This window comes from Clostridium manihotivorum, assembly GCF_004015185.1.
Taxonomy (GTDB): Bacteria; Bacillota; Clostridia; order Clostridiales; family Clostridiaceae; genus Clostridium_AR; species Clostridium_AR manihotivorum.
The window spans coordinates 4497962-4555632 of record NZ_CP025746.1 but is presented as its reverse complement, the minus strand read 5'-3'; the positions used below and the strand labels follow the sequence as shown (position 1 = coordinate 4555632).

54 protein-coding genes (2 of these 54 running past the window's edge) are annotated in these 57671 nt (G+C 32.4%); 49 read left to right on the top strand and 5 right to left on the bottom strand.

Annotation, left to right across the window (positions count from 1 at the left end):
• Both C1I91_RS20475 and C1I91_RS20470 read left to right on the top strand, forming a co-directional pair.
• On the top strand, positions 1 to 660 hold the 3' portion of the coding sequence (locus C1I91_RS20475) for a Type 1 glutamine amidotransferase-like domain-containing protein (protein WP_128214539.1). It extends 9 nt beyond the left edge of the window; 660 of the gene's 669 nt are visible here — the last part of the coding sequence; its start codon lies off the left edge, out of view; its stop codon occupies positions 658 to 660.
• Between the two features lie 333 nt (positions 661 to 993).
• Positions 994 to 1494: a flavin reductase family protein gene (locus C1I91_RS20470; RefSeq protein ID WP_128214538.1), complete on the top strand. Its 501-nt coding sequence runs from the start codon at positions 994 to 996 to the stop codon at positions 1492 to 1494.
• Positions 1495 to 2080: 586 nt separating this feature from the next.
• Here the strand turns inward: C1I91_RS20470 and C1I91_RS29205 are convergent.
• The gene (locus C1I91_RS29205; RefSeq protein WP_238475854.1) at positions 2081 to 2326 is read right to left on the bottom strand and encodes a hypothetical protein; all 246 of its coding nucleotides are present in this window, start codon (positions 2324 to 2326) and stop codon (positions 2081 to 2083) included.
• Between the two features lie 2 nt (positions 2327 to 2328).
• Positions 2329 to 3417 carry an IS4 family transposase gene (locus C1I91_RS20465; protein ID WP_238475853.1) on the bottom strand — a complete coding sequence of 363 codons (1089 nt, stop codon included), beginning with the start codon at positions 3415 to 3417 and terminating at the stop codon, positions 2329 to 2331.
• A 284-nt stretch (positions 3418 to 3701) separates the two neighbouring features.
• On the opposite strand from C1I91_RS20465, the gene C1I91_RS20460 reads away from it, so the two are divergent.
• The 5 genes from C1I91_RS20460 (at position 3702) to C1I91_RS20440 (ending at position 10508) form a co-directional block, all read left to right on the top strand.
• Positions 3702 to 4970, top strand: a complete 1269-nt coding sequence (locus C1I91_RS20460) for a replication-associated recombination protein A (protein ID WP_128214537.1) — start codon at positions 3702 to 3704, stop codon at positions 4968 to 4970.
• Between the two features lie 196 nt (positions 4971 to 5166).
• Positions 5167 to 9150: an RHS repeat-associated core domain-containing protein gene (locus C1I91_RS20455; RefSeq protein ID WP_128214536.1), complete on the top strand. Its 3984-nt coding sequence runs from the start codon at positions 5167 to 5169 to the stop codon at positions 9148 to 9150.
• Positions 9151 to 9164: 14 nt separating this feature from the next.
• Positions 9165 to 9677, top strand: a complete 513-nt coding sequence (locus tag C1I91_RS20450) for a HEAT repeat domain-containing protein (protein WP_128214535.1) — start codon at positions 9165 to 9167, stop codon at positions 9675 to 9677.
• A 254-nt stretch (positions 9678 to 9931) separates the two neighbouring features.
• Positions 9932 to 10294: a DUF6883 domain-containing protein gene (locus C1I91_RS20445; RefSeq protein ID WP_205694240.1), complete on the top strand. Its 363-nt coding sequence runs from the start codon at positions 9932 to 9934 to the stop codon at positions 10292 to 10294.
• Between the two features lie 13 nt (positions 10295 to 10307).
• Complete coding sequence (locus tag C1I91_RS20440; RefSeq protein WP_128214534.1) at positions 10308 to 10508, top strand: DUF4926 domain-containing protein; 201 nt, start codon at positions 10308 to 10310, stop codon at positions 10506 to 10508.
• Positions 10509 to 10574: 66 nt separating this feature from the next.
• Here the strand turns inward: C1I91_RS20440 and C1I91_RS20435 are convergent, their stop codons facing one another.
• Positions 10575 to 11747 (bottom strand): IS110 family RNA-guided transposase, encoded by a 1173-nt coding sequence (locus C1I91_RS20435; RefSeq protein WP_128214533.1) that lies wholly within the window; start codon positions 11745 to 11747, stop codon positions 10575 to 10577.
• A gap of 399 nt (positions 11748 to 12146) precedes the next feature.
• Here C1I91_RS20435 and C1I91_RS20430 point away from each other — a divergent pair, with 399 nt between their 5' ends.
• The 10 genes from C1I91_RS20430 to C1I91_RS20390 all read left to right on the top strand — a co-directional run bounded on the left by C1I91_RS20430 (position 12147) and on the right by C1I91_RS20390 (position 16671).
• The gene (locus C1I91_RS20430; RefSeq protein WP_128214532.1) at positions 12147 to 12455 is read left to right on the top strand and encodes a hypothetical protein; all 309 of its coding nucleotides are present in this window, start codon (positions 12147 to 12149) and stop codon (positions 12453 to 12455) included.
• A 74-nt stretch (positions 12456 to 12529) separates the two neighbouring features.
• Entirely contained in the window at positions 12530 to 12862 is a 333-nt protein-coding gene (locus C1I91_RS20425; RefSeq protein ID WP_128214531.1) for a hypothetical protein, read from the top strand.
• A gap of 257 nt (positions 12863 to 13119) precedes the next feature.
• Positions 13120 to 13317: an IS110 family transposase gene (locus C1I91_RS29200; RefSeq protein ID WP_238475852.1), complete on the top strand. Its 198-nt coding sequence runs from the start codon at positions 13120 to 13122 to the stop codon at positions 13315 to 13317.
• A gap of 391 nt (positions 13318 to 13708) precedes the next feature.
• The gene (locus C1I91_RS20415) at positions 13709 to 13954 is read left to right on the top strand and encodes a transposase (protein WP_128214530.1); all 246 of its coding nucleotides are present in this window, start codon (positions 13709 to 13711) and stop codon (positions 13952 to 13954) included.
• 11 nt (positions 13955 to 13965) lie between these two features.
• Positions 13966 to 14319 (top strand): hypothetical protein, encoded by a 354-nt coding sequence (locus C1I91_RS20410; RefSeq protein ID WP_128214529.1) that lies wholly within the window; start codon positions 13966 to 13968, stop codon positions 14317 to 14319.
• Positions 14320 to 14583: 264 nt separating this feature from the next.
• Positions 14584 to 14958 carry a hypothetical protein gene (locus C1I91_RS20405; RefSeq protein WP_128214528.1) on the top strand — a complete coding sequence of 125 codons (375 nt, stop codon included), beginning with the start codon at positions 14584 to 14586 and terminating at the stop codon, positions 14956 to 14958.
• Positions 14959 to 15007: 49 nt separating this feature from the next.
• Positions 15008 to 15376, top strand: coding sequence for a hypothetical protein (locus C1I91_RS20400; protein ID WP_128214527.1), 369 nt, complete (start codon positions 15008 to 15010; stop codon positions 15374 to 15376).
• Positions 15377 to 15780: 404 nt separating this feature from the next.
• Complete coding sequence (locus tag C1I91_RS20395; RefSeq protein WP_128214526.1) at positions 15781 to 16008, top strand: DUF2380 domain-containing protein; 228 nt, start codon at positions 15781 to 15783, stop codon at positions 16006 to 16008.
• 268 nt (positions 16009 to 16276) lie between these two features.
• On the top strand, positions 16277 to 16414 hold the full coding sequence (locus tag C1I91_RS28340; RefSeq protein WP_164880607.1) for a hypothetical protein: 138 nt from the start codon (positions 16277 to 16279) through the stop codon (positions 16412 to 16414).
• A 14-nt stretch (positions 16415 to 16428) separates the two neighbouring features.
• The gene (locus C1I91_RS20390; RefSeq protein ID WP_128214525.1) at positions 16429 to 16671 is read left to right on the top strand and encodes a hypothetical protein; all 243 of its coding nucleotides are present in this window, start codon (positions 16429 to 16431) and stop codon (positions 16669 to 16671) included.
• Positions 16672 to 16956: 285 nt separating this feature from the next.
• Here the strand turns inward: C1I91_RS20390 and C1I91_RS20385 are convergent, their stop codons facing one another.
• Complete coding sequence (locus C1I91_RS20385; RefSeq protein WP_164880606.1) at positions 16957 to 19071, bottom strand: methyl-accepting chemotaxis protein; 2115 nt, start codon at positions 19069 to 19071, stop codon at positions 16957 to 16959.
• Between the two features lie 379 nt (positions 19072 to 19450).
• Here C1I91_RS20385 and C1I91_RS20380 point away from each other — a divergent pair, with 379 nt between their 5' ends.
• From C1I91_RS20380 to C1I91_RS20285, 20 genes are all read left to right on the top strand, one after another.
• Positions 19451 to 23272 carry a 5'-nucleotidase C-terminal domain-containing protein gene (locus C1I91_RS20380; protein WP_128214523.1) on the top strand — a complete coding sequence of 1274 codons (3822 nt, stop codon included), beginning with the start codon at positions 19451 to 19453 and terminating at the stop codon, positions 23270 to 23272.
• A 393-nt stretch (positions 23273 to 23665) separates the two neighbouring features.
• Positions 23666 to 24166, top strand: coding sequence for a GNAT family N-acetyltransferase (locus tag C1I91_RS20375; RefSeq protein ID WP_128214522.1), 501 nt, complete (start codon positions 23666 to 23668; stop codon positions 24164 to 24166).
• A 521-nt stretch (positions 24167 to 24687) separates the two neighbouring features.
• Complete coding sequence (locus C1I91_RS20370) at positions 24688 to 25134, top strand: RrF2 family transcriptional regulator (protein WP_128214521.1); 447 nt, start codon at positions 24688 to 24690, stop codon at positions 25132 to 25134.
• Between the two features lie 19 nt (positions 25135 to 25153).
• The gene (gene nifS / locus C1I91_RS20365) at positions 25154 to 26338 is read left to right on the top strand and encodes a cysteine desulfurase NifS (RefSeq protein ID WP_128214520.1); all 1185 of its coding nucleotides are present in this window, start codon (positions 25154 to 25156) and stop codon (positions 26336 to 26338) included.
• Positions 26339 to 26340: 2 nt separating this feature from the next.
• Positions 26341 to 26769, top strand: a complete 429-nt coding sequence (gene nifU / locus C1I91_RS20360) for a Fe-S cluster assembly scaffold protein NifU (RefSeq protein ID WP_164880605.1) — start codon at positions 26341 to 26343, stop codon at positions 26767 to 26769.
• Positions 26770 to 26778: 9 nt separating this feature from the next.
• Positions 26779 to 27855 carry a tRNA 2-thiouridine(34) synthase MnmA gene (gene mnmA / locus C1I91_RS20355; RefSeq protein WP_128214519.1) on the top strand — a complete coding sequence of 359 codons (1077 nt, stop codon included), beginning with the start codon at positions 26779 to 26781 and terminating at the stop codon, positions 27853 to 27855.
• A gap of 242 nt (positions 27856 to 28097) precedes the next feature.
• Positions 28098 to 28835, top strand: a complete 738-nt coding sequence (gene nfsA, locus C1I91_RS20350; RefSeq protein ID WP_128214518.1) for an oxygen-insensitive NADPH nitroreductase — start codon at positions 28098 to 28100, stop codon at positions 28833 to 28835.
• A gap of 125 nt (positions 28836 to 28960) precedes the next feature.
• Positions 28961 to 29641, top strand: a complete 681-nt coding sequence (locus tag C1I91_RS20345) for a response regulator transcription factor (protein ID WP_128214517.1) — start codon at positions 28961 to 28963, stop codon at positions 29639 to 29641.
• Positions 29638 to 31173 (top strand): sensor histidine kinase, encoded by a 1536-nt coding sequence (locus C1I91_RS20340; RefSeq protein ID WP_128214516.1) that lies wholly within the window; start codon positions 29638 to 29640, stop codon positions 31171 to 31173. The genes C1I91_RS20345 and C1I91_RS20340 overlap by 4 nt, the downstream gene beginning before the upstream one ends.
• 318 nt (positions 31174 to 31491) lie before the next feature.
• Positions 31492 to 32928 carry an efflux RND transporter periplasmic adaptor subunit gene (locus C1I91_RS20335; RefSeq protein ID WP_128214515.1) on the top strand — a complete coding sequence of 479 codons (1437 nt, stop codon included), beginning with the start codon at positions 31492 to 31494 and terminating at the stop codon, positions 32926 to 32928.
• Positions 32929 to 32953: 25 nt separating this feature from the next.
• Positions 32954 to 33667: an ABC transporter ATP-binding protein gene (locus C1I91_RS20330; protein ID WP_128214514.1), complete on the top strand. Its 714-nt coding sequence runs from the start codon at positions 32954 to 32956 to the stop codon at positions 33665 to 33667.
• The gene (locus tag C1I91_RS20325; RefSeq protein ID WP_128214513.1) at positions 33664 to 34860 is read left to right on the top strand and encodes an ABC transporter permease; all 1197 of its coding nucleotides are present in this window, start codon (positions 33664 to 33666) and stop codon (positions 34858 to 34860) included. The genes C1I91_RS20330 and C1I91_RS20325 overlap by 4 nt, the downstream gene beginning before the upstream one ends.
• 346 nt (positions 34861 to 35206) lie before the next feature.
• The gene (locus C1I91_RS20320; protein ID WP_128214512.1) at positions 35207 to 35635 is read left to right on the top strand and encodes a MarR family winged helix-turn-helix transcriptional regulator; all 429 of its coding nucleotides are present in this window, start codon (positions 35207 to 35209) and stop codon (positions 35633 to 35635) included.
• A 261-nt stretch (positions 35636 to 35896) separates the two neighbouring features.
• Entirely contained in the window at positions 35897 to 36397 is a 501-nt protein-coding gene (locus C1I91_RS20315) for a nitroreductase family protein (protein WP_128214511.1), read from the top strand.
• Positions 36398 to 36607: 210 nt separating this feature from the next.
• Positions 36608 to 36895: a putative quinol monooxygenase gene (locus C1I91_RS20310; RefSeq protein WP_128214510.1), complete on the top strand. Its 288-nt coding sequence runs from the start codon at positions 36608 to 36610 to the stop codon at positions 36893 to 36895.
• Positions 36896 to 37377: 482 nt separating this feature from the next.
• On the top strand, positions 37378 to 39084 hold the full coding sequence (locus C1I91_RS20305) for an alpha/beta hydrolase (RefSeq protein ID WP_128214509.1): 1707 nt from the start codon (positions 37378 to 37380) through the stop codon (positions 39082 to 39084).
• Positions 39085 to 39414: 330 nt separating this feature from the next.
• Positions 39415 to 40119 carry a response regulator transcription factor gene (locus C1I91_RS20300; protein ID WP_128214508.1) on the top strand — a complete coding sequence of 235 codons (705 nt, stop codon included), beginning with the start codon at positions 39415 to 39417 and terminating at the stop codon, positions 40117 to 40119.
• Complete coding sequence (locus C1I91_RS20295; RefSeq protein ID WP_128214507.1) at positions 40112 to 41125, top strand: sensor histidine kinase; 1014 nt, start codon at positions 40112 to 40114, stop codon at positions 41123 to 41125. Before C1I91_RS20300 ends, C1I91_RS20295 begins: the two co-directional genes overlap by 8 nt.
• Before the next feature lie 123 nt (positions 41126 to 41248).
• Positions 41249 to 42013: an ABC transporter ATP-binding protein gene (locus C1I91_RS20290; protein WP_128214506.1), complete on the top strand. Its 765-nt coding sequence runs from the start codon at positions 41249 to 41251 to the stop codon at positions 42011 to 42013.
• Positions 42003 to 43556: an ABC transporter permease gene (locus tag C1I91_RS20285; RefSeq protein ID WP_128214505.1), complete on the top strand. Its 1554-nt coding sequence runs from the start codon at positions 42003 to 42005 to the stop codon at positions 43554 to 43556. Before C1I91_RS20290 ends, C1I91_RS20285 begins: the two co-directional genes overlap by 11 nt.
• 141 nt (positions 43557 to 43697) lie before the next feature.
• Here C1I91_RS20285 and C1I91_RS20280 read toward each other — a convergent pair whose 3' ends face one another.
• On the bottom strand, positions 43698 to 45011 hold the full coding sequence (locus C1I91_RS20280) for an IS4 family transposase (protein ID WP_128212463.1): 1314 nt from the start codon (positions 45009 to 45011) through the stop codon (positions 43698 to 43700).
• Positions 45012 to 45271: 260 nt separating this feature from the next.
• Here C1I91_RS20280 and C1I91_RS20275 point away from each other — a divergent pair, with 260 nt between their 5' ends.
• The 12 genes from C1I91_RS20275 to C1I91_RS20220 form a co-directional block, all read left to right on the top strand.
• The gene (locus C1I91_RS20275; protein WP_128214504.1) at positions 45272 to 45589 is read left to right on the top strand and encodes a hypothetical protein; all 318 of its coding nucleotides are present in this window, start codon (positions 45272 to 45274) and stop codon (positions 45587 to 45589) included.
• Between the two features lie 22 nt (positions 45590 to 45611).
• Positions 45612 to 46139, top strand: a complete 528-nt coding sequence (locus tag C1I91_RS20270; RefSeq protein ID WP_128214503.1) for a GNAT family N-acetyltransferase — start codon at positions 45612 to 45614, stop codon at positions 46137 to 46139.
• Positions 46140 to 46451: 312 nt separating this feature from the next.
• Entirely contained in the window at positions 46452 to 46964 is a 513-nt protein-coding gene (locus C1I91_RS20265; RefSeq protein WP_128214502.1) for an RNA polymerase sigma factor, read from the top strand.
• Complete coding sequence (locus tag C1I91_RS20260; RefSeq protein WP_128214501.1) at positions 46954 to 48075, top strand: anti sigma factor C-terminal domain-containing protein; 1122 nt, start codon at positions 46954 to 46956, stop codon at positions 48073 to 48075. The genes C1I91_RS20265 and C1I91_RS20260 overlap by 11 nt, the downstream gene beginning before the upstream one ends.
• A 781-nt stretch (positions 48076 to 48856) precedes the next feature.
• Positions 48857 to 49162 carry an Imm53 family immunity protein gene (locus C1I91_RS20255; RefSeq protein ID WP_164880604.1) on the top strand — a complete coding sequence of 102 codons (306 nt, stop codon included), beginning with the start codon at positions 48857 to 48859 and terminating at the stop codon, positions 49160 to 49162.
• Between the two features lie 28 nt (positions 49163 to 49190).
• Positions 49191 to 49916: an SGNH/GDSL hydrolase family protein gene (locus C1I91_RS20250; RefSeq protein ID WP_128214499.1), complete on the top strand. Its 726-nt coding sequence runs from the start codon at positions 49191 to 49193 to the stop codon at positions 49914 to 49916.
• A gap of 720 nt (positions 49917 to 50636) precedes the next feature.
• On the top strand, positions 50637 to 50924 hold the full coding sequence (locus C1I91_RS20245) for a CD3324 family protein (protein WP_128214498.1): 288 nt from the start codon (positions 50637 to 50639) through the stop codon (positions 50922 to 50924).
• A 173-nt stretch (positions 50925 to 51097) separates the two neighbouring features.
• Entirely contained in the window at positions 51098 to 51691 is a 594-nt protein-coding gene (locus C1I91_RS20240; RefSeq protein ID WP_128214497.1) for a GNAT family N-acetyltransferase, read from the top strand.
• Positions 51692 to 51990: 299 nt separating this feature from the next.
• Positions 51991 to 53079 (top strand): ethanolamine utilization protein EutH, encoded by a 1089-nt coding sequence (eutH, locus tag C1I91_RS20235; protein ID WP_128214496.1) that lies wholly within the window; start codon positions 51991 to 51993, stop codon positions 53077 to 53079.
• Between the two features lie 694 nt (positions 53080 to 53773).
• A complete protein-coding gene (locus C1I91_RS20230) occupies positions 53774 to 54376 on the top strand; it encodes a hypothetical protein (protein WP_128214495.1) in 603 nt (200 codons plus the stop codon).
• A 75-nt stretch (positions 54377 to 54451) separates the two neighbouring features.
• Positions 54452 to 55514 (top strand): IS630 family transposase gene (locus C1I91_RS20225; RefSeq protein ID WP_420808429.1). Its coding sequence is split into 2 segments (ribosomal slippage): positions 54452 to 54982 and positions 54984 to 55514, totalling 1062 coding nucleotides; the frame shifts between segments, so codons are not numbered across the junction.
• Positions 55501 to 57671: the 5' portion of a DNRLRE domain-containing protein gene (locus C1I91_RS20220; protein ID WP_128214494.1), read on the top strand. The gene runs 3715 nt beyond the window's last position; 2171 of the gene's 5886 nt are visible here — the first part of the coding sequence; the start codon lies at positions 55501 to 55503; the stop codon falls past the right edge of the window. The genes C1I91_RS20225 and C1I91_RS20220 overlap by 14 nt, the downstream gene beginning before the upstream one ends.

Genomic DNA, 57671 nt, shown 5'->3' with positions numbered 1-57671 from the left:
TTCTTAATGGGAAAACAAAGTGCTGATAAGGATAACCCTCTAAACAAGGCTCTTATCAGTGAGATAAAGAAAGGAAAGGGTAGAATCGCATATATACCATCTTCCTCTGAGAAAAGCATTGAATATTATAAAGATATCTCAGACTTTTACAGAGAGCTTGGCTATGGAGAGATATTATTCTTTGACCTTGGAGCGCAGTACAATCCAGGTCTTATAACAAAGCTTTTAAATTCAGATGTTATATATTTATCAGGGGAAAATACTTATAAGTTTTTACTTCTTCTAAGGAAGAGAAAACTCACGGAAGCTTTAAAGGAGTTTGCAAAGAGAAATGGAATAATTGTTGGAGTAGGCGGGGGCAGCATACTTTTAACACAAGATATTTCATTATCTTCCTTAATATATGACAATTCCTATGAAGCACTACAGACCAGAGGCTTTGGATTAACAAAATTTGAAGTGTTACCACATTGGCAAGAAAATAAGGTGCTTCTTCCAAAACTCATTGATTACTCTATCAACACAGAGAAAAACATATATGCCTTCAACGATGGCTACGGAGTTTCCATGATAGGAGATAGAGTTGAGTTTTACGGTGATATAATAAACATAAAAAATGGTTCCGTTTCCGTATACAAAGGAAACTACAAAGTCTTTTAGGGACTGGGGGACGGTTCTCCTGTCCCGGAGTGGCGAAGAAAATGTTCTACTTTTTCCGGTCTAGGAAAGTATGTTTTTTTGTTAGCTAAACCTAGTTGTATCAAGTGTTTAGAGCAGCTGTTTGGCTGAAGAGTAAAAAATATACCGCCTGCCAGAATTCCTTCACATAGGTACATAAAAGGCAGACGGGCAAAAAACTAAATGAAGAAGATTTCTTCAGAGACTTTTTTTATTACGTGCTTAGCGTTTAAACAAAACCACCTGCTAATAGGGTGGTCATGATTAAATATAACATATACAAATCAATAAAATTACTAATTTGGAGGTAAAGACATGGCAGTAGATTTTATTACAAACCTAGAAAAAGGGATGGAAAAATTACATAAATCAGGAGCGTTTTTAACTGTTAAAGCAGGAGACATAACTAATACAATGACTATAAGCTGGGGAAGTATTGGTTTCATATGGGGAAAGCCTAGTTTTACTGCATTAGTAAGAGAATCAAGATATACTCATGAATTGCTTGAAAAAGCCGATAGCTTTACCGTAAGCATACCTTATACTGAAGAAATGAAAAAGGCCTTAGCCATATGCGGAAGTAAATCAGGAAGAGACATAGATAAGGAAAAAGAAACAGGTATTAAGTTTGTACCTTCTAGAGAAGTTGAAAGTGCTATAGTTGATAACTGTAATTTATATTACGAATGCAAGATCGTTTATAAGCAGGATATGGACCCAAAGATGGTAGATAAAGCAGTTGCAGAACAGGCCTACGCAAATGGTAATTATCATACCCTATATTATGGAGAAATAGTAGCTAGCTACGAGAAGTAAGATAATACTTTAAACTAAGTATATGTTAAAGCAACCTTTCGAAATTAAGCTATTAATAATGAGGATGATTCAATTTTAGTAACTATATTGTGAATACAGCATATTCCTTATAGTAGTTTAATTAGAAGCATAATATAAAATTTAGAATGAACATAACTTGTAAAGATATAATCATTAATTAAAGCTTGCTTAAGACAGGCTTTTAACTTAAGGTGTCACTACTAATTGGTATTGGCACCTTAATGTTTTTACTCTTAAGTGAAGTGCAAAAATTTTGCTAGCTAAAACTAGTAATATGAAGGCTTTAGAACATATAGTTAGGGTGAACAGTAAAAAATAATCTTATTCGCCTGCCAGATTTTCCTCATATACATTGGGAAAGGCAGAGGAGCAAAAAAGTCACTGAAGAAGGTCGCTCAATGGCATTAAGTTAAGAGAATTCAAGAAGCTATTACATAAAGTGATAGCTTCTTTTTTCAGAGTTAGCTGTAAATGTTCAACCGAAATGAAGAAAATAATTTTAAAAATTGCATGCAAATAAAGCAGGCATATATCCCGCTAAAAAAAACTATTAAATTAATCATTATTATGCTACTCTATACATGAAGCTTACGGATGTTTTTTCAGACATATTTCTAGGTCGCGAACGACCAGGTCGAATCGGTGTTATGTGCCTAGCAATCAAAGCTTCTATATTAGGTGGAGTAACTTTACCAAGGAAAAACTGTCGGCATATATGCGCTGCAACAGAAAAGTTGACTTTGTAGTCGTATTTCCTGTTCCTTTTCTTTATGATTACGTGTTGGGTAATTATTTCAGAAAAGTTGTACATAATTAGCCTTGCATATATTTCCTGAAGTATGTACTCCACCTTTTTGAATGAAAATGTAGCAATCCAATAGTATATTTCAAATCACGGAATGATGTTTCAATTCCCCAACGCTTGAAATAGAGTTCTTTTAGTGTTTGAGGTGAAAATTTCGTTCTATCTAGGTTTGTAACAACAACCTCATAAGTATCATCAGTAATTTTAAATCGTACAATCCGAAACGGTAGTTTGTACATTACTGTAGGATCACTTTTTCTATTTGTCTCTGGGAGATAGTCAAATGTCTTATTTTTCCCAATTAGTCTATAATGGTTTTTATCCTTAAGCAATTCTTTCACTTTATTAGTTTGTTTTCTAGTAAGGTTTAAATCAATATCAACATCAAATTCATCAGCAGATGGAAGTTCAAATCCATGTAAAATACCTGATGCATGACCATGAAAATCTTTTATTCTTATTAGGAATTTCCATCCTTTTTGTTGAATGTGTGCCATATTGTTATAAGATTCATACCCTCGATCCGCAAGGATAATTGCTGGAGTTTTAATAGTAGATCTGTCTACCATGTCTGTTAATGCCTTACATTCATTGGAAAGCTTTCTTCTCAGCACAATTACGTCCTCGTAGGTATGTTGATTAAGATCGTATAATGCATTTAAATGCAAAAGGTTGTACGGTTTCCTAGAGTCTTTAAATTCATATAAGGAATCCAAATCGTTTTTATTTGTTGGAATATGTATGTCAGATCCATCGACAGCCAAAAGGCGATAGCCTTTAAATAGATAATCAGTTGTTGTTTTGTTAACGAAGTTATGAAATAATTTTTCAAATGCCGTAGTCAAGATCTTTGCCCTTTGTTGAACAAAGGCCGCCGATGTAGCTGTGTCAATAGAGCATCCCCATTGATTTAAAAGCTCATTACTTAAAGTATTTCCTTCCATTCCTAGCAAAGAAAAAATTATTTTATCAAAGGGAAGTTTTCGATTTCTAAGGAAATCCTTGTCGGGATTCCTAATATTCTCTTTAGGATTATCGCGAAGCTCTTGAATAAGTTCAAATAAAGTGGATCTCAATTCTTGTGACTTAGTATTCATATGTATTCTCCTCGTAATTGAAATTTCTCTCTAATTACAAGGGCCGCTTTCACTAACTTTAAAACAATTGGTAGTGAAAGCGGCCACATATTTTTGAAATGCTGTCAAGTGATAATTAAAAAAAATAAAAAAGACCCACAGCACATATTTGTGATGCAAGCCTTTCCTTAACTTAATGACATTGAGAAGGTCGCTTTAGCGAATTTTTTACAACTAATATTTGAAAACACACAGAAAAAAGTCATATAATTAGCTAGTAAGTATTAATTAGGATGTGAGAATTAGTGTACAGACCGTTAGCAGATAGAATAAGGCCAGAAACCTTGGATGAGGTGGTAGGTCAGCAGCATATTTTAGGAAAAGGAAAGATTTTAAATAGAATAGTTGAAGGTGGAACCATATCAAATATGATTTTTTATGGTCCTCCTGGTGTTGGAAAAACTACCGTAGCAAATATTATAGCAACCAGAGCAAATAAAAAGTTCTATAAATTGAATGCTACCAATGCATCCCTAAAGGATATTCAGGATATAATTGAAGGCTTAGATACCTTTGATGGATTAAATGGAGTTGTTTTATACCTAGACGAGATTCAAAACTTTAATAAGAAGCAACAGCAGTCTCTTCTTGAGTTTATAGAAGATGGAAGGATAACTCTTATATCCAGCACTACAGAAAATCCATATCACTACATATTTAAGGCTATAATAAGCAGATCAACAGTATTTGAATTTAAGACCATGCAAGACTCAGATATAATAAAGGCTTTAAATAGAGCCGTAGACTTGGTTAAAGCGGATCATAAGAATACTACAATCCAAGTAGAAAAAGAAGCTCTAAATTACTTTGCAGCCTCCTCAAATGGGGATGTTAGAAAAGCCATAAATGGGCTGGAGGTAGCTATAAACTCCACAAATCCTAATAGCGAAGGAATAATCTTAATAGATGAAGAGATAGCAAGAGACTGTACTCAAAGCAAAGTATTTAACTACGATATGCTAGGGGATAGTCACTATGATATACTAAGCGCCTTTCAAAAATCCATAAGAGGTAGTGATCCAGATGGAGCTATTCATTACCTTGCAAGACTAGTTAAGGCAGGAGATATTCAGTCTATTTGCAGAAGACTTATGGTAATAGCCTCTGAAGATATTGGTCTTGCTTATCCTAATGCAGCAGTGATAGTAAAATCTTGCGTGGATGCAGCAAATCAGTTAGGTTTTCCAGAAGCACGGATACCACTAGCACAGGCAACTCTAGTGCTGGCTACTGCACCGAAATCAAACTCAGTGGTATGTGCTATAGATGCCGCACTTCAAGACATAGAGCAAGTAAATATTGGTGATATACCACTACACCTAAAAGATGCCCACTACAGCGGAGCAAAAGCCTTAGGAAGAGGTATAGAATATAAATACCCTCATAACTATGAAAACAACTATGTACAGCAGCAGTATCTTCCAGACAATATTAAGGATAGAAATTACTATGTGCCAGGAAAAAATAAAAATGAAAAGGCTGCCTATGATTATTGGAAGAAGATAAAGGAATAGTGGTGGAGATAGGATTAAATATAAGTTGCTTAATGGTGCTTTTATAAACATTAAGTTAGGAAAAGCTAGTTTAGAAGTGAAGATATAATTAGATATTGGAAGTTAGATTTTATTGATAGTCTCAATTATCAGAGGATGATAGTTGGGGCTTTTTTTGTTTGTATATATAGATTAGTTCAAAGTCAAATATATAAAGGTGGATGCTAAGGGAAACACCACTGCATACTACTATGATTTAGCAGGAAGAAAGATAGCAGAAGTATCACCAAACAATTATGATGCAACTAAAGATTTACAAAACTTAAGCAGAACAGAGTACAACTATGATCTTATGGACAGAGTAAAAACAAAGGTTTCAGTGTATTTTGATAAAGTAAGTAATAGCTTTACTACCATAACCTCACAAGCCTTCAAGTATGATAACAACGGAAACGTGGTTAAGGAATTAGATGCAGTAGGTTACGAGGCTGGCACAGGAAGCACAATTGATGACAAGATAAGTTCTGGTTATGGAAAGATTTATTATTATAATCTAGCAAATAAGTTATTAACAATATTAGATGCAGATTCACAGGACAGATTACTTCCGTATTCCAAGAGATATACTTATGATGGAACAGGAAGAAAGATAACTGAAACTGATGGAAAAGGTAAGGTTACCACCTGTTATTATGATGACGCAAACAATATTACAAAAACAACTATAAAGAGACTTGCCTCAGAAGCAGAAGTTACTGTAAGTTCTGCGACCTATAATAGTACTGGTGATGTGATTACTGCAACTGATGGTAATGGAAATATAACAACTTATGAGTATACAGGCTTTGGTAAGGTAAAGAAGGTAAGTTACCCAGGTGACAGTACTATAGCAGCTTATTATGTTATCTATCAATACAATACTGTTGGAAGAGTAATTAGAAAGCAGGACTCTGTAGGGGTAGCAAATATTTACACCTACGACAGTGCAGGAAGAGAACTCACCTCCACAGAAGAAAATGTAGATGGAACTGAAGCTATAGAGGTAGCAACAACCTATGATAAGAACGGAAATAAGAGATTCTTAACTGATGGTAATGGCGTAGTTACAGAAAATGTTTATGATGAACTTAACAAATTAATAACTAGTACAATCTACGTTACTGACGGTAGTGGAAATAAAGTTAAGCATACAACCAGCTATATCTACGATAAGAATAACAATTTATTAAAAGAGATTGATTGGCTGGGAAATGAAAAAACTTATGTTTATGATGCTTTAGATAGAGTTGTTGAGAAATACGACCAAAATAATAAGCTAATACAGAAGTTAGAGTACTACCACAATGGAACACAATCAAAATCTTATGATGCCCTTCAAAATGTTACTTTGTACTATTATGATAAAAATAACAGACTTATAAAAACTGTAGATCCAGAAGGTCATATTACACTTCAGCATTACGATGAAGTAGGCAATATTGACCAAAAGACAGATGGTGATAACAACACCACTTACTACAGTTATGATCAGTACAATAGATTGGTATCGGTAAAGAATGCTAAAGGTGAAATAACGAACTACACCTATGACTTAAACGGCAACATGCTTACTGAGGTAGATGCACAAGGTAATATCACAACCTTTGAATACAATGTGGCCAACAAGCTAATAAGGAAGATTTTCCATGGAGGAAGAACTGGAAGTAGCGGAAGCTACACTTACGATCCTTCAAAGACAGAAAGCTATACTTATTATGCAAATAGTGATTTAAGAACTAAGGTTGATAGAAACGGAGTAACGTCAACTTACACTTATGATATTCATGGAAGAAAAACTTCAGAAGCTATAGGAAGTATAACTAATTCCTTTGGTTATGATAATAACGGTAATCAAATTAGAATTACAGATGCAACAGGTACTACTACAAGAACCTATGATGAACTAAATAGAGTTACTTCAAAGTCAGTACCAACCGTTGGAACAATTGTTTATAAGTATAATATAGTTTCAGGTATAGTTGGTCTAGACTCAGGAAACTTTGGAGAGTCAGAAACAGATCCAAAGGGTAACGTAACCTTAAAGATATATGACAAAGCTGGAAGAATCAAAAAGGTAATAGCAGGAGACGACACAACAACCTACAACTATTACGATAATGGAAGCTTGAATAGTGTAGTATATCAAAATGATTATAGTGAAGAATACACTTATTATAAAGACAAGTTATTAAGAACTCTTGTAAATAAAACAGCAAATGGAACAGTAATTGAAAGCTACAGCTATACTTATGATAATGCGCATAATATGCTTTCAAAGACTGACAACAAAGGAACTACAAGTTATACCTATGATGAACTAAACAGATTAAAGACAGTAACAGAGCCAAGTGGTAAGGTTACAACTTATACCTATACTTCAGCTGGAAACAGAAATACTGAAACAGTTGTAGAAGGTTCAAAAACTACGGTTAAGACTTATACTTATGATGCTTTAAATAGACTTTTAAGTATAATCACTACGTTAAACACAGTTGCTGTTGAAAATACTGCATACACCTATGACAATAATGGAAATCAGTTAACCTCAAAAGTAGATGATTATCTAAATGGTGTATTACAGTCATCTATGTTAACTACCAATGTATACGACAGCTTAAATCAATTAATACAAACAATTACTCCAGATAATACAACTATAAAGAATATTTATAATGGAGAAGGTGTAAGAGTAGAAAAGCAAGTAGGAAATTCTTCTACAAAATATCTTTATTCTTCAGATAAAGTGGTGTTAGAATTAGATGGAAATGGTAATTTGATTGGCAGAAACATCTACGGAATAAACCTACTTGAAAGAATAACTGATAATAGTAAAGCTTACTATTTCTATAATGGACATGCTGATACTACAAAGCTTATAGCACAGGATGGAACAGTGCTAAATAACTACTACTATGATGCCTTTGGTAATATCACAGATTCCAACGAAAATATGGACAATCCATATAGATATGCAGGCTATCAATATGATGAGGAAACAAAAACTTACTATGTCATAGCAAGAATGTACGATCCAAGTACAGGCAGATTCCTTCAAGAGGATAGCTACTCAGGAGATATAAAAGATCCGCTTAGCTTAAATCTATATACTTATTGTCATAATGAGCCGTTGATGTATAACGACCCTACTGGACATTTCTTTGAATCTCTTAAAAATATTTGGGGGGGAATTAAAGAAGCGGCATCTAGTGCATGGGACGTAGCTAAATCTGTTGGTTCAGTGATTGCTGATGGCGTAAAAGAAGCGGTATCAACTGTAGGCTCATTTGTAGCAGGAACTGTTGCAAGTACCTTTGAAACAATGTATAAGCCAATGTATGCAGCTGGAAAGGCTTTGGGAAAACTTGAAACTAAGTTAACAGGAACAAGTCATATCACAAAAGCTGTTGAGAAGTTTAAGAAAGAGAATATGGATGTAACTGTAGATTGGATAAACAATCTTGCATCAAACATGAAAGCAAAGAAGGCTGGTAATGCAGTAGGTTCATTTGTCACTGAAGGTCTTTTAATTTTAGGTGTGGGTGGAGAAGCAAAGGCTGCTAGCACTGCTGTAGGTTTGTCAAGTAAAGTGTTCCCTTGGCTTGAAAATGCAGCTGTGAACTTTACAGCTGGAACATTAACTACTGCAATAGATGAATATGCTGATGGAAAGTCAGGAAATCAGATATTACACAACTCTCTGCAAACAGGTCTAATAGCAACTGCTGGAGGTATGGCAATAGATGGTATACCATTGTTAAAAGAACCAATTAAGAATGGTTTATCTAAGATAGGATCTGCATTAGATAGTTTCGCTAGCCAGCCAGCTTTAGAAACTGCCGGTGTACCTAATATAGGTGAAAACTTATTTTCAAGGCTTAGTGACATGCTAGAAAATTCTAATATGTCGTTTATTAAGAAGGGAACTAAGGGGGTGGCTGATGCTAGTGAACTAGCAAAGCCTGGAGAAGATTTATATGTTGGTACGTACAGTAAATCAAGGTATGCTAATATAAAATCAGGATTAAATGAAACACACACTCCTCATCATGCTGTTCAAGATGCAATAAGCGAAACAACACATGGAAAAGGAATTACAATTAATAGACAATTGCAAGAGTTAATTAGACAAAATAAAGCTACAGGCAATTTCTTGAAAAAATAAAGAGGTGATAAAGAATGGATAAAGAAAAGGCATTAAGCTTTTTAAAAGAAAATCAACCTATGCCAAATGATAAAAATTTAAATGAAAGCCTAATTAGTATGTACGATGAAGTAAGAAGATACTTTTTAGCTAATCCAGATGAAGAGTGTTTACCATTATTTTTAAATTCCTTTGGTGAATATGGTGGCATGGGAGTATATCAATTGGTTGAAGACGTAATTTTAAAATTTAAACATGATAAAGTTGTGAGTTGTTTACTAGATGCATTGAAAAGCAAATTTAATGGAGTAAAGTATTGGTGTGCTCAAATCTGTGCACTATTTCCAGATGAAAAATTAATTACTCCACTAGAAAAGTTACTAAATGATTCAAGCCAAGATATTAGAATGTCAGTAATAACTTCACTGTCTCAAATACAAGATGAAAAAGTGATTACTATATTGAAAAATCAACTAAGTGTTGAGGAAGATGATGAAGTTAAAGATTTTTTAATTGATGTAATTGAAGATGTAGAAGGGAATATTTAAGTCTCGATTCAAAATTAAAAGATAACTGACTTCAAAATTAATATTTTTATAAAAAATACCATAAATTAATAAAAGTTATAAAGGTACTCACTGCATAATATTAATTAAGCAGTGAGAAAAGGCAAAATGAACTAGCTGAAAAATAAGTAGGCTAGTTCATTACTTTTTACAGTGATAAAATAGTGTTAATGTTGAAGATACTTAACTGTGCCACTAAAAGGTAATAAGACAGACTCTGCCCCAAGACCAGCTATGTGAAGTCAAGCGAAATAATTGTAGAAAATCCATTGCCCAATGTAGAAAATGCCAAGATTGACCCTAGAAAATTAACAGACTATGCATTGAATCCTGATCATCCAGTTGGCGGCAACAAAGCAAAAGTATTTGAGAGTGCATTAGGATATAATAAATCAAATGCAGATGAACTAATGAATCAAGTATATGAGAAATTAAATGTTAGCGAATCGGTGTTAGGAAAAGTGGACCAATATGGGCAAAGATATACTGTTGATATGCTAATATCCGGACCTAATGGTAATACAACCACTGTTAGAACAGGTTGGATTTTAAAGCCAGGTTCCAATGTGCCAGAGATGACTACAATTTATGTAAAGTAAAGGATGATGTAAAATGAAATTTGCGGAGTATGATACAGTTATCTTGTTAAAAGATTATGAAAGTGAAGGTTTAAAAAAAGGTGACATAGGGGCAATGATAATGATTTACACGGAACCTAATGAAGCGTATGAAGTAGAATTTGTAGATAATGATGGTGAAGTGAAAGCACAGATAGTACTTCTTCCTCATGAAATTGGAAGATATAGCAAGTAAATATACAACAAATAAGCCATTAAAGATATATATTTTTAATAGCTTCAAAAAATATTTTAATAGGGATTATGACATTGGTTCATAGTCCTTATTGTCTCTCATAATAGCAAAGACAATATGTGTAAGCTTATGAGCTACTGCTCCCACGGCAGTGAGATGATGTTTTCCTTCACTACGTTTTTTATTATAATAGTCATTAAGGGAACTCTCGTGTAATGTACAAGTAGAAGCAGCAAGAAATAAGGCTCTTCTAAGGTAAGGAGAACCACGTTTAGACATTCTATTATTATTAGATGAAAATTTGCCTGATTGCTTTATAGTAGGATCAATTCCGGCATAAGCTACTAGGCTAGCTGAATTAGTGAAACGCTTAATATCGCCTATTTCACTTAGGATAATAGCCGCAGTTACAGCTCCAATACCAGGAATTGAGGTCAAATGACAGTCAAATTGATTATAATAAAATTCAATTTCATTGTCTAAACTTTTAATCTGGGCTTCGATGAATAATACTTGATCAATAAGTTGTTTAAGTTGAAATTTGAACGCACTTTGAGCTACCTTGATTCCAAAAGTATTTTGGGCTGCAACCTTTATTTTTTCGGCCTTAGAATAGCCAAGTTGACCACGACTACTTTCACTTAAAAAGCCAGCCAATTCACTTGTATCAATTTCCAGTATTTCTTCAGGAGTTTGATATCTTTCTAGTAGCTTTTTAGAACTTATTCCCCATGTGTCAGAAAAAAGTTTTTCATATTCAGGAAAAACTTGATCTAGGACAGTAATTATTCTACATTTAAGTTCGGATACGCTATCTACTAAAGATAACCTATATCTACAAAGCTGTCTTAAGGAAAGTAGCTTATCATCAGCTAGCTTAGTTGTTGTAAATCTTCCAAAGCGTATAACCTCAGCAATAATAAAAGAGTCTTTAGTATCATTTTTTGTTTGACGAATATATAGATTTCTAAAACTATCTAATTGTATAGGATTTATAACATTAATCGTATAGCCTTTATCTAGTAAGAATGAATATAATGAAAGCCAATAGTGACCTGTAGCTTCTAAGCCGAAGGTAACGTCAGATTGGCCAATATTCTTAGTTATATAGTCAATCAATTTATTCGCTCCGATATGAGAATTTGAAAATTTAATGGATTTGCCGATGACTGTACCAGTTTCATCGATTATAGTAGCTTCATGATTACTTTTGCCGATATCAATACCCACAATATACATATAAACAGCTCCTTATTGTTTTAGATAGAATCCTCAATTCAATGCAAGTTACATCCTGGTTAGATATACGAAGAATTATAATAATATAATCAACATCCAGCTTATACGCAATATCTCGCAGAGATGAGGTAACAGTCTTAGTCACGAGGTCAAAGCCTCAAGGGGGCGTACGTAAACCTCTATCTATACGAGAATATTGTCTCAAAATTAGAGTTATTAAACAATAGACTTAGATATCTTATTGACATTGTAAAAAGAAATACAACTAAAGATTTTGGAGAGATCTATTGATTAATCTTTACAAGCTTATCATACCAGGGGGAGACTAAACCTGATTTCTATGTAGGAGAAAAATCACCAACTGGGTATACAACTTTAACAGCTGAAGATTATGCAAGATTGAATTCTAATATACCTAAAAATCGATTAGAATCGCATAATGACCTTATAAATAAAGGATATACTACCAATGGACCATCATCAGGTGGATATGTTACGTACAAGAATGGTGACTTGAAGGTTGATATTAGACCAAACGGTGAAATTATTAGTACAAAAAGAGTTAATGTTAACCCAAATGATACTTCTTGGAATGCGAAAAAATATTGGCAAAGAACTTACTATGATGGTACTCCAATTCCTGATGGACATAACTCTTATCAGTATGTTGAGTCAATTGATAATTCTACTTTTATTCCACCTAAATAGAGGTAACTAAATTTTAAATAAACAAGAAAGTTGATAGTAATATATTTACTAAAGAATCGGAGGTATTTATGTAAATGAAGCATAATTATTCATTAGAAAGTCAGATTACAAAAGGAGTAGTACAGTATATAGAAGATATAAAGATTGATTTAAACACTATCAAAGTTTTCCTTCGTGAGATGAATACGGATAACAGAACAAGTATTGAAGTAATTGGATTTAACAATTTTTCAATCACTCTTGATTTTCCAGAGGATATAGTTAAAGATAGAGAAGAATTCACACTACAATCCTTAATTGGCTTTACTTATGATGAGAAGAGTGAAGGGTATATTTATTGCTTAAAAACAGATGACTATGAAGTAATGTTTGAAAGTAAAAATTTCCCTACTATAATTAAGTTATAAAGTGTATATTTAGTCTTATAGATTACACTGCATAAATATAGTATAAGTGACTTCATAAAAATGACACTATAAAGGGTTAACGTAATTAAATGGTTAATGCTAATTAGGACACTGAATAATTACAATAATGCAGTGAGCTGTAACTAAAAGAAAAACTAAATATATATTATAACAATGATAAAAGTCAATGTTTCTTATGAAGAAGCATTGGTTCTTTTTCCATTAAGAGTGAGGATATCAAGAAGGTTGAGGATGAAATGAAGAAGCTACTAAAAATTCTAGACTTAAAGCTTGAAACAATCCCAGGGATAAATATTGTAACTGCAATAGTACTTGTTGCTCACATAGGAGATATTAAAAGATTCCATAATGCTGATAAGCTAGCTAAATTCTCTTGGATAGAACCAGTAAATTTCAGTTCAGCAGATACAGGTATCAAAGAAGGAAACTCCTAGAAATCCCGTTTTCCTAGAGTATTACAAGCGAAAAGTTTCCGAAGGTAAAACCAAAATACAAGCATTAGTGTGTGTAATGAGAAGGCTTAACAACATCATCTATGGGATGATGAAGAATAAGACTGAATACATTTTACCATATATGGAAGTTGAAAAGATAGCATGATAGATTAAATAATTACGGATATGCACTTAGGGACACTCTCTGTCCAGCAAGTTTATCAAATCCAGAAGAATATAATGCTATATTAAATCATGTAAAAGAAATAGGAGCAAAAGTAGAATTTAGACCAGGAACCTTGGCTTATGACATTGAATTCGGTAAACCATCAGGAGTCACAATAAAAGGTTCAGAGAGGGATTTCTTTAAAAACACAATAATCTTAAGAATATGTCAAAGCAACAAGTAATTGATTCAATTCCGAGTGGTTGGGAAGTTAAAGGTAGAGCTCTATATGATAAAAATAATCTTTATAGAGCAAGAATAGACCCACCAGATAATGTTACTAATTATGACCATATACATTTATACGATTATTTTAATAAGAAGAATAATAAGCTAAATATATTGCTTGATGAGAAGTTTAATAGGGTTCCGTATAATTCGCCAGATGGTCATATAAAAATTATGCCTTAGGAGAGAATAGCATGAAAAGTGAAATTATATTAAAGGAAATTGAGAAATGTAATTATTGGGATATGGGAGTTGATGAGTTAGCTATAAGTAGTTATTTCGATGAAGTTAGTATTTCGTTCTTTAATGAAAAGAATGTGACTTATAAGTTCTCAAACTGTTATAAAATAATATCGGAACACTGCATGGACTTTGATAAAATCGGATACGATGAGAACGGAGAAAGAAACTTGCCACCTTATTTTCTTCAAAATATAAGTATTCAAGAAATAGAGATAAATAACAGAATGCTTTATAAGGTAGTAATTGATATGCACCCATTGGATATAGAAATTTGGTGCAAAGATATTAGTGTTATATCAAATTAGAGCTGGATTATAGGAGTATAGGGAGTCAAGTCATAATTATTTAATGAGTTGAAAGGGTAAACCAACTTGCTCCAAAATCAGAAGAGGCTTACTGCAGTAAAATTAATATTATAAGCATATAAGTGGAAATATATAAAAAAGGTAGTTTTTGATAACTTTGAAATGTTGCATCTACCTGCATAATGTCAATTTTGCATTGAGTAGCTGAACAAAGTAAAAATCAGTGTTAAGATGGTAGTAACAGGTAAAAACTGTTGCTGCCATTTGTTTTGTAACTACAGTTTCAGCCCAAATGGGGTAAAAGAAGCTAGTGACTTAGCAAAGGTTGGGCAAAGAAGAACGGCATTACCAACAAGCTTATTAGAATCAAGTAATCCATCTGATATTACAGCTTTTTATAATTATCAAGGAAGTATATTTCTTCGAAGTAGTAGAGGTGAGATGATATACGAAGATCTAGTTCATGAAGGAACACATGCTTTAGATTATTTGGAGGGCTTCGGAATGAACGGATCAAAAAGTATTTGGAATTGGGAGACAAGAGCATTTTCCCAGGAAAGACAATTTCAGATAATGTTAGGACGTCAAGTTGAATTCTCATCGCTGCCAGAAATGAAATTAGAAATGCAAATGAGATAAAATGGCGGATATACTCCGTTTAACCCCTATTAAAGAAGGGAGGTAGCATATGATAGAATTAATTAATGATATGATAATTTATCTTAAGACTGGCGAGAAATCGAAAAAACTAGAAGATGCATCCTTAAAGAATGATAAAATTATTTTCAATATAATTATTATCAATATTATGAAGTGGATTAAACTGGATCATAAGAGAATAACTATCATGAAAGTTCAATCTAAACCTTTGAAGCTTTATCCGGATTGCAAATGGTGTCAAGTATTAAAGAAATTAGTAGAAGAAAATGAATACTTTAAAAGCGTCTTTACAATAAATGACGAAGGATTGTATTATAATGAACAAATAGGTGATGAAACACGTAAAGCTGTAAGAGAAATAGCTTATGAAAAGTTTAATCCAAAAGAAATTAGTTAGAATGATGCAATTGAAATAGCAAATAAATTTTATAGTGATAACTTTTTTAATATAACAGGGAAGAGACAAGAATTCACGGCAATTGGAGCTGAAAAGTCTTTTTTAGAGCCTAATTGTTTAATTTAATATCAGAAGAAGGAAGCGTTATTGATGGTCCAGTTTTTGTTCTTGTTGATGAAGAAAAGCATGCAAGATTTATTTAAATAAGAGGTGGAATACAAAAATAAACAATGTGACTCCATAAAGATATATTTTCATAAAATATACTAAAATCAATAAGATAATAAAATTAACTAGTAGAATAATTGTAATAATACAGTAAAAAGATGAAATGAACCAGCTGAATTCAAGTAAGCTGGTTCATTATTCTTTAGCAGTTACCTAAATATCATCAAGATTATCACATAATACCTGCGCTTAGAGGTAAGAGTAAGCCATATGCTTACTTTATTAAGCAAAGAGGTATAGATGTTGACGAGTACACTATTACTGTTTCAGGTGGAAAAGGAGGACAGCATATGAATTTCATTCATGGAAAAGGTAATTGGAATCAAAAATGGATGGAGTTCATTGATAATAATCCTAATGCTACAGATAAAGATATATCAATTTGCAAGGAAAATGATGGATGATTATAATTTAAGTGGATATCCAATTCATCCATATGGACAATAAAGTACAAACTGATAATTCAGTAATGAATATGTTTTTTTATAGAAAATATTATAAGAATTGATAGATCCATGATGCTTATAATACTGCAGGCTGAAGTCAAATGTTTGTTGTAAGACTTGGAAAGGCGTATGAGGTATTTATCACAGAATCAAAACTGATTCCACAGTCATTAAGTGGTACTTGGGAAAGTGAATATCTAATCAAATTTGATTCGGGAGGGTTCAAATGAAAATAGAAGATATAACTAAAAGTATAGAACTAGTGAATGATGAGAAGTTATATTTAATTGATATGGAATTATGGAATATTCTCGAAAGCGACAATGAGATAGATGGAAACCTAATAGGAGGAGAAATATATTAAAAGCTCTTTACAGAATGGATGACTTTGTAATGAGACATGAGGGATTTAGTTTGGCGTTTTATCGTTATAGTATCGCATCTACAAGATATAGATGGATGTTCTGTATAGTGTATAATTTTAATCATAAATGGCAAAGAGCCCAGATAGAAAATGTAACTTGTGAATTTTGTGGTTGGAAGGGTGAGATTGCAAATCCAACTGTACCAAGTCTATACGATACTGTGAAAGATAGGCAAGGAGCTCTCAATTCTGCATGAAATCTACATGAAATAAATTGCCCAACTTGTGATAAAAAGCTAACGATAAATGCTATTTGGGCTGAGGAAACATTAAGTAATTAGAAATTTTCTGCATAATATAGAGAAAACTAATTACAAAAAATCACTTTTCATGGCTTTGACATGAAATAATATAAATATAATTCATAGATAAAACCCTGAAATATGAATTTATCTTGCATTATATTAATAATGCAGTAAGAGAAACACTAAATGAACTAGCTTAAGTTAAGTAAGCTAGTTCATTCTTATTATTTTTAGGTCTTAGTCCATTTTAAACTTAAGAATTAAGTTTCTCATGTCAGAGGCATTACGAGCTAATTCTTCTGTTGTTTTCGCTATTTCTTCACTTCCGGCAGAGACTTGATTTGACCCTTCTCCAAGTTGTTCAGAGGTAGCCAATATCTCTTCTGCTGCAGCTACTTGATCACTGGTTACTTTAGCTACTTCCTGTGCCAAGCCGTTCATCATATCGATATTATTTAATATGTCCTGAATTAAATCATTTGTATTTTGAACTGATTCAAAAATATTTTGGAAGATAACACCTGTGTTTTCCACCACAATAACTCCATTTTCTATAGTTTTAGCATTTAAATTAGAGCTATTAACGGAATTAGTTATTTCCTTTTCCACATTATTAATTAAAGATGATATAATTCCAGTAGATTTTGAGGATTCTTCTGCAAGTTTTCTAACTTCGTCTGCTACTACAGCAAAGCCTTTTCCAGCTTCTCCAGCTCTTGCTGCTTCGATTGCAGCGATCAAAGCTAAGAGGTTAGTCTGCTCAGCGATACTGTTAATAATGTCTATAATACCTCTAATCTCACCAGTAGATTCACCAACCTTGTTTATAGAAGCAGCAAGTTGGGTCATAGACTTTTGTATGCCTGACATCTCGATAATTAAAGTGGACATACTATCCTTGCCCTTATTAGAGTTATCAACTGAAGTTATTATCTGATTTTTAGCAATGCTGCTTTTTTCTGTTGAGTTGCCTATTATTTCTGCTAATTTACTTGTGTTTTCAGCAACGTTTTCAATGGACACTGCCATTACGTTTGTGGTCTTGATCAATTCCTGCATTGACTCTGTTTGACTTTGTGCTGTACCGGAAAGTTCTTCTGTAACACTGCTAGTTTCATCTGCTACACAGGATAGCTCCTCTGAAGAGGCTCCAATTTTACTTATTAGTTCAATAAAATTATTTTGCATGGTAACAAGTGATCTTGAGATTAGACCTATTTCATCCTTCATACTGCTATACTTATCTATGTTGCTAATATTTTCATTTGACAAATTAAAATTAGCCAAATTATTAATATTTACAGATAAAGCCTTGACAGGATTGGATATTTTTGATGAAATATATGAAACAACTGCAACCATTAGAAGAAGGCCTAGTGTGCTAAGAGTAATCATAAATATAACAAGCTTATCTACTTGATTTGTAATTTCACTTATTGGGACAACAGCCTCTATGTACCAAGGTTTAGCTGTTTTTCCTATATTTATTGGAACGAAGGATACATAAGTTTTTTTGCCATCTATATTAGACGTCTGTGTGGTATTAACAGCCTGTCCATTACTAAAAGCAGTTTTTATGCTATCTTTTTCTTTTAAATCGTAATCAAATAAGTTTTTTGTAATTAACTCCTTCTTAGGATTAGCAACATAGGTACCAGTGTTTGTAACTATTGTGCTGTAGCCAGTCTGGTAGAATTTAATTTTGTTATTAATTGTTTGTAAAGAGTCAAGTGATAGATCCACTCCAACAACCCCTAGGAAGGTCCCATTAACTTTAATCGGAACTACTAAAGAAGTCATTAAAACTTCCTTGCCACCAACGTTATATAAATATGGTTCAAGTATTACTTCTTCTCCAGAAGCTTTTGCTAATAGATAGTAATCTCCAGCTCCAGGTTTATCATAGTCAACTAGTGGCTCTAACACAACTTTGCTGTCACTATAATGCCAGTAAGGAATAAATCTTCCAGTAGCGTCATGACCTGGTTTATTTCTGTATTCAGCATCTTTGTTATCAAGAGCATTTGGCTCCCAGGCTGTCCAAAGAGCTAAAATATCTTTGTTTTCAGACAATACATTTTTAAGAATATCACTCATAAGTTCTCGATTAGTCTGATTGTTTATTCTGAAACCTTTAAAACTATTAGCAGTAGTTCGAGCAATATCAAAGTCTACATCCAGTTGGTTTTTAATTTCCTTTGAAACACTTTCTGCCTCAGTTTTTGAATTTGAGTATGCTTCTTGTACAGAAGTACTTCTGATACTTACAGTAACTGTTCCAATAATAATTGATAAAATCACTAAGATGCTTGTAGAAATAAATAGTATTAATTTTGATCTTATAGATCTCACAAATTTCATCCTTTCGTAAGTTAAATATATTAGTTTCTTATTAAGTCAAGTGATAAGCGGATATGAATAATTAGCTTTGTAATCGTATACTTATATCTATATGATAAACAGGGATGCCCTTGTTTTCAATGTAGATAGTATGGGATTTGAGGTAAATATAACAGGTACAGTATTTTATTCTCTCTACATAAGGTGTTAAGAAAAATTAATGAACAATTAACATATAATGGAAGGAAGAGGCGAATGAAAGGTCGTATTATTTAGTTTGTATACTAATATATATATACTAATTATTGTGTATGATACTAAATTTGTAGCTTGTGCTTAAATTGAAAATTATACATTAATAAAAAGGTATATAAATGATGAGGAGGAGAAAATGCTAAATTCTATCAGAAAAGTTAAGTCACTTATAACCCTGGCGTTGTCAACAGTTATGACCTTCAGCTTAATTGGACCAGTGAATGTTATTGCGGCAACAGATACTCAAGGTAAACAAGTTGTTAACTCAAGCGAAAAGACTGATCAATCCTCAACTAATGATAAGATATCACTTCAGATTCTAGCTACCTCAGATAGTCATGGAAGGTTTTTACCTTATGATTATGCTGTAAATGCTCCTGATACCACAGGAAGTCTAGCTCAGGTCTATACAGCAGTAAAGCAGTTAAGAGCGCAAAATCCTAACAACACTATCCTTGTAGATGATGGTGATACTATTCAAGACAATTCAGAAAGCCTGTTTATAAATGGGTCGTCAAACCCTATGATAACTGCAATGAATATAATGGGGTATGATACATTAAGTTATGGAAATCATGAGTTTAATTATGGAGTTCCGGCATTGAAGAATGTCATGAGTCAGTTCAAGGGAAAGACTCTTTGTGGAAACGTATATAACAAGGATGGCTCAAGACTTGCAGCTCCTTATACAATTGTTGAGAGAAGCGGGGTCAAGGTTGGAATAATCGGTATGGTTACTCCTAATATAAAGAGATGGGATTCTGCTAATCTTGAAGGATATAAAGTAACAAACCCAGTAGATGAAACAAAGAATGCTATAGCTGAACTAAAGCAACAGAATGTAAATACCATAATAGCAGTTGAGCATATGGGAGAAACAGAAGAATATAACGAACCAGGTTCAGGTGTAGTTGATGTTTTATCACAATGTCCTGAAATTGATGCTTTTGTGGCAGGACATTTTCACAGCAGAATAGCAGGAGATTATTTTTATAACAATACAGTATATTCCTTAAACAATGGAACTGTTACAGCAACTTTAAATGATGGAAGTACAAAAACTGCTTCTATGGATGAGTACAGTACTGCAAAGCAGAAGGGTACTGTAATTGTAGAACCAAATAAGTGGGGAAAGAGCCTTTCACAGATTAATATAAGTTTAACAAAGGATTCAACTGGCAAATATGTAATCGAAAATAAAGGAAATGATATTACAACAGCAATTTATGATATGTCTAGTAAAGCTGCTGTAATCTATCAACCTGATCCAGAACTAACAGCAGCACTTCAGCCTTTTAATAAGACTGCTATTGATGATGCTAATACACCAATTGGTGCTTTAAAGGGAGGAGATCTAGCTCCTAAGAATGAAGTTAACGGCATAAGTGATGCAAAGCTTCAACCTACAGCTATGATTGATTTGATAAACAAGGTACAGATGTATTATGGCGAAAAGATGGTAGGTCATAAGATAGATGTATCATCTGCAGCTATGTTTAAGGATAACCAAAATATAGCAGCTGGACCTATTAAAAAGTGTGATACAGCAAATATTTATCAGTTTGATAATACTTTGTATGTTTTAAAGATAACTGGAGCTCAGCTTAAGAAGTACATGGAATGGTCAGCTTCCTATTATAATACCTTTAAGCCTGGAGATTTAACTGTTTCCTTTAATGCTTCAATACCAGGATATAATTATGATATGTTTGCTGGAGTTAAATATACAATAGATATATCAAAGCAACCAGGAAACAGAATAGTTAACCTAACTAAGACTGATGGAACAGCAATAGGGGACTCTGAAGTTCTTTATATGACTGTTAATAACTATAGAGCCAGCACTCAGCTTACAAAGCCAGGAACAGTATACTCAGCAAATGACAGCTTGCCAGTAATTGTTGGGCAGTCAGATAAGACTAATGGTTTTGGAGAAGGCAGAGTAAGAGATTTAATCGGGACTTACATTCAAAATGTAAAGGGTGGGACTATTACACCAGATTGTGATAACAACTGGAATCTTGTAGGTAACAACTGGAACACTCATGAAAGAGCTTTGGCTGTTAAGTATATAAACAACGGTGCTATAACTCTTGCTCAATACAATGGTAAAGCTATCACTTGGGATGATGTGAAAAAGGCAATGAATCCTAATGGAGATAAGATTATTGATGTGGTTTCCTTCAATGATTTCCATGGTAACTTAGCAGAAGATACAAGTGCCAGTGGTAAGAATCCAGGAATGGCAAAGTTTGTAGCGGCTGTTAATGAGTATAAAGCTGCTAATCCTGATACTGTAGTAGTTTCAGGTGGAGACAATTACCAAGGAAGTGCTATGTCAAACTTGACTTATGGAGAACCAGTTTCTGCAATGATGAAACAACTTGGAGTTACTGCTTCTGCAGTGGGCAATCACGAATTTGACTGGGGCATAGATAAGATAGCTCCATGGGCACAGGCTGGAAACTTTGACTACTTAGCTTCAAATATTTATGATAAGAAAACAGGTCAACCAGTTTCTTGGGCAAAACCATATAAGCTTGTTACCATAGATGGAGTAAAGATAGGATTTGTTGGATTAACAACTCAAGAAACCGCATACAAAACAAAACCAGATATAGTGTCTGGACTAGAATTTAGAGATCCTGCTGCCTCAGCAAAAGTTTGGGCTGATAAGCTTAAGGATGGAAGTCTTCCAGAAGGAAAGGCTGATGTGGTAATAGCACTTACTCACATTGGTGCAGCACAGGACTCAAAGGGCAATATAACCGGTGAAGTTGTTGATTCAGGCTTATGCAAGGTTGACAGCTTAGATGCCATAGTAACTGCTCACACTCACAATCCAGTTAGTGGGTATGTAAATAACAAGCCTGTAGTTCAAGCTTACTATGCAGGTAGAGATCTAGCAGATCTTTCAATAGCTATAGATAAGAATACTGGTAAAGTAAAGAGCATTACTCCAAATCTGGATAGTATATATCAAAGAAAAAATAAGATAGTTGCTGATACCACAGCACAAGATACTTATAATAGCTTCTATACAAAGCTTCAGCCATTACTAGATAAAGTTGAAGGAGTTACTGATACCAATCTAACTCATGATAGATTCGCTGAAGGTACCTCAATACTTGGTCAATGGGTTACTGATGTCATGAGAAAAGCTGTTGGAGTTCAGATAGGAATAACCAATGGTGGAGGCTTAAGAGAGCCTATAGCTGCTGGCAATATTGCTATGGGAGACTTATATGAAGTAATGCCTTTTGATAACACCTTAGTAAAAATGAACTTGAAGGGTTCAGACCTAAAGAGAGTTATTGAGAATGGTATAATGAATACAAATGTTGGTTGGGTTCAACTGTCTGGAGTTAAGGTTTATTACGATAAGTCAGCACCAGCAGGCAATAGAATAACAGCAATGTTCTTAGAAGATGGTACACCAATTGACATGAATAAGTATTATTCAGTAGTTACAAATGACTTCATGGCTACAGGTGGAGATCAATATGACTTTACAGGTGCTCAAAATGTTTACGATACAGGAATTCCTATAAGAGATAGCCTGGCAAGTGCTCTTGAAGCTTTAGGTAGCAAACATCTTGTAGTTGCAGATGCGAAGCCACTTGTTGCAGGTGCTGCACCTTCAACTAACAACAACACTGGAAGTAATGGAAACTCTAATACAGGAAGTAACACCAATACTGGAAGCAACACTAATACAAGCAATGGCAGTGGAGCTGCTACATCAGGAAACAGCACTAGTACTACTCCAACAAATGCTACTAATAGCAACGGAAGTACTAGTACAGCAACAAGTACAGTTTCATCATCAAGCTTACCAAAAACAGGATCAACTATTGATTCTAATGCTCTAATTGAAATAAGTGTTGCTGCAATGCTTCTAGGATTTGCAATGATAGTCCTAGCTAAAAAGAAAAAAGAGGAAAATGAAATAGCTTAATAATCTTAAGGAGTCCTTGCATGATTGATTTATTAATCATATAAGGACTCTTTTTACTGTTAAGAGAATTATATTTTTTTGCTAGCTAAACCTATTAATTTTAAGGTGGCTTCAGCTACTTTTTTGTAGCTTTAGTAAATTTTCTACACTTAGATCTTAATTTAGAATGGTTAATTTTGAATAAAGCATTTGTTAGGGGAACATATTTTAGATATTATAATAGAATTGTTTGTTAAAATATGTATATATTTAAGAGATGTTTTGCTAATATATAAGTATAGAGATATAAGAAAGGAATGATAAGTTATGAAGAAACTATTAAGTACTAATAAAAATAACAATACATGGAGGGATACTATAAATTAGACCCTCTTATAATTTTTGGAGGAGTTTATGTATAAATATAAATTAACAATCAAAGAAACTGATAAAAGTGATTTGAAAAATGTTATGGAGCTATGGAATGACGGAGAAGTTATGTACTATGTTGGATTTCCAGAAGGTCTTAATATAACTTTGGACAAACTAGAAGGTTGGTTAAGTAAAGTAAATAGTAGTAAGTATACTAAACATTATAGTATATATGATGAGAACATAGGCTACTGTGGAGAAACTTATTACTCTATTGATCGGGAAAATGATTTAGCCGCATTGGATATTAAGCTTTTTCCAAAAGCTCAAGGTAAGGGGATAGCAGAATACTCTTTAAGCTATTCTATAAATGAAGTGTTCAGGAATAAACTAGCATCTAAGGCCTATGTAGATCCAAATCCATTGAATAAAAAGGCTTGGAAGTTATACGAGAAGCTAGGTTTTGAAAGTAAGCTTAGACCAGACTTTCTTGAACCCTACGAGACATACCTGGAAATAACTAAAGAACGCTGGAATAGATAAAAGAACAATAGTTTTAGACTCTGTTAAAATACCGTATTGAAATTGAACAAAGCATAAATTTAATTGAACGACCTTTTAGTATTTACTAAATCTCATTTCAATTCAAAAAGTGAGCCCAATGTAGAATATAGCAGAAGTAGAATTACTTATGAGAAGATAAGTATTTTTACTTCTGCTTTTAGTTTAGCTAAATCTATATAGCTTCCTTTTTATTCTTTAGAAAGTTATATTTTAGATAAAGCTGCTGGTAAGTATATGTGGACGGCTTAAATGTAGATATAGTAGAAAGAATAAAAAAAAGGAAAGTGCAGCTTAATTTATATGATATTTATTATCAATTGAAATCCTGAAAGCTATACTTATAGCTAGTACAAAGTTTATTAAAAAATCGTTTACTATGAGCAATAAACTAAAATAATGGGAGAAAATTTGCTTTCTTTAATTGTTGACAGTTTAAGTCGGATTTGCTATCATATGAAATGGAAAGTTTAGTGTTTTACTCAACATTAAGGGGTGATAGTATGAAGTTGTCAACCAAAGGAAGATATGGAGTAAAGGCTATGGTTGATTTAGCTATTAATTATGGCGAGGCACCCGTATCCATTAAGACAATATCAGAGAGACAAAGTATTTCTGAATATTACTTAGAACAGCTCTTTAGTCCTTTGAGAAAAGCAAAGCTTATTAAGAGTATTAGAGGAGCTCAAGGTGGCTATGTTTTGAACAAAGAACCTAAAGATATAACTGTTGCAGATATAATGGATGTACTTGAAGGCCCTATTGAGATATCAGACTGTGTAGACGGAGTTGTTTGCGATAACGTAGATTGCTGTGCTACTAGGCTGTTATGGAAAAAAATAAAAGATAGTTTAGATGAAGTCATGGAATCAGTGACTTTGCAAGATATTGTTAATGACTATAATGGAATAAAATCAAAACAAAGCAGCATCAAAATAGCTGAAAAATAGCTGATTGGAGTGAAGGTTAATGAATAAAGTTGTGTATATGGATTATGCGGCTACTACATATGTAAAGCCAGAAGTTTTAGAAGAGATGATGCCTTATTTCACAGAAAAGTTTGGTAACCCATCATCATTCTATAGCATATCAAGAGATACTAAAATGGCTATAGATCAAGGTAGAGATAGAGTAGCTAAGGCACTAGGTTGTGACTCAAGTGAAGTTTACTTTACTGGTGGTGGCTCAGAAGCTGATAACTGGGCACTAAAAGGTATTGCTTTTGCCCATAAGAATAAAGGAAATCACATAATAACTACAAAGATAGAGCACCATGCAGTACTTCATGCTTGTGAATATCTTGAAAAGCATGGTTTTGAAGTTACATATCTTGATGTAGATAGTGAAGGTTTCATAAATTTAGAAGAATTAAAAAATGCAATTACTGATAAGACTATATTAGTTTCTATCATGTTTGCAAACAATGAAATAGGTACAATACAACCAATAAAAGAAATCGGACAGATCTGTAAGGAAAGAAAGGTATTATTCCACACAGATGCAGTTCAAGCTATAGGAAATGTTCATATTAATGTTAAAGAATTGAACATAGATTTATTATCCCTTGCTGGCCATAAGATATATGGACCTAAAGGTATAGGTGCTCTTTATATAAGAAAAGGTGTTAGAATCGACAATCTAGTTCACGGTGGTGGACAGGAAAGAGCAAGAAGAGCAGGTACAGAAAATGTTCCAGCAATAGTTGGTCTTGGAAAAGCAATAGAGCTTGCTACTGAAAACATTGATGCTCATGCTGAAAGACTTGAAAAGTTAAGAGATAAATTGATAGATGGATTGTTACAAGTTCCGTATTCAAGACTTAACGGACCAAGAGGAAAGAACAGATTAGCTGGTAATGCTAATATTATATTTGAATTCATCGAAGGTGAATCAATATTATTAATGTTAGACTTTGAAGGTGTTTGTGCATCTTCAGGAAGTGCATGTACTTCAGGATCATTAGATCCTTCTCATGTTCTTTTAGCTATAGGCTTACCTCATGAAATAGCTCATGGTTCTCTAAGATTATCCTTAGGGGATGGAACTACTGAGGAAGATATAGATTATGTAATAAATGTAGTACCACCAATTATACAAAGATTAAGAGACATGTCACCATTATGGGAAGACCACTTAAAGAAGGGAGATAAATAATTATGATGTATAGTGAAAAGGTAATGGACCATTTTAGAAATCCTAGAAATGTTGGAGAAATAGTTGACGCAAACGGTGTTGGTGAAGTAGGAAACGCTAAGTGCGGAGATATAATGAAGATATATTTAAAAGTTGAAGATAATTTAATACAAGATGTCAAGTTCAAAACTTATGGCTGTGGTTCAGCTATAGCATCTTCAAGTATGGCTACAGAATTAATCATGGGAAAATCTCTTGAAGAAGCATGGACATTAACAAACAAGGCTGTTGCAGAAGCTCTTGATGGTCTTCCACCAGTAAAAATGCACTGTTCAGTATTAGCTGAAGAAGCTATACATAAAGCAATAAATGACTATAGAATAAGCCAAGGTTTAGAACCATGGGATTATGAAGAACATGACGACATCCATGATCAAGTTCACGGAGAATAGTCGATATATATGAAGAAAAAAGTAGTTATAGGTATGAGTGGCGGGGTTGATAGCTCCGTCGCTGCTTATCTTTTAAAAGAACAAGGCTATGATGTAATAGGTGTTACTATGCAGATATGGCAAGAAGATAAGGAGTTTGAAGAAAGAGAAGGAGGATGTTGTTCTCTTTCAGCTGTAGATGATGCAAGAAGGGTTGCTGATAGAATTGGTATACCTTTTTATGTGTTAAATTTCAGAGATTCCTTCAAAGAAAAGGTAATTGATTACTTTGTTGAAGAGTATATAGAAGGCAAGACTCCAAACCCTTGCATAGCTTGCAATAAGTATCTAAAATTTGATGAGCTTTTAATGAAGGCTAGAGCTATAGGTGCAGATTATGTTGCTACTGGTCACTATGCAACTGTTTCTGAAAAGGATGGAAGATACGTTCTTAAGAGATCAGAGGATGGTAGAAAAGATCAGACCTATGCTTTATATAATTTAACCCAAGAACAGTTATCTCACACTTTAATGCCTTGTGGTGAGTACACTAAGGATAGAATAAGAGAGATAGCAAAGGAAATTGGTCTTGCTGTCCATAATAAAAAGGATAGCGAAGAGATATGTTTTATACCTGACAATGATCACGGAAACTACATAAAGCTTGCTAAACCAGGAAAGGTTAAGGCAGGAAACTTTGTTGATAAGCAGGGAAATGTCTTAGGTAAGCATAAAGGAATAGTCTATTACACTATTGGTCAAAGAAAAGGTTTAGGCTTAGCTTTGGGAAGACCGGTTTTTGTTACGGATATAAATCCATTAAGAAATGAAGTTGTAATAGGATCTGAAGAAGACATATTCAAGACAGAGCTTATAGCAAAGGACTTGAACTTTATAACTTTTGATAAGCTTGAAAAAGAAATAAGTGTAAAAGCTAAAATAAGATATTCTGCAAAAGCTGCAGATGCTACTATAAGACCATTAGAAGATGGAAGAGTAGTTGTGTCTTTTAAGGAAAAGCAAAGAGCTATAACAAAAGGCCAATCAGTAGTTTTTTATGATGAGGACTTAGTTGTAGGTGGCGGAATAATCGAAAAGATAATTTAAAGCTACTTTATATTGATGTACCAAACCTTCTGAGGTAAACTATACTGAAGAGGCGGAACGTCATATAAGTGGCTTTTTTCCTATATAAAAAGTAATGAAATCAGGGAAACGTTAAATGGTAACAGAAAGTGTAAACCTGTGGCATTTTTAGAAGTTTAGAAAGCCATATTATAGAGATTGATTTCATAGTGTATAGATAAAGCTATTTTGTTGCTTAATATTTAAATATTGGAGGTATTAAAATGAATGATGTTATAAATTTATTAAAAGCTCACAAGTCAGTGAGGAAATACAAAGATAAAGCTATAGAAGAGGAAAAGATAAGAAGCATAATTGAAGCAGCACAAAGTGCTTCAACATCTAGCTTTATACAGGCGTATACAATAATAAGCGTAGAGAATAAAGAAAATAGAGCAAAGATTGCAAAGCTTGGAGGGGATCAAAAGTATATAGAAGAGTGTCCTTTATTTCTTGTTTTTTGTGCTGATCTAAACCGTCATAAGGTTGCTTGTGATATTCATGATGTAGAAATGCAAGAAGGATATACAGAGAGCTTTATAATCGCTACAGTAGACACTGCTTTAGCAGCTCAAAATGCTATGATTGCAGCCGAGTCACTGGGACTTGGAGGTGTATACATAGGAGGAATAAGAAATAATCCTAATGAAATATCAGAAATACTAAACATCCCAACTAATGTTTATCCTGTTTTTGGAATGTGTCTTGGATATCCAGATGAAGATAATGACATAAAGGAAAGACTTCCAATGGAGGTTGTTTTCAAAAAGGATACATATACAACTGATGGAGATCTTGAAAGATTAAAGGAGTATGATAGCAGCATTGAAGCATACTATCTAGATAGAACTAAAGGAATGAGATCTGATACTTGGACTGGAATGATGGCTAGGATGATGAGTCACATACCAAGACCTCATATGAAAGCATTCCTTGAAAAGCATGGCTTCTTCATGAAATAGAATAATTTTAAAATTATTTATATATCTCACATAATGTTCACATAATTTATCTAAAATGTTTTTAAGGTTGTATGATAAAATAAGTTCATACGTATAATGAAGATATATAAATTGAGGTGAGAATATTGGATAAGACATTATATCTTGTAGAGGATGAAAAAAGTCTAAACCTTTTATTAGAAAAGTATTTGAAGAGAGAGGGATATATAGTTACAACCTTCTCAAATGGTTTATCTGCTATGGAAAGAATCAAGGATAAGCCAGATTTGTGGATACTTGACATAATGCTTCCAGATATAGATGGATATGAGCTGATAAAGGCTATAAAAGCTAATGATAAAAATACACCAGTTATATTTATGTCAGCAAGAAATGAAGAGCTTGATAGAGTAGTTGGGCTGGAGATGGGCAGTGATGATTATCTTTCAAAACCCTTTCTTCCTAGAGAGCTTGTTATAAGAACCAATAGATTGGTTGAAAGAGTATATGGCAAGGAAAGTGCTGAAGTTCAAGATGTGATGCTGAAAATAGGCGACTATAAAATAAGTAAAAGACAAAGGACCGTATTCTTAGAAGATGAAGAGATACAACTCACCAATAAGGAATTTGAACTTCTAGTTTACCTTGTGGAAAACAAAAATGCTCTTTTATCAAGAGATCAAATCCTTGACCATGTATGGGGCGATGATTACTTTGGTTCAGATAGAGTTGTAGATGATACCATAAGAAGACTAAGAAGAAAGGTGATTACTTTGGCTATAGAGACCATATATGGCTGTGGTTATAAATTGGTATATAAGTCATGAAAAGATTCAAATTTAGATCACTAACGATGAGAATCTGGACTACTTTTACAGCTTTTATTCTAATAATAATATGCAGTATAACCTTTGTGTATATGTTTGCTTATAGAAGAACAAGGGAGAAAGCCATAATTGCAGATCTTAAGGTAGCACATGGTATGGTACTAGATAGTGAAGACGGTATTACCTCTCCTGATGGTTTAAGACGCTTTGGAAACCTTAAAAACAGCAGACACTTTTTAGTAGTAGCCGATGATAGCTGGAAGCCACAGGTAGATGCAAATGGATACCCAGTGGTTCCTTCTAATTCAAGTACTAAAATAGAGATACCAGTGCCTGGAATACCAGTTGAGCCCAATCAAAACGACAATCCTGCACCGCCAAGTACCACAAAGAGTGATAAAGGTATAATTGAAAATATAGTAGATTTTGTCACTGGAGATAAGGGTTTTGTTAAAGAGTTTAACGATAAAGAACTTAAAAAGTGGATGGTTAAATTAATATCTGAAGGTAAGGTATCTGAAAAGCAACTTCAGGGATACTACAACGGGAGAAAGTATTTTATAATTGTAAGTTCAAAACAAACCGTCAATGGAACTAAGGAGTTCTTGATATCCTATGTACCTAGCATGGAGGATAATACCTTACTTTATACCGTGCTTTCCATAGGAATAATATTTATAATAATAGGTTTCTTTACTGCTAAAATGATTGCAAATTATCTTTCTAAGCCATTAAAGCAGCTTGAGGAATATACTAAAAGGATATCTCATAAGGATTGGACTGATCCAATAGAGGTTAAAACTGAAGATGAGATAGGAAGACTAGTTAATTCAATGAATACTATGCAGACTGAGCTTCAAAAGATAGATAGGGAAGAAAAGCTGTTCCTTCAGAGTATCTCACATGATTTGAAAACACCAGTAATGGTAATAATGAGTCATGCTGATGCCATAATTGATGGAGTATATATTGATTCCGTTGAAAAAACTGCAGAGATTATAAGAGATGAGGCAATTAGTCTTGAGAAGAAGATAAAACAAATGCTATATCTGAATACTTTAGATTATGTGATGAACAACACAAATGAGGATACAGAAATAAATTTCAATAAGCTTATCTTACATATAGTGAACAGATTTGAAGTTGTAAAAAGTGACATTGATTGGAACTTAGATATAGATGAAGCTAATATATTCGGTAATATTGATAAGATACAGGTTGCTATAGAAAATATATTGGATAATGGGCTTAGATATGCCAAAGAGAAGGTGTCAGTAACTTTGAAAAGGCAAGGTGATTATGTTGTGCTAGATTTATACAACGATGGTCCTTGCATAGATCAAGTTCATATGGATCGTATATTTGACAATATGTATAAAGATAAAACCGGAAACTTTGGTCTTGGTCTGGCAATATCTAAGAAAATAATAAATTTCTACAAGGGAGAAATATCTGCAAAGAACAGAGAAAAAGGAGTTAGCTTCGTAATAAAATTCCCTATAGCTGAAAGCGAAGAGATAATAGAAGACTAAATGAACTCTTACATAGTCAAAGTCTTTTCTTATTTATAAATTCGCATTTAAGGTTGAAAATCACATAAAGTATAATGGACAATGCTTTATTCGTAGCAAATTACATTTAAGATAAGACGGTTTAAGATAATGTGATAACCCCAGTGGATTAAAAAATCTGTTGGGGTTACTTTGTTTTATCACATAATTTTCACATAATTCTTTGATAATGCTTAGGTAATTTAAAATTATAATTTTACTATAAATAGTAAACAAATGTATAAATTCGGATGTTATTAAGGGATATAAATTGGTAATCACATTTATAGGAGGATTAAGATGAAGAGTAAAGTTATCAAAGGAATAGTTGCAGGAATTATAGCAGTAGCTGTAGGAGTAGGTGGGTATTTTGGGTATAAGACCTTCTTTGCAAAGCCAGCGGTTGCTTCTACAGCTCAGTATTACACTGTTTCCGCAAGAAAGATGAATCTTAATGTTACAGTTCAAGGAACGGGAACAGCATATGCTGCTACAACAAAACAAGTATCAGCTAATAATTCTGGAACTATAAAGGACTTAAATGTAAAGGTAGGCGACACTGTAACTGCTGGACAAAAACTATTTGTATCCGATAGTGATACCCTTAGAAAAGCAGTAACAACTGCACAAAACAACTTAGAAAAGCAAAATCTTACATTAACAAGTGATGAAAATGCTACGAAAGTAGATGATAATAAAGTTGCTATGGATAAATTAAATGTTGCTGACGCACAATCTCAGCTTAATGATGCTTATACTCAGCTTAATAATATGACTGTAAAGGCTCCTATAGCAGGGGTTGTTACAGCGGTAAATGCTTCTAATGGTGATAATGCTCAATCTGGTGGATCAAGTTCAGGTTCAGGCTCAGGATCATCAGGGGCAGGTTCAAGTTCATCCAGTTCTTCAGGCTCATCAAGTGGTGGAGTTTTAACAATAGTTGATATGAATTCAATCAAGATTAAGTTATCAATAGATGAACTTGATATAGAGAAAGTAAAGAATGGACAAACTGCGCAGATAAAATTTGATGCAATTAAAGATAAAACCTATGATGGAACAGTAGAATCAGTTGCAACAGTAGGAACAACCTCCAATAATGTTACTACCTATGATGTAGTTGTTGGAATAAAAGATCCTACAGGCATTAAACTAGGTATGAATGGTAATGTTACTGTATCCGTTGAAAGTAAACAAGATGCATTAGTTATTCCTTCTGAAGCCTTAGTTGAAACTAATGGACAAAAGTTTGTAAGAGTAGAAAGTACAAGCGCTTCTTCAAGCGGACAGAGTTCAAGTGAAAATCAACAATCACAAGGTTCTAATAGTCAAAATAGTAATAATAGCAATAGCCAAGGTAATAGTGGAAATAGTGGAACAAGCAGTGAAAAAGGTCAAAGAAATAGACAAAGCTATGGCAATGGCACTGGATATGGAAACTCTGGATTTAGAGGTATGACTACAACAGCCAGCAGCGGAAGATTGGTACAAGTTAAGACTGGCTTAGAAACTCAAAATTACATTGAAGTTACAGAAGGAGTTACAGAAGGAGAAAAAGTATTAGTTCAATTACCACAGACTTCAACTACAACTACAAGCAGTAATAGAAACAGTCAGAGCTCAGCCTTTGGTGGAGGCATGGGTGGCTTTGGTGGCGGTATGGGCGGCTTCGGCGGAGGCATGGGCGCACCAAGTGGCCAAAGAAGTAATAGTAGCAGTGGTGGCGGTAAAAACTAGTATAAATAAGAGAGGTATTCAGTAGATGGAAGAGAATTCAAGTAAAGAGATAATCAAAATGACTGGAATAGAAAAAGTATATAAAATGGGAAGTAATACCTTTAAAGCTCTAAGCAATGTTAATTTGACTATTGCAAAAGGGGAATATGTAGCTATAGTAGGACCATCAGGTGCTGGAAAGTCTACTCTTATGAATCTTATAGGATGTCTCGATAAGCCTAGTTCAGGTGAATACATTTTAGATGGAGTAGACACTAAATGTAATGATAATAAACTAGCTGAAATAAGAAATAAGAAAATAGGCTTTATATTTCAGAGTTACAACCTTCTTCCAAAGTTAAATATATATGAAAATGTTGAGTTGCCACTATTATACTTAGGGTATCCTAATGGAAAGACTAAAGAAAAAGTTAAGCAAGCAGTTGAAAAGGTTGGACTCACAAGTCATTTAAAGCATAAGCCTTCTGAACTATCTGGAGGACAAATGCAAAGAGTGGCAATTGCAAGAGCATTGGTTACAGAACCTCAAATGATTCTGGCAGATGAACCTACAGGAGCACTTGATAGCAAGACCGGTAAAGAAGTTCTAAGGATGCTGACAGAGCTAAACAATGAAGGTAATACAATTGTCATGATTACTCATGATATGGAGATAGCAGCTCATGCTAAGAGAATTATAACAGTAAGAGATGGAATGATAACCTCTGATAAGCTCAATGATAGTGAGGTGATAGCATGAAGTTAAGTAAACTTATAAAGATTGCCTTATCTTCAGTTTGGCACAACAAAGTTAGATCTTTCCTTACTATGCTTGGTATAATTATAGGTATATCCTCAGTTATTATACTGGTAGGAATGGGGCAAGGAACTCAAAAAACAGTAAGTGATCAGATAGAGAAGCTTGGAACAAACCTTATAACCATAAGCATAACAGGCAATAGAACTCCTACTATAACAACCGATGAACTTACGGAGCTTAAAACAAAACCTGGTATCAAGGAGATTGCTCCTCAGATTACAAGTAGTGCAAATGTAAAAAATGGTGATGAATCAAGTACCACAACTTTAGAAGGTTCCACACCAAATTATGCTGAGATAAGAAAATTATCAGTTAGTGCTGGTAGGTTTATAACACAGAGGGATGTTGACAATAGATACAATGTTCTAGTAATAGGAAGCGAAACTGCAGAAACTTTATTTAGTACTACAAATGTAGTTGGAAATAGTATGTATGTAAATGGTATTGAGTTTACTATAGTTGGAGTGCTACAAGCAGAAGGAACTTCCGCAGCAGGATCAAGTGATGATAGGATAATAGTACCACTAAGTACTGCTGAAAGATTATTAAAGAGTGCAAATCCAAAGACTTTTTATATAGAGGCAGCAAGCAAAGAAAAGGTTGATACAGCAATGTCCTACTTGCAATTATTCTTAAATAAAAAGTATAAGTTAAATAGCAGTACAAGCAATACTAATACTACAAGAAATTACTATAGAATAATGAATCAAACAAGCATATTAGATACAGCAAACTCAACTAACAAGAGTTTAACTACAATGCTTGCAGGTATAGCTGCCATATCTCTAGTTGTTGGAGGTATAGGTATTATGAACATAATGCTAGTATCTGTAATAGAAAGGACTAGAGAAATTGGTACAAGAAAAGCTATTGGAGCAAAGAGAAGAACAATACTTGCTCAATTCCTAATAGAGGCTGCCAGTGTAAGTGGTCTAGGCGGAGTCCTAGGAGTTTTGGTGGGATATTTAGGTTCATATATAGGGCAAAGATTCTTTAATACAACTATTTTGATTTCCAATAACATAGTATTAGCAGCGTTTTTATTCTCCCTAGCAGTTGGTATAATATTTGGTATGTACCCAGCTAATAAGGCGTCAAAGTTAAATCCTATTGATGCATTGAGATTTGAGTAATATGTAGAAAGTTCTCTCGCAGATTAAAAGCTGTGAGAGAACTTTTTTACTATTAAGACCAGTTATATAAAAAAATCTTCACCTGTCAGATGTTGAAGTTATGATTTCTTGACAAAGATTTAAAACTAGACTATAGTTGTATGTACAAACAATAAATGGCTTAAATTATAAATAAAGTGTGGTATAATTAAATCATGTAATAGATTTTATTTTACGGATTTAATAAAGATGTTCAGCTTGAAAGAACTTTTAGATTAACTAAACATATTTAAAATCTACACAGATGAATAATAACTATGTATTGTTCATTTATAAAAATGAAGCATTTACAGAAAGGAACATTAAAATGTCAGAGATGAATGAGCTATTGTGTGATTGTTTGTATTTTTCTGCGAATAAATTGGCAAGAATAATGACAAAAATGGCTGATGAAGAATTTAGAATAACTGGACTTTCTCCAACATATGCATTTCTAGTAAGCATAGTTAATGAAAAACCAGGTATTAGTCAAAAAGATATAGGGGAAGCTTTACATATAACCCCTTCTACTATAACTAGATTTATAGATAAGCTAGAAAATAGCGGTTATGTAAATAGGAGAACGGAAGGAAAGAATTCCTTTATATATTCGACTGAGAAGGGAATGGAACTTCAAAAGGATATTAATAGAGCATGGAGCAATCTTCAGCAGAGATATTCCAAATCAGTTGGCAAAGATGAGTATGTAAAAGTTACTGAAATGATTAATTCGGTATGCTCGAAGCTAGAAAAATAAAAGGTTTAATAAATCCGTATCCTAAGGGTATGGATTAAGAATAAAGTTGTATGTACAACTAAGTAACACCACTAATTAGTATAACTAATAAAATTAATACTATGATGTGTTGACTTAATATGTTGTGCTTTGATGCTTTTTTATAAACCTTATAGTTTAAAGTCCTCTCATTGGAATAGTGAAAGTAAGAGCATTAAAAATCCATATCTAAAATTTATATTACTATGGATTAATATATATAATATTTTTGGAGGTAATATCATGGAAGAGATTTTTAAAAGAAGAAGTATCAGAAAATATGAGGATAAACCAGTAGAGAAGGAAAAAATTGAAAGACTTCTAAGAGCAGCAATGCAAGCACCATCAGCAGTAAATCAGCAACCTTGGGAGTTTATAGTTGTTGAAGATAAGGATACACTAAAAAAGTTGTCTGAAATGAGTCCATATGCTAAGATGGTAGCATCTGCACCAGTTGCTTTTGTGCTTGTAGCTAACACTGATAAGCTTAAGGTTGCAACAGCTTGCCATCAAGATATGGGGGCTTGTGCAGAAAACTTATTGCTAGAAGCTACTCATCTTGGATTAGGAGCTGTTTGGTTAGGCGTTTCTACTGCAGAGCCAGTTAGTGCATATGTAAAAGAGCTTTTCAATCTGCCAGATAATATCGTGCCTTTTAATGTAATACCTGTTGGGTATCCAGATCAAAAGAGCGAATTTGTAGATAGATATGATGAAGCAAAAGTTCATTATGGAAAGTGGTAAAAATCACAAGGTTGAAAATCATAGGTTCAGAAAATGTGGAGGCGTAAAAGAAGCTAACTAAAGAATGGAGCTAAAGAAGGTTTCTTCAGCGACTTTTTTACAATTCTTATAGATGTGCAATCAAACCATTTGTGTTAAACTAGAATAAAATCGTGAAACTTTTGTAATAAACATGAAACTAAGCGAAAACATAAAGAAAGAAGGATTATTATGTTAAAAGTTGTAGCAAAGCATTATGTAATTTCAGATAAGGTAGAAGAAGTTTTAGAACTTGCAAAGGAATTAGTAGCAGCAACGGTTAAAGAAGAAGGCTGTATAAGCTATGCAATGTATCAGGATACAAAAGATAGTTCAATACTTACTATGATAGAAGAATGGGAAAGTGTAGAAGCTTTAAAAAAGCATGGTCAGTCAGAACATTTTACAACAATAGTACCTAAAATGGCTCCATTAATGGCGAAGCCAGCTGAAATGAATGTGTATAAAAAAGTAATTTAATACTAAGTAATTTATTTTATAGAGTATTATTAAACATAGCCTAAGGTATACAAGATTAATATTGTACATCTAAAAATGAACCAATTCAATTTTATATTTTTAAAATTAGGATTGGTTCATTTTTTACTATGGATTTGTTAAATTACTGTATTGAATATAGTCTTCACTATAGGGAATCTTTATGAAAGTTAATTTATACTTGTTATAAAATCCAGGCTTCTGGTGATTTAGTGGCATGCATAAATTAATAGTTGAAGTTGGTTCCCTATATAAATAAATCTTTAATTATACAAGTAAATGTTTTAATGTGTAATGAAAAGCTTTTACTTTCAGGTTAGAAAGTATGTTGTGGAAGTAGATGGTGGTAAAATATGTGGTTTTGATGCTTGGGATAATTTTAAGTGAGACTAATTAAAACATTAGCTAGTAAGGAAACATTTTTGTAGAGTATATGAATTCAATAAAAAGAGGTGAAAATTATAATGCCAACTAGTGAATTAAATAATAGGTTAAACAGATCAACTGGTATGAAGACAAGCTTAAAAACAAAAGCTGTTTATCATTTGATCCTATCTTGCATCAATATGGCTTCTATAGTATTAGGAATAATATATTATATAAATTACAGTTCTAATCCAATGTGGAATGTCTATGGAGTCATCATAATTGTTGCGTTATTATTAAATATTTTTTCAACTTTTATAAGTGACAAAGGCAGCACTTCAAATTATATTTATCTAATACTGAATGTATTGTTTATGGCTATTATACCAATCCAAAATACCAGTGCTTCAGCGGATATTAGCAATGAGAAGGCAGTAAGCTTTATTTCATCAATTATGCTTTTATCTTTATTTTTATATGGTTTAATTATTAATTTTATAAAGCTAGCCAAGCTTAAAGCTAGAAAGAAGAATTATATTAATAAACAACAATCTGTTACTAGGAGCAGGGGCAATGTAGGAAGGGCTGTAGCTATAATTATAGTTACTTTGCTTCTTATGTCGGGAATATTTGTTGTGGTTACACTTCTTACTAAAGGAAAAAAGAGTATGGCAGAAGTGTTCATTCCAGAGTATTCAGTTTTTTATGGATTCATATTCTTAGGGTTATCTGCAATAGTATTTAACCTAATAGCACCATATAAAATAAGGTTCATTAAATATATTTTCCCAGTAGCAGGTTTAGCTATTTATATAATTTGTTTATTACCTATAGTATCAATACCAGCTCTTATAAAACAAGCTGATAAAAACTATGAGGCAGCCTTTGGTTCAGAGGAAAGAGCCAAAGTAGAAAAGCAATATAAAGATGTATTTAGAAAAACTGCTTTTTCTTTACCTGATTACTTCTTTGGAACACCTTCTAAAAAGTACGATGTAAAAGAAAATGTCCTATTCTATGAAGGAAAAGATGGAGTAGACAAAGGTGTTAAGCTGTATTTTGATGCATATACACCAGCTTCTAAGGAGGATAATCTTCCGGGAAAAAATTCTGTACTTATAAGAATACATGGTGGTGGTTGGACCATCGGTGATAAGGGACAAGAAAATTATGCTGAGGTCAATAAGTATTTTGCTAGCCAAGGTTACGTGGTATTTGATGTGCAGTATGGACTAAGCAATAAAGAAAAGTTTGTGAAGTATGCAAAAGTTCCAGAAAATGTGGTAGGTGACTTTAACATAGATGATATGATGAGACATCTAGGGATATTTACAAAATACTTAGCACAAAATAAAGACCTCTTTAGTGCAAATATAAATTCCGTATTTATTTCTGGAGGTTCCGCTGGAGGTCAGTTAGCCAATGCACTTGCCTTAGGCATAAGCAGTGGAAAATATTCAGATTTACTGGATTCAAGTATAAAAGTGAAAGGTTTAATACCTTTCTATCCAGCCAATGGATTGTCAAAGAACTTAGGAATAGGTGGTAAAAATGACTTTGTTGATCCTAAATACTTGGTTTCACCAGACAGTCCACCAGTTTTAATGTATCAAGGAAACCATGATGGAATAGTAAATCCAGATATAGCTGAGTTATTTAAGGAAACCTATATAAAGAATCAAAATAATAAAATTGATTTGATGTACATGCCATATGGGACTCATGGCAGCGATGAATATTTCTCAAGTTACTATAATCAAGTGTTTATGTATTATATGGAAAGATTTATGGCTCAATATAAGTAAAATAATAAAAGGTCTACTGAATAAGGTTATAAAATGTCCTTGACAAAGGGTACATTTTATTCATTCAGTAGACTTTCTTTGCCTTGTAAAGTAAAAAATGCTAGCTAAACATAGTAATTTCAAGGGATTAGTGAGGCCACTTAGGGTTAACAGTAAAAAAGAAATCTTATAATGAAAAATATTTTGCTTATTCCTAGGAAATCTGTAACTAAAATAGAACTATATACTAGGAGATAAAAGCTGTTATCCTAAAACTATAACATCTATGCTGTTCTTTGAATATTTATAGCTTGGCTATAATTAATAAATAAAAGTTATGTGAGGTTTAATATGTACAAGGTCATGATTATAGAAGATGATGCAAAACTGTGCTCAATTATAAAAGAACATATGGAGAAATACGGATATATTATTTACCAGGCTATGAACTTTAACAATATTGAAGAAGAGATAGCTAACATTAAGCCAGATATTTTAATACTAGATATAAACTTACCCTACTATGATGGTTTCTATATATGCAGGTCGGTGCGAAGAAATTATAGTATTCCAATTATAATAACCTCTGCAAGAAGTGAGACCATGGATCAAGTTTTGGCCATAGAGCTAGGTGCTGACGACTATATTGTAAAGCCTATGAATTTAGATGTTTTTATGGTAAAGGTAAAAGCTGCTTTAAGGAGAGCTTATGGTGAATATTCCTCTAAGCTTAGTATAGATTATACTGGTTCCTTATGCTTAGATGAAGATAACTTTCAGCTTAAATACAATAAAAAGGCAACTGTTTTAAGTAAAAATGAGTACAAGCTTGCTAAGATTTTTATAGAGAATAAAGACAGAATAATTACAAGGGAAGAGATATTTGAAGCATTATGGGATACACAAGATTTTGTTGATGAAAACACACTTACTGTAAACATAACTAGACTTAGAAATAGGTTGTCTGAGCTTGATATTAATGATGCAATAAAGACAAAAAGAGGAGTAGGATATATTTTTGATTATAAAGTGTTAGAGGAGAGTAAATATGAGTAAAAGACTATTTAAAGATTTTATTAGGGACAAGAGCTGTTTTTTATGCTTTTACTTAATAAACACTTTATGCCTTATTCTATTTTTTAACTTAACGGATAGAAAGATTATAGAAATAGCATACCCTTTTAGCCTTAGTTTATTTTTATTTACCATAATGTTCATAGTGGAGTGGTTTAAATATTATAACTTCAATTTCAGTTTAGATCATGTAATACAGGAGGAAAACCATAGGATTAAAGCTTACAATCATGAGCAGAAGAGGGTTGAAGAGATTATAAATTTAGTAAATGAAAAACATAGAAATAATATAAATAAGTTGAAAGAAAAGTATGAGCAAAGATCATGGTTTATAACTCAATGGATACATAGATTAAAAACTCCTCTTTCAGTGATTGACCTTATTATACAGAAGTACTCTAAAAATTCATCAATTGATTTAGAGATTTTAAAAGACATAGAAGTAGAGAATAAAAGCTTGCATGATAGTGTAGAGCAAGTTTTAACTTTATTAAGGCTAGAGGAGTTTGAGAGGGATTATGAAGTAGCCACTATAGATCTTGAGGAAGCTTTAAGAAAACTAATTAATGACAGAAAGAGTCAGTTTATATATAATAAGGTCTTCCCCATACTAGAGTGTAAAAGTAAAGCTTATGTTCTATCAGATTATAAGTGGAATGAGGTTATGCTTTCTCAAATAATATCAAATTCAATAAAGTACTCTGCTAATGGTAACTATAACAAGAAGCTTTATATTTCAATAGAGAATAATGAAAAATATACCACCTTATCTATAAAAGATCAAGGTATAGGCATGGAAGAGTATGATTTGAAAAAGGTATTTGAACCTTTTTTCACCGGAGAGAACGGAAGAAAATACAGAAATTCCAGTGGCATAGGGCTTTATATATGTAAGAAAATATCAAGAAAGCTAGGTCATACTATTAAGATTTATTCAAAACCAGGTTGTGGAACAGAAGTGAAAATAACTTACCTTTCAAAATTGTAAGGTTATTTTAACCTTGTTAAATAGTTTTAAGCCTTAAGTTCAATTAATATTTAGTTAGGCTGTCTTCAAAAATCTCCCTTTGAAGAGCATTTAGCTAAAGAACTTAGGAAAGGAGTATTGCTTATGTGTATCTTAAAAGCAAATAATATAAGTAAAATATATGGAGGTGTAAACGGAGAGAACTCCACGAAGGCTTTGAATAATGTGGATTTAAACATTGAACCAGGAGAGTTTTTAGGTATAATGGGACCTTCTGGTAGTGGAAAGACAACGCTACTCAATATCCTTAGCGGCATAGATAAGGCCAATTCAGGCTATGTAAGTATAGATGGTAAAAGAATAAATGACATGGATAAAAATCAGTTAGCTTTATTTAGAAGGAAGAGATTAGGTTTTGTCTTTCAAGATTTCAATCTTTTAGATAGTTTAACTGCTAGAGAAAATATAATGCTTCCTATGATATTAGATAAATGCACTGAAGAGTATATGAATAAAAAAGTAGAAGAGGTATTAGAGGTATTTGATATAAAGAGCTTAGCTAATAAATATCCTTATAATATATCTGGTGGCCAGAAACAGAGGGTGGCCATAGCAAGAGCTATAATTAATACTCCAAGTATAATATTTGGGGACGAGCCTACTGGAAATTTAGATTCTAAGTCTTCAAAGAGTGTAATGGAATGTTTGGAAAAGCTAAATAAGGAAGAGAAAAATACTATACTGCTAGTTACTCATGATGTCAGTGCTGCCAGTTACTGCAATAGAGTGATTTTCTTAAAGGACGGAGCTATAAGTTATGAAGCTGTAAAAAAGGGGACAAGAAGAGAATTTTTTAACGAACTTATGAATTATATTGCTGTTTTAGGTGGTGACGGCAATGACTTTTAAAGATGTAGCAGTAAGAAACTTTAAAGGATCTATAAGAAAGTATGTATCCTTTTTTCTATGCAATAGCGTTTCTATATTGTTTCTCTTTATTTACTCTACACTGCTTTTCAATAAGGATCTAAAAAGTTCTCCAAAAGTATCAGAAGTAATTTCAAAGGTTATGGTAATACCTAATGTAGTGCTTATAGTATTTTGTGTGATTTTTATTAATTATTCCTACTCTGTATTCATAAAAGGACGGAAAAGAGAGTATGGCATATTTATGAATCTAGGTATGTCTCTTAATGATATAAGAAAGCTTATAGTATTAGAAAATGTTGTCATTGGATTTATATCAATAGCTTTAGGAATAATAGCTGGGACAGTGTTTTCTAGGTTGTTTTTTATGATAACAGCGTCAGTTTTAGAGGTAAAAGAATTGAAATTTTCTCTTGGGATTAAACCCTATATCTTTACCCTTGGAATATATTTATCTGTATTTTTCCTATCTATAATTATAACTATGCTATCAACTAGAAGTTTCGACATAATAAACTTATTAAAAGCCTCTAGAATATCTGGCAGAAACAGATTGTCAAAGCCTTATGTTGGAATTTTAGGATTAGTTACTATAATCGGAGCACTAGTTTTACTTTGTATATATTTTCGTGGAGATGGAGAAGTTCTGCTTAAATGTACAATAGCACTTATAATTGGGATATACTTATTCATGCTCCAAGCTGGCCAATTAGTAACCTTCTTAATAGGGAAAAATAAAGAAAGATACAATAGAAATATACTATTAATCACTAATATAAAGAATAAATTTGACCAGACTAATAAGATTTTATTTATAATAACTCTTATGATTATAGTGATAGTTTTTATAAGCGGGTTTTATTTGAAGCTTATATTGTCAGCAGAGTCTACCGCTACAAAAACTAACCCTTTCCATGTAGCTTTTATCTTAGAGGAAGGAAAAAATGAAATCAAATCTGAAGCTATAGAAAAAATAATAAAAGCTAGTAATAATGAAGTAAGTGGTCATAAGAGCATAGAATTTATCGAATCAAATGGGGAACTGATAGTATCAGAAAAAAATATAAACCAAGCTTTTAATAGCAGTTTTAGTGTAGATAAAGGTAATTATTTAAGCCTTCATCAAGTGGAAGCTTTAGATGAAAAAGGTAAAGCTGAAGAATATAATAGGGAGAAGAACTTAAAGCATACTGGAATATTAAGTGAGTTTAAGCTTAAGGATATTGTGTTCAAGCTATACTTTAACTCTCCAGGATATAGGTTTAATGACCTTATGATCGTAAATGATGAAGATTATGAAAAAATAAGAGAATACTCAGATATAAAGAAAGGAAGCATTGAGCTTTATAACTTTAATGACTGGAAAAAAACTCAGGAGTTAGTATATAATTTAAACAAAGCTTTTAGAGAATATAATAAAAGTCTAAAGCTGAATTTAGAGGATAAAAGTTATGTGCTTACAGCTTCAAGGATAGGAACATATAATGAAAATAATCAGGGCGCTAAGGCAATGTCATTAAGTTAATGTTTTGCCACAGCAAAATTAAAGTCAATTGAAAGTGTATATGCTTTCAACTGGCTTTTTTCTTTTGTATTGTATATTTTTTTGCATGCAAATAAGACAGAGTAAAATCTCTGTAAAAAAAAAATTTATATTAGCATAAATTTATGCTACTCTATATATGAAGCTAACTGCCGATTTGGTTTTGACTTTGCGAGGGTCTTTTCTGCCATTTCGAACAGGTAATATATTTCTTTTAATTAGTGCTTCAACATTAGGAGGTGAAGCTACATTACTACATCTGAAATATTGCATACAAACTGCTATGGCCATAGTGAAATTAACTTGATAGCTGTATTTTCTGTTTTTCTGTTGTACAACTACCTGTGTTGTTATTATTTCACAAAAGTTATACATGGTGAGTCTTGCAAATATCTCTTGTATGATGTAGTCCGCCTTTTTAGAATGAAAACTTGTTAACCCAATGGCATACTTTAATTCTCTAAATGATGTCTCAATTCCCCAACGCATGTGGTATATTTCTTTAAGATTCTCTATTGAAAACTCTTCTTTGCTAAGATTAGTAATAATAACTTCGTAAGTGTTGTCTGATATTGGAAATCGAACAACTCTAAAGTTTACCGGATAAGTTCCTTTATCTTTAACTGGAAGATAATCAAACCTTTGATTAGCAGGCATAAACTTATATTTTTCAGGATGTGCCTTTATATCATTAGTTTGACGTCTAGTCAGCAAAATACTATGCTCTATATCAAATGTTTCATCATTAGGTATAGATATTCCTGATACTATTCCATTACTATGTATATCTTTAACTCTTATAACATAATTCCAATTTTTCTTTATGATATGTTCAAAGACATTATAACTTTCGTATCCACGGTCGGCTATTATTATAGTTTTATCATTAATATTAGAGCGATCTACCATGTCAATTAATGCCTGAAATTCATTTTCTTCTCTACCTGATTGAATAACTGCATCCATATATGTTCTACTACATAAATCATACATAGCATTTAAGTGAAGAAGGTTATATCCTTTTGAATTTTCAGTAGCTTGAAAATGATTTTTTTCATCTTTAGGATTATGTGCAATACATAAATCTGAACCATCAACTGCCAATAATCGATAGCCATTATAATATTTAGGGCTTACTGCTAATGATGTAAACTTACTAAAAAGATAATTAAGTGCTTCAGGGAGAATCTTTTTGCGCTGCTGAACGAACGCGGAGCAAGTGGCTGATTCAGTATCATATGAAAAGTATTTTAGAAGCTCAAGGTTTAAGCTACTGCCTCCAATAGAAAGTAAAATATTTAGCATCTCTTTAAAATTCAACTTTCTATTTCTAGTGAAATCCTTATCGGGGTCGTTGACAAATAACCATGAGTATTCATGCATTTCCTTTAATACCGTATCTAATTTATTCTTTATAAAATCTGCATATTCGTTCATGAGCGAACCTCCTAAAAAACATTATATTTAAGGGGCTTCGCCACATTTTTCTAACTATTTGTCAAGCTTTTTCTAATATTTTGATAAAAATTAGTATATGTAAATTGTTATACAAAAAAAGAACAGGTATGTATTTGTAAACATACTCTGTTCCATAACTATAATATTTATTTCTTAACTTAATGACATTGGGCGCTAAGGTGCTATTTTTCCTACTGGCATTTCTTGAAGTATTCTTTTTAATATGTATTTCTATAGTTATGTCACTAAAGATTTTTTCAGACTTAGACAGTGATGAAGTACAATACAGGAATCTTTATAGGATAGGAATACAGGAAGAAGAATATCTTAAAATTAAATGCAACGAGTTAAAAATGTTGTTTTCAACCTCACCAATTTTAGCTATTCCTATAACTGTTATATATTCTTTTGGTTTTTCAAGTGATTCATCTATTTCAGATAAAATTCAGATTTTTTCCTGCGATGCAGTGATCTGTGTATTTTTTATAATCCTTGAGATTGTATATTATTTTATTTGTAAGAGGATATATATGAAGAGAATCAGAGAATGGAGTTAATATATTTAATATGGAGGAATTTATGGAAAAATTATTTTTAGCAGAACCAAGCAAAGCCTATGAAGAAAGCTTTAAAGAATATGCTTTAGCATATAAAGAGGCCAATGAAACTTATTATTTTGAGAAATACGGAAAAGCCTTAGATAACTTTGATGAATATATAAATAATCAAATCAAACTTTCAAAAGGCATAAATATACCTGAGGGCTATGTAACTACCTCAACTTTTTGGTTGATATGTAACCAAGCTGTAGTAGGAGTGGTAAGAGTTAGACATGAAGAGCTGGAAAGTGCTGGCCATATAGGATATGATATAGCGCCATGCTATAGAAAAAAAGGATATGGTACAGAAATATTAAAGCTAGCTATAGAAAAGGCAAAGCTAATAGGTATAGCAGAACCTATAGTTACCTGTAATACAAATAATGAAGCGTCTAGAAAAATCATAGAAAAAAATAATGGTAAGTTTTTAGGACAAATATTTGATGAGGAAGAAAATGAATATTTATTCAAGTTCAAGATCTTATCTAGATATTCTAATAATATCTAAATATAAATAGCTTCTATTTATTCAGATTGAAAGCTATAGGAAATAAATCTTCAGCAAAAATTCCTTATGTGTTTTTAAAGTATGTAAATACATACCTTTAAGAAGTCGCTAAATATGATAGTTAGCGGCTTCTTTACGTCTTTATAATAATCTATAATAAATTTTACATAAAAACTTATAAAAAGCTGCTAACTTTTTATGGGGATAAACGTCAATTATATGAAAGGTATTAATACTTATAATCAGGCGCCGCTATAGTACTATTTCCAAATTAACCATAACTAAAGGTTATCATATTGCTAGGAGAAGTTAATGGATAATGAAGAATTTAATAAGATTTTAAAAGAGAAGTTTCTAATATTGTATAAATACCTAATAAAGAACGGCTCTAGTCATCATGATGCTGAAGATATAATTCAGAACACCTTCATTAAATTAATGGCCAATCTAGAAGGTATAAATGTTAGAAAAATTGATTCATGGTTATTTAGAGTAGCCTTAAACGAGTTTTATGATTTATGTAGAAAAAAATCAAGAAGTCCTGTTATTAATACCGATGATGAGGCTTTTATAAACAACCTTATGGGAGAAGAAAACTGCGAAAGTCTCATAATTTCCAAGGAAATAAAAGGACAAATTGCGACAGTTATGGAGGCTGTTAAGCCTGTTTTTAAAAATCTTCTCTTGATGAAATATGATATGGGACTAACATATAAAGAAATAAGTGCCTTGTTAGATATGAATGATAGTGTTGTAAAAAACTATTTATTTAGAGCAAGAAAGCAATTTATGAAGCTGTGGGAGGAATTTAATTATGAAAGATGATATTGAAAATAAGCTAGATGAGTTGTTTGATAAAAAGAGCAAAAAAAATAGAAAGATTATCTTTGCCGCTAGGGTGAAATCAATTGCTATAACGGTAAGCATAATTTTAGTCATATTATCTCTAATATATGTTGGGATGAGTAGAGTTGTAATAGATAAAGTAATCAATAAAATAGATATAAAATTATCAGATAAGAAAAGCCTAATCGTTAATGATATAGAGAAAGAGTATGAAATAATGCATCCAGATCAATATTTGACCCAGGATACCTACCTAAAAGGTTTTCTTTCGGGCAATATAAAAATTGATACTTATAAGGTTATAGAAAAAAATCTAGTTGCCACTGAGCCCATAGAGAGAGGGTTCAATTTAAAAGAAATGCTTCCGTCAGAAAGGGAGCAATATACTTCTGTTAGTGAATCAGGAAATGGAATTTCAACTCTTTCACCAGGTAGTGTTCATGACAAGCTCAAGGATGTAGATTTTTTCAACAGTGTAGGGCAAAGAAGGATGATATTTTTCTATCCCTTCAGTGATTACAAGGATTTGTATAGAAATGATATATCAAAACTAAATCAAGTTGATGATAAAAAGGTAGCAGAAATGGCGCTGTCTTTTGATAAATATTATAGCATAGAAGAAATTCAAAAAATCATTCCAAGTGGAATAACTATAACCTGGTATTGGGTAGACGATGTTTCTGAAGAAGGGAAAAAAGCTATATTAGCTAGTGATGATAAGGATACTCAAAGTATAAGAGAAGGTTATAATGGAACAAGAAAAGATGGTTTATTTAGAAGAGTTGTGTCAGAGGACAATGCCATAGGTATAAAGGCTATAGATATGATTGGTTGTAAGATTGATAATCCACAAGATAGTTTCGTAAAAAGCATATATAGAAATGATTATAAGGATGATGGAGTTAAGAATTTAAAAAATACACTTGAGATTAAAGAAACTAATGATCAAAGCAATAGACTAAAGTACAATGAGAAGAGTATAAGAATTGGAGGAGTGGTAGTTACAGGTTCGGTGGAGCACCTTAAGGCATTATCTAAAGTTAGCTCAATAAAAGCAAGTACTTTTGGAGTTATAGTGGATAAATACTAGGTAAGCTTATTCCTAATGATGTTGAGATTAAGTTGAAACAGGCATTCAAGGGTGTATCATATTAATTTACAGCACTATATATGTATGTATTAAAAAAATGTGGGTGGCTATTTTTTATGACTAAGTTATGAAATTAATATATAAATACAGTTTGTTAAGAAGTAAAAGGGCTTAATGATTTTACAGTAGTTAAGTAGTCTTAAACAGACTATATATTTCATATAAAAGTAGTAACAACATTTATTTAATACATATCAATAGGGTAGCTAAATATATATTCAGTAGGTGTATAGTTATATTTTTAGCTTTTTGAAGACAAAGAACTCATGGGAATCTCATATGAATTAGTATAGCTGACGTAAACTGTAAACAGCTATAAAGTATGAAATATATTATTTTAGGCTTGTATATATGACTAAATAACTATTAAGAGTACGGATTATATCATTATAAACTGTACTCTTTTTTTATTTACTGTCCAGAAAATTATAAGATTTTTTCTTATCTGAATCTACCAATATCAAGGCTTTGGAGTAGCTACTTAGAGGAAAAATTAAAAAATAAAATTATGTCTCCTGCCAGAATTTGTTCACACACCTTCAGAAAAGGCAGATGCGAAAAAACTCACTGAAGAAGGTGGTTCAATGAATTAATATATATATAAGATGAAGAAACATGTGGGTATAATTTTACGTAGTTTTTAAAACTACTTATTGACTAGTAGAAATTACGTGGTACAATATGTATATAAGAAATGTTTGTTAAGCAAAGGAGTATTTTTATGATAAATATACATGTTCTTCAAGAACTTTATAAGAAAAACAGAAAAGGTGACATGGGAACAGGAATACAAATAGTCACAGCTGAAGACGGTAATTGGAATGTACTTATAGATTTGTTTAATACTGAATATGAAGGAAAAGATTTTACACCAGTTGTGATACATAATGATTCAAATAGTTGGGTACGCTGTTTTAAAGAAAATCAAATATTTAAAGGCTTTGGTGGTGCTGAAAATCTAGCAGACATACTTGATATATTCAATATGTGGCTTAATGGGAAAGAAATTCAAGCCTTCAACAATTAGTTAGTTTAAATTTTAAGAGGTGATTTATATGGATGTTAAAGAAAAATATAATGTAGTAGCATATGGGGACTCTATTACTAGAGGAGTGGTATATGACAATGAAAAATCAAGATATACAAACATTAAGGATTGTTTTGTGAATCTTGTAAGCACCAGTATTAATGGAACAGTATATAATGCTGGAAGGTTTGGCAATACAATTAAAAGAGGCATAAGCAAGATCTACGGTGATGTAATAAAGAAATCTCCAGATATAGTTCTTATAGAATTTGGAGGTAATGACTGTGATTTTAATTGGAAGGATGTAGCTGAAAAGCCTACTGAAGATCATCAGCCTAACACAGATATCCCAACTTTTAAAGATATACTTTTGAATATGATTGATACTGTAAAAAGTTCTGGAGCAACACCAATATTGATGACTTTGCCACCACTAGATTCTGAGAGATATTTTAAGTGGATCACAAGAAACGATAAGAGTTTTCAGGATAATATCCTAAAGTGGTTAGGTACAGAAGATATAATATATAAGTGGCACAGTATGTATAATGAAACTATAAAAGAGGTAGCAGAAAAAACTAAAACTACCTTAATAGATGTAAGATCAGAATTTCTTAAGTGTATGGATTATAAAAAGTTTTTGTGTGTAGATGGAATACATCCCAATTCAGAAGGGCATACCTTAATTGCAAATACTATATTAAGTTTTTTAAGAGAAAAGTATGATTTTGTACTACAGGGAACGGTAAATTAAAAAAACATAATCTTTCATCCATAAAAATAGCTAATGTCGAAGGGCATTAGCTATTTTTATTATGAATAATGTAACGGAAAGTATAATGAAAAAAACTTGTCTTTTTCATAGAAAATTCATAGTTAAGCTAGAAGCTCAGAAGCTCTATAATCTCAATAAGATGAGTGTTGTGAAAGTTAAGCATGCTTTCCAGGTGGAGGCTATTTTATAGAATACTGCTAGCAGTATCTTATATATTACAATTGCAAATTGCTAATTAAAATTGTAATATTAAACTATATAACCTAGCAGTAATGCTACGAAAGGGGGAGATTTGATGGTTTATAGTATAAATTCAGGATCTCAAGTTACTCCGTGCAAAGGCCATAAGACAGAGTCGGCTATGCTTTGTGCGGAGCCTAATTTCATTGAATAGCTGAAGGTATTTTACTATTTGGTAAAAACTATTTAGATTCAACTAAGTTTTAAGCTTGTAATTTAACGTATAAAGACAAAGCTTATTTTGCTAAGGTAGTAAAAAGTTACCTTAAATCTTTCAACTTAGGATTACATAGGGTTGTAAGAGACAGATTCGTGAAAATTACGTTAGTAATTTTTAATGAAATAGGTTACGGTGGATGATACCACTAGAATATTTCCGCAGGGTTTTAATAAGCAATATAGTTACTATGTTTTCTGGGCCTTTGCTTTGACCAAGTTAAATTTGGGAGGAGTAGGGTTATGAAATATAGTAAGGCAGATAAGGTATTGCCAATTGAAATAGTAGAAATAATTCAACAATATATAGATGGAGAATATTTATATATACCTAGGAAGGTAGGAAAAGAAAAGTCCTGGGGAGAAAAAAGCGGTACGAGGAATATGCTTGATGTGAGAAACAAAGACATATATTCTAAGTATTTAAAGGGAGCTACAATAATGGAGCTTTCAAGCGAGTTTTATCTTTCTGATAAAAGTATAAGAAGGATAATATGTGAACAGAAAAAGAAATGCTCAAATTCAACATAGAAATATATATGAGATTGAGAAGTTTGATTTTAATAGATTATAATCGAATTATTATATGAAAAGTATTGTAAATATGCTTAAGTTTACAATACTTTTTTCTTTGGTTATTTTTTAAACATGGGAGCTTACAGAAGCTTTATTTTAATTAGAATTTATGAGATGGAGGAAAGAATATGAATTTTAAAAGTTTTTTGGAGCTAAAGGGTGAAAAGGTATATTTAAAAAAGTTAGGCTTGGAATATAAAGATGAGTATTGGAAGAGCTTTAATGAGGAAGGCGATATAGAGTCAGTAATATTTACAGGAACTCAACAGGTATTTTGTAAAGAAAATGTAGAAAGATATCTGGAGGATATTTCTACAGACAATACCAGAGTAGATTTTTTAATGTTTTCAAAAGCTTCAGATGAGTTAGTTGGAGAGATTGTAATTAACGACATAAATAGAAATAATAGAAGTGCCAGTCTTAGAGTAGGAATATTCAAAAAAGAGAACTTTAGCAAAGGGTATGGAAGCGAGGCTTTAATATTAGCTCTTAACTATGGCTTTGGTATGCTTAACCTGCATAGAATTGAACTTGAAGCTCTAGAATTCAATGAGCGTGCTATTCATGTTTATGGGAAGGCTGGCTTTAAAAAAGAAGGAATAAAAAGAGATGGTTGGTATTTTAATCATAGTTACTATGATTTAGTTACTCTAAGTATGCTGGAAGAAGAGTTTAGAGAGAAATATATAAATAAAGAAGTTGATCTTAAAGTGCTTTTGTAAAATATATTAGAAAAATTATTTAGTTCTAATGGCTCACTCTTATAGGGAATCTTTATGAAAACTTAATTTATACTTGTTATAAGATCCCGGCTTCCGTGGCATGTATAAATTAATAGTTGAAGTTGGTTCCCTGTATAACATATCCTTCATAACTACTTAATTTTAATAATATTATTAGTTATATCTAATATATTAGACTTTACTATCTGTAGGCACTCCTTCATAATAAAATTTATGATATTATATATTTTTATTTATAATGGACAAGAAAATTATTTAAGTATTATAGGAGAAGCAATATGGATGTAAATAAAATAATAGTTTCCATAATGGCAGTATTTATGGTTATAGGAGCTGTAGACAAAATTACAGGAAATAAAAGAGGTTACGGGCGAAAATTTGATGAAGGTTTCTTAACTATGGGGAGTTTAGCCATCTCTATGATCGGAATTATAGCTTTGGCACCGATAATGGCCAAGCTTCTTAAGCCTATAGTTGTTCCTATATATTCATTCCTAGGAGCTGATCCATCGATGTTTGCCACTTCTTTGCTGGCCTTAGATATGGGAGGGTACCCTTTAGCAATAGAGCTTGCTAAAACAAGAGAAGCTGGTTTATTCTCTGGAATACTTTTGGGTTCTATGATGGGAGCTACCATAGTATTTACAATTCCTGTTGCTCTAGGAATTATAGAGAAAGAAGACCATGAAGTTTTTGCTAAAGGTATACTTTCTGGAATAGTTACAATACCTCTAGGATGTATAGCTGGGGGGATTGTAGCAGGCTTTAAGCTATCTATGATTTTTCACAATCTAGTGCCAATAATAATCTTAGCTTTACTTTTAGCTTTTGGATTACTTGCAAGACCTAAAAAAATGATTAAGGGCTTTGTTATCTTTGCGAAGCTGATAATGATACTTGTTACAGTAGGAACAGTGTTTGCTATACTAGAAGCAACTACAGGGATAACCTTAGTTAAAGGTATGGCATCAATATATGATGGCATAAAAACTGTTGGTTCTATCGCAATAATGCTGGCAGGAGCTTTTCCTATGGTACACTTTTTAAATAAACTGCTTAATAAAAAGCTAAAAAGTTTAGGGAACATACTAAAAGTAAATGAAACTTCAGTAATTGGAATCATCTCTTCCTTAGCAAACGTGATTCCTACCTTGGGCTTACTGAAAGAAATGGATGATAGAGGAAAGCTAATAAACATAGCCTTTGCAGTCAGTGCTGCTTCTGTTTTTGGTGGTCAGTTAGGTTTTACAGCTGGAGTGAGTTCAAATATGATATTTCCAATGATTGTTGGTAAACTAACTGCAGGAATATGTGCAGTGATTTTAGCAATAGCGGTGACAAAAAAACAAAAGAAAATTAAGGGTTAGTTTTATTAATAACCTGGCAAAGCCGCATAGAAACTATAAATTCTTAAGTTCTTAAGTTCTTAAATTGTTATATTGTTAAATTTTTAAAAGAGAGTGTCGCGAAATGATTAATTTTTAATTAGGAGCGATGCTCCTTTTCGGATTAAAGAGGGAAATCTCCACAAAATTGAAATATTAAATCAATTTTGTGGAGATTTCATTTTGTGTTGTTTAATATAATTTGTTAATGTTGTAGCAGATGCAAAGCAATATAAACTCAGTTTTAAAACTTCTTTTTCTAAGTGTTAAAAGCAGACTACATCATTGATAATTCTAGTCATATGGTCTCTTTTGGTTTTTAAAGAAAATAAGCTACAAATTTATAATTTATTATAAAAAAGCTTGGTTAAGAATATAATAGCTTATTTGAGATTTTATATGAAATTATGGAAGAGGTAGCCACAATAGAAATGATAAATTAAATCTTTATAGGTATAAAAATCATAAATGATTTAACTAAAATCAACATAAACAAGAAGTAAACATAGGAGTTTATATCTATCTTTAACTACCAGTAATTACATAAACTAAAAAAATCCAAATAAATAGTGGAGAAAAATAGTATATGTTAAACTGTTCGTAAAGGAGGTGAAAGGATTTAGGATAAATTTGATACACTAATTAACTTAACAAAAGAGGATTTAAGGGGGACTTCATGAGCATTAAAAAAAGGCTTATTTCAGGAATGTTGGCATTCATAATGACTTTTACAATAATTCCATTTTCAACTGTAAAAGCTGAAACGGAAGAACAAATAAATGCGGAAGCTTTAAACAATAATACTGAAGGTCAAGAGAAGCCAGAGACAAATATTATTTCTGAAATAACAGATAAAAGAGAAAAAAACGTTAAGTACTTTCTAAAAGAGGATAAAACCTATCAAGCTGTAGTCTATCCGGTTCCAGTTCATTATCTTGAGAATGGTAAGTGGAAAGACATCAACAATAACTTATCTGATAAAAAGGATGAGGAAAACGGAGATATCTTACAAAATAATAGTAACGAGTACTCTGTTAAGATATCAAAGAATACAAAAGCGAAAAAGCTTGTAAGAATTCAAAAGGGTCAGTATGAAGTAAGTTGGAACTTTAAGGATGCTAATAAAACTTCAAAGCTAGTATCGGCTGCTAAGGGAACAGTTGGGAAGGCACTAACAAAAGATGATAAAAAGAAGGTACTTGATGGTATTTCATCACAGATTGAATTCAATGACATATATATGTTGCAAGATGAAAATTTCGATATGATATTTAGGTAAGAACATCCATTAATATAAGATAACTAAAATATCCAAACTAGAATATAAAATAAAAATTATAGCGAGGTTTTAAATATGGATATTTTGATTCTTAATAAGATTGCTGGGCATGAAGATGATATAAACGAGTTAAAATCAGCTTTAAAAAAGACTAAAAACACAAGGTTATATAAAAGATATTCTGTTTTACTTAAGCATTTTGATGGATTTACAAATAGAAAAATAGCTGAAATGGAGAATCTAGAAGAACATACTGTTTCTACATATATAAAAAATTATAAATCAAAAGGAATAGATGGATTAAATATTGGCCACGGCGGCGGAGCGCAAAAGAAAATCAATTCACTTCAAGAGAAGCTCATTGTAGAAACTATAACTACAAAAACTCCAGAAGATGTAGGCTTCGAATCTAAAATGAATTGGACTATTGAATTAGTGAGGCAATGGGTTATTAAAGAATTTAATATAAATATGTCACATAGAGGAATAGCATATGTACTTCATAGATTAAATTTAAGTTATACTAGACCTACTTACGTCTTAGCGAAAGCTGATAAAGAAAAGCAAGAAATTTTTAAAAGTGACTTTAAAGCTTTAAAAAAAATGCCTCAATGGCTTAGTTGATACCATCTTATTTGAAGATGAATCAATGATTAGAGATTATCAAGCAATTCAAAAGAGCTGGTTTATAAGAGGACAACAAAGGAAAATTCCTACGTTCGGTAAAAATGCAGGTGTTAAACTTATGGGAATATTGGATTACGAGACTGGTAACGTATATTGCGAGGAACATGAAAGATATGACGCTAAGATATTTAATGACTTTTTAGAAAACGTACTTAAGCAGTATCCAAAAGGAAAAATTGTTGTGGTATTAGACAATGCTAAGATTCATCATGCAAAGCTGATTCAGCCATTTCTTAATAGAGTTAAAGATAGGCTTGAATTGATGTTTTTACCACCGTATAGTCCAGAAATGAATCTTATAGAGGGGTTATGGGGATGGCTAAAGGCATCTGTTATTAACAATGTCTTTTATAAATCTCTGCCACAAGTTAGAACTGCAATTCAAAAGTTTATAAGTAACATAAATAAGGTTCCTACTCAAACAATAGACAGGCTATGTGTTAGATTGTAGAAACCAATTTGCAATATATATATATAAAAATGTTAACATTAAGTATGATATCGTTGCAGATAAGATAAAGGAAGACATAATTATTAAAGATAAAATTGAAAATCCTCAATTTAATGTGAATTTTCAAATAAAAAACCTAACACCAAAGTTACAAGAAGACAATACAATGGTCTTTTATGATAATAAAGATAACAATAAAATAGTTTTCATTATGGATGCTCCATTTATGTATGATGCTAATGGACAAAAAACAAATGATGTAAAGTTAAAGCTAAGTAGTTCAAAGGAAGGATACACACTAACAATTATGCCGGATAGTACTTGGTTGTCAGATGAAAGTAGAAAATTTCCTGTAGTAATAGATCCACCAGTTCAAACTTCACCAGATGCAAGGACAATCTATGATAGTTTTGTTTCTTCTGCGAATCCTACTACTAACTATTATTTAAATCAGCATCTAGGCATTGGTTATGGATACGCTGGAAATGGCTATACGAGGTCATATATAAGATTTGATCTTCCTGCAACTTTAAGTTCAGCTGACTCAGTTACCTCAGCTTACTTAGCTATGTATTTGAACCAATCTACACAGAGCAATTATCAGGTTAATGTACATAAGGTGAATTCAGCCTGGTCTTCTAACACGATAACTTGGAATAACCAACCAACTTCTAGTTCTAAGATAGAAGAGTATAGATTTGTAAATGGAGATGGAGGCACAGGCGTAACTTGGAATATCACAAGTACAGTAAAAGACTGGTATGTTAATGGTAATAATAATGGATTGATGCTCAAGAATAGCAATGAGAGTCAAGGCTTTACTGAATATCTTTCATCAGATTGTTCGCAAGATTATACAAGTCTAAGACCTATGATTACAGTGAATTTTAGAAATAACAGTGGTTTAGAAGGATATTGGAACTATCACACTCAAGCTGTAGGTCGTGCAGGTACGGCTTTGGTTAATGATTATAATGGTAATCTAGTGTTTGTACATGAAGATTTATCAATGAGTGGAAGCAGGATGCCTGCTAATATAAGGCACGTATATAACAATAGTGAAAAAGGCCAAGATAACAAGTATGGACTAGGTTGGAGATTAAATCTAAGTCAAAGAGTGATTCCTAAAACTCTAAACAGTAAGCAATGGTATTGCTTTATAGACGAAGATGGTACTAACCACTATTTTGGATTAGATTCATCAACAGGAACTTATAAGGATGAAGATGGATTAGACTTAACTCTCACTGTAAATAGTGATGGAACCTATACAATAAGAGATAAAAATGACGGTACTTTAAATTTCAACTCTTCTGGTTTTTTAGTTACTGTAAAGGACAGTAATAGTAATACGATAACCTTAAATTATAATGGAAATATTTTAAACAGTATTAAAGATGGCTCAGGAAGAATAACAACTTTAGAAACAGATACTAATGGCAATCTAAAGGCAATCATTGATCCAGCTGGGAGAAGAACAAGCTACGAATATACAGGGTCACTTTTAACTTCAATTATATATCCAGATACAAAAAAGACTGTATATTCCTACGACAATGATAACAAGTTGACTAGTGCAACTAATTTTGATGGACTTAAGGTTTCTTTTGAATTTAATAACATTGCTCCGTATAAGGTTACAAAATTTTTAGAAAGTAATGTAGATGGAACAGTTGGAGAAGAACTTAATCTATCCTATGCCTCAAATGCAACCACCTTTATAGATGCAAAAAAAAGAAGTGAAACCTATCAGTTTAACGATAATGGAAATACAGTGAGCACCTTAGACAATAATGGTCAAGCACAATATTATAGTTATGGTAATAGCGGTGCTCAAACGAACAAAATGCTTCTAGAGTCAAAGCTTCAAAAGACACCAATTTCTTATATAAGGAATCATAATGCGGAAAATAACTCAGTATGGTACGCAGCTTCGTGGGGAAACAGCGTTGGTACTCAAACATTCACCACGGAAGATGAATACGTTGGAAGCCAATCAATGAAAATTACCAGCACCACAGATTTTGGTGGAAGAGATTTTGAGCAAGTGGGCATAGCACTTGATAAAGGAAAAACTTATACCCTGTCAGGATATATTAAAACCTTAAATATACCAGAAAAGAGTAACAGTGGAGCAAAGATATTTGTCGGTTATTT

Excerpts from the sequence above, each read along its gene's own strand:
- C1I91_RS20470 (WP_128214538.1), top strand. The coding sequence starts at position 994 with ATGGCAGTAGATTTTATTACAAACCTAGAAAAAGGGATGGAAAAATTA.
- C1I91_RS29205 (WP_238475854.1), bottom strand. The coding sequence starts at position 2,326 with ATGTACAACTTTTCTGAAATAATTACCCAACACGTAATCATAAAGAAA.
- C1I91_RS20465 (WP_238475853.1), bottom strand. The coding sequence starts at position 3,417 with ATGAATACTAAGTCACAAGAATTGAGATCCACTTTATTTGAACTTATT.
- C1I91_RS20450 (WP_128214535.1), top strand. The coding sequence starts at position 9,165 with ATGGATAAAGAAAAGGCATTAAGCTTTTTAAAAGAAAATCAACCTATG.
- C1I91_RS20440 (WP_128214534.1), top strand. The coding sequence starts at position 10,308 with ATGAAATTTGCGGAGTATGATACAGTTATCTTGTTAAAAGATTATGAA.
- C1I91_RS20435 (WP_128214533.1), bottom strand. The coding sequence starts at position 11,747 with ATGTATATTGTGGGTATTGATATCGGCAAAAGTAATCATGAAGCTACT.
- C1I91_RS20425 (WP_128214531.1), top strand. The coding sequence starts at position 12,530 with ATGAAGCATAATTATTCATTAGAAAGTCAGATTACAAAAGGAGTAGTA.
- C1I91_RS29200 (WP_238475852.1), top strand. The coding sequence starts at position 13,120 with ATGAAGAAGCTACTAAAAATTCTAGACTTAAAGCTTGAAACAATCCCA.
- C1I91_RS20415 (WP_128214530.1), top strand. The coding sequence starts at position 13,709 with ATGTCAAAGCAACAAGTAATTGATTCAATTCCGAGTGGTTGGGAAGTT.
- C1I91_RS20410 (WP_128214529.1), top strand. The coding sequence starts at position 13,966 with ATGAAAAGTGAAATTATATTAAAGGAAATTGAGAAATGTAATTATTGG.
- C1I91_RS20400 (WP_128214527.1), top strand. The coding sequence starts at position 15,008 with ATGATAGAATTAATTAATGATATGATAATTTATCTTAAGACTGGCGAG.
- C1I91_RS28340 (WP_164880607.1), top strand. The coding sequence starts at position 16,277 with ATGAAAATAGAAGATATAACTAAAAGTATAGAACTAGTGAATGATGAG.
- C1I91_RS20390 (WP_128214525.1), top strand. The coding sequence starts at position 16,429 with ATGGATGACTTTGTAATGAGACATGAGGGATTTAGTTTGGCGTTTTAT.
- C1I91_RS20380 (WP_128214523.1), top strand. The coding sequence starts at position 19,451 with ATGCTAAATTCTATCAGAAAAGTTAAGTCACTTATAACCCTGGCGTTG.
- C1I91_RS20375 (WP_128214522.1), top strand. The coding sequence starts at position 23,666 with ATGTATAAATATAAATTAACAATCAAAGAAACTGATAAAAGTGATTTG.
- C1I91_RS20370 (WP_128214521.1), top strand. The coding sequence starts at position 24,688 with ATGAAGTTGTCAACCAAAGGAAGATATGGAGTAAAGGCTATGGTTGAT.
- nifS (WP_128214520.1), top strand. The coding sequence starts at position 25,154 with ATGAATAAAGTTGTGTATATGGATTATGCGGCTACTACATATGTAAAG.
- nifU (WP_164880605.1), top strand. The coding sequence starts at position 26,341 with ATGATGTATAGTGAAAAGGTAATGGACCATTTTAGAAATCCTAGAAAT.
- mnmA (WP_128214519.1), top strand. The coding sequence starts at position 26,779 with ATGAAGAAAAAAGTAGTTATAGGTATGAGTGGCGGGGTTGATAGCTCC.
- nfsA (WP_128214518.1), top strand. The coding sequence starts at position 28,098 with ATGAATGATGTTATAAATTTATTAAAAGCTCACAAGTCAGTGAGGAAA.
- C1I91_RS20340 (WP_128214516.1), top strand. The coding sequence starts at position 29,638 with ATGAAAAGATTCAAATTTAGATCACTAACGATGAGAATCTGGACTACT.
- C1I91_RS20335 (WP_128214515.1), top strand. The coding sequence starts at position 31,492 with ATGAAGAGTAAAGTTATCAAAGGAATAGTTGCAGGAATTATAGCAGTA.
- C1I91_RS20330 (WP_128214514.1), top strand. The coding sequence starts at position 32,954 with ATGGAAGAGAATTCAAGTAAAGAGATAATCAAAATGACTGGAATAGAA.
- C1I91_RS20325 (WP_128214513.1), top strand. The coding sequence starts at position 33,664 with ATGAAGTTAAGTAAACTTATAAAGATTGCCTTATCTTCAGTTTGGCAC.
- C1I91_RS20320 (WP_128214512.1), top strand. The coding sequence starts at position 35,207 with ATGTCAGAGATGAATGAGCTATTGTGTGATTGTTTGTATTTTTCTGCG.
- C1I91_RS20315 (WP_128214511.1), top strand. The coding sequence starts at position 35,897 with ATGGAAGAGATTTTTAAAAGAAGAAGTATCAGAAAATATGAGGATAAA.
- C1I91_RS20310 (WP_128214510.1), top strand. The coding sequence starts at position 36,608 with ATGTTAAAAGTTGTAGCAAAGCATTATGTAATTTCAGATAAGGTAGAA.
- C1I91_RS20305 (WP_128214509.1), top strand. The coding sequence starts at position 37,378 with ATGCCAACTAGTGAATTAAATAATAGGTTAAACAGATCAACTGGTATG.
- C1I91_RS20300 (WP_128214508.1), top strand. The coding sequence starts at position 39,415 with ATGTACAAGGTCATGATTATAGAAGATGATGCAAAACTGTGCTCAATT.
- C1I91_RS20295 (WP_128214507.1), top strand. The coding sequence starts at position 40,112 with ATGAGTAAAAGACTATTTAAAGATTTTATTAGGGACAAGAGCTGTTTT.
- C1I91_RS20290 (WP_128214506.1), top strand. The coding sequence starts at position 41,249 with ATGTGTATCTTAAAAGCAAATAATATAAGTAAAATATATGGAGGTGTA.
- C1I91_RS20285 (WP_128214505.1), top strand. The coding sequence starts at position 42,003 with ATGACTTTTAAAGATGTAGCAGTAAGAAACTTTAAAGGATCTATAAGA.
- C1I91_RS20280 (WP_128212463.1), bottom strand. The coding sequence starts at position 45,011 with ATGAACGAATATGCAGATTTTATAAAGAATAAATTAGATACGGTATTA.
- C1I91_RS20275 (WP_128214504.1), top strand. The coding sequence starts at position 45,272 with ATGTCACTAAAGATTTTTTCAGACTTAGACAGTGATGAAGTACAATAC.
- C1I91_RS20270 (WP_128214503.1), top strand. The coding sequence starts at position 45,612 with ATGGAAAAATTATTTTTAGCAGAACCAAGCAAAGCCTATGAAGAAAGC.
- C1I91_RS20265 (WP_128214502.1), top strand. The coding sequence starts at position 46,452 with ATGGATAATGAAGAATTTAATAAGATTTTAAAAGAGAAGTTTCTAATA.
- C1I91_RS20260 (WP_128214501.1), top strand. The coding sequence starts at position 46,954 with ATGAAAGATGATATTGAAAATAAGCTAGATGAGTTGTTTGATAAAAAG.
- C1I91_RS20255 (WP_164880604.1), top strand. The coding sequence starts at position 48,857 with ATGATAAATATACATGTTCTTCAAGAACTTTATAAGAAAAACAGAAAA.
- C1I91_RS20250 (WP_128214499.1), top strand. The coding sequence starts at position 49,191 with ATGGATGTTAAAGAAAAATATAATGTAGTAGCATATGGGGACTCTATT.
- C1I91_RS20245 (WP_128214498.1), top strand. The coding sequence starts at position 50,637 with ATGAAATATAGTAAGGCAGATAAGGTATTGCCAATTGAAATAGTAGAA.
- C1I91_RS20240 (WP_128214497.1), top strand. The coding sequence starts at position 51,098 with ATGAATTTTAAAAGTTTTTTGGAGCTAAAGGGTGAAAAGGTATATTTA.
- eutH (WP_128214496.1), top strand. The coding sequence starts at position 51,991 with ATGGATGTAAATAAAATAATAGTTTCCATAATGGCAGTATTTATGGTT.
- C1I91_RS20230 (WP_128214495.1), top strand. The coding sequence starts at position 53,774 with ATGAGCATTAAAAAAAGGCTTATTTCAGGAATGTTGGCATTCATAATG.